The organism is Chromohalobacter sarecensis (assembly GCF_023061135.1).
Lineage (GTDB): Bacteria > Pseudomonadota > Gammaproteobacteria > Pseudomonadales > Halomonadaceae > Chromohalobacter > Chromohalobacter sarecensis.
This window is the reverse complement of sequence record NZ_JAKGAN010000002.1, coordinates 57,672-115,342: the sequence shown is the minus strand read 5'-3', so window position 1 is coordinate 115,342 and position 57,671 is coordinate 57,672. Positions and strand designations below refer to the sequence as shown.

General features: G+C 62.8%; 49 protein-coding genes (2 of these 49 cut by a window edge). 25 read left to right on the top strand and 24 right to left on the bottom strand.

The genetic code is table 11. From position 1 onward, the window contains the following. The 3 genes in view from recD to recC are tightly spaced (each overlapping or abutting the next) and all read right to left on the bottom strand, a layout consistent with a single transcriptional unit that may run on beyond the window. Window positions 1-841: the 5' end (the start) of an exodeoxyribonuclease V subunit alpha gene (recD, locus tag L1071_RS03440; protein ID WP_246968755.1), read on the bottom strand. The gene continues 1,127 nt to the left of window position 1, outside the view; only the first 841 of its 1,968 coding nucleotides appear in the window; the start codon lies at window positions 839-841; its stop codon lies beyond the left edge, outside the window. Beyond that, complete coding sequence (gene recB / locus L1071_RS03435) at window positions 838-4,620, bottom strand: exodeoxyribonuclease V subunit beta (RefSeq protein ID WP_246968753.1); 3,783 nt, start codon at window positions 4,618-4,620, stop codon at window positions 838-840. The genes recD and recB overlap by 4 nt, the downstream gene beginning before the upstream one ends. Continuing rightward, complete coding sequence (recC, locus tag L1071_RS03430; RefSeq protein ID WP_246968751.1) at window positions 4,617-8,249, bottom strand: exodeoxyribonuclease V subunit gamma; 3,633 nt, start codon at window positions 8,247-8,249, stop codon at window positions 4,617-4,619. The genes recB and recC overlap by 4 nt, the downstream gene beginning before the upstream one ends. Before the next feature lie 236 nt (window positions 8,250-8,485). Between recC and L1071_RS16200 the strand changes: the two genes are divergently transcribed. From L1071_RS16200 to L1071_RS03395, 8 genes are all read left to right on the top strand, one after another. Then, entirely contained in the window at window positions 8,486-8,608 is a 123-nt protein-coding gene (locus L1071_RS16200; RefSeq protein WP_281504421.1) for a hypothetical protein, read from the top strand. A gap of 4 nt (window positions 8,609-8,612) precedes the next feature. Next, a complete protein-coding gene (bioF, locus tag L1071_RS03425) occupies window positions 8,613-9,764 on the top strand; it encodes an 8-amino-7-oxononanoate synthase (protein ID WP_246968749.1) in 1,152 nt (383 codons plus the stop codon). Further along, entirely contained in the window at window positions 9,761-10,474 is a 714-nt protein-coding gene (locus tag L1071_RS03420) for an alpha/beta fold hydrolase (protein WP_246968747.1), read from the top strand. The genes bioF and L1071_RS03420 overlap by 4 nt, the downstream gene beginning before the upstream one ends. Continuing rightward, complete coding sequence (locus tag L1071_RS03415; RefSeq protein WP_246968744.1) at window positions 10,471-11,265, top strand: methyltransferase domain-containing protein; 795 nt, start codon at window positions 10,471-10,473, stop codon at window positions 11,263-11,265. The genes L1071_RS03420 and L1071_RS03415 overlap by 4 nt, the downstream gene beginning before the upstream one ends. Beyond that, window positions 11,266-11,979, top strand: a complete 714-nt coding sequence (bioD, locus tag L1071_RS03410; RefSeq protein WP_246968742.1) for a dethiobiotin synthase — start codon at window positions 11,266-11,268, stop codon at window positions 11,977-11,979. 63 nt (window positions 11,980-12,042) lie between these two features. Beyond that, a complete protein-coding gene (bioA, locus tag L1071_RS03405) occupies window positions 12,043-13,353 on the top strand; it encodes an adenosylmethionine--8-amino-7-oxononanoate transaminase (protein ID WP_246968740.1) in 1,311 nt (436 codons plus the stop codon). 97 nt (window positions 13,354-13,450) lie between these two features. Continuing rightward, on the top strand, window positions 13,451-14,455 hold the full coding sequence (locus L1071_RS03400) for an amidoligase family protein (protein WP_246968738.1): 1,005 nt from the start codon (window positions 13,451-13,453) through the stop codon (window positions 14,453-14,455). Further along, window positions 14,419-15,123: a gamma-glutamyl-gamma-aminobutyrate hydrolase family protein gene (locus L1071_RS03395; RefSeq protein ID WP_246968736.1), complete on the top strand. Its 705-nt coding sequence runs from the start codon at window positions 14,419-14,421 to the stop codon at window positions 15,121-15,123. Before L1071_RS03400 ends, L1071_RS03395 begins: the two co-directional genes overlap by 37 nt. A gap of 97 nt (window positions 15,124-15,220) precedes the next feature. On the opposite strand, the gene L1071_RS03390 is transcribed toward L1071_RS03395, so the two are convergent. The 3 genes from L1071_RS03390 to L1071_RS03380 form a co-directional block, all read right to left on the bottom strand. Continuing rightward, on the bottom strand, window positions 15,221-16,528 hold the full coding sequence (locus tag L1071_RS03390) for an MFS transporter (RefSeq protein WP_246968734.1): 1,308 nt from the start codon (window positions 16,526-16,528) through the stop codon (window positions 15,221-15,223). 256 nt (window positions 16,529-16,784) lie between these two features. Then, window positions 16,785-17,216: an OsmC family protein gene (locus L1071_RS03385; protein ID WP_246896889.1), complete on the bottom strand. Its 432-nt coding sequence runs from the start codon at window positions 17,214-17,216 to the stop codon at window positions 16,785-16,787. Between the two features lie 83 nt (window positions 17,217-17,299). Further along, the gene (locus L1071_RS03380; RefSeq protein WP_246968732.1) at window positions 17,300-17,869 is read right to left on the bottom strand and encodes a DUF1415 domain-containing protein; all 570 of its coding nucleotides are present in this window, start codon (window positions 17,867-17,869) and stop codon (window positions 17,300-17,302) included. 131 nt (window positions 17,870-18,000) lie between these two features. Here L1071_RS03380 and L1071_RS03375 point away from each other — a divergent pair, with 131 nt between their 5' ends. Next, window positions 18,001-18,891 (top strand): aldo/keto reductase, encoded by an 891-nt coding sequence (locus tag L1071_RS03375; protein ID WP_281504419.1) that lies wholly within the window; start codon window positions 18,001-18,003, stop codon window positions 18,889-18,891. Between the two features lie 198 nt (window positions 18,892-19,089). On the opposite strand, the gene L1071_RS03370 is transcribed toward L1071_RS03375, so the two are convergent. Genes L1071_RS03370 through L1071_RS03360 form a run of 3 tightly spaced genes read right to left on the bottom strand, consistent with a single transcriptional unit; the run spans window position 19,090 to window position 20,973 of the window. Further along, the gene (locus tag L1071_RS03370) at window positions 19,090-19,761 is read right to left on the bottom strand and encodes an FMN-binding negative transcriptional regulator (RefSeq protein ID WP_246968730.1); all 672 of its coding nucleotides are present in this window, start codon (window positions 19,759-19,761) and stop codon (window positions 19,090-19,092) included. 10 nt (window positions 19,762-19,771) lie between these two features. Then, window positions 19,772-20,515 (bottom strand): GNAT family N-acetyltransferase, encoded by a 744-nt coding sequence (locus L1071_RS03365; protein WP_246968726.1) that lies wholly within the window; start codon window positions 20,513-20,515, stop codon window positions 19,772-19,774. Between the two features lie 11 nt (window positions 20,516-20,526). Next, complete coding sequence (locus tag L1071_RS03360) at window positions 20,527-20,973, bottom strand: GNAT family N-acetyltransferase (protein ID WP_246968723.1); 447 nt, start codon at window positions 20,971-20,973, stop codon at window positions 20,527-20,529. Between the two features lie 92 nt (window positions 20,974-21,065). On the opposite strand from L1071_RS03360, the gene pdxR reads away from it, so the two are divergent. The 3 genes from pdxR (at window position 21,066) to L1071_RS03345 (ending at window position 24,126) form a co-directional block, all read left to right on the top strand. Next, entirely contained in the window at window positions 21,066-22,541 is a 1,476-nt protein-coding gene (gene pdxR, locus L1071_RS03355; RefSeq protein WP_246968720.1) for a MocR-like pyridoxine biosynthesis transcription factor PdxR, read from the top strand. Between the two features lie 226 nt (window positions 22,542-22,767). Further along, window positions 22,768-23,373 carry a DUF1326 domain-containing protein gene (locus L1071_RS03350; protein ID WP_246968717.1) on the top strand — a complete coding sequence of 202 codons (606 nt, stop codon included), beginning with the start codon at window positions 22,768-22,770 and terminating at the stop codon, window positions 23,371-23,373. Between the two features lie 21 nt (window positions 23,374-23,394). Then, window positions 23,395-24,126 (top strand): DUF2182 domain-containing protein, encoded by a 732-nt coding sequence (locus tag L1071_RS03345; protein ID WP_246968714.1) that lies wholly within the window; start codon window positions 23,395-23,397, stop codon window positions 24,124-24,126. Between the two features lie 53 nt (window positions 24,127-24,179). On the opposite strand, the gene nfi is transcribed toward L1071_RS03345, so the two are convergent. Beyond that, complete coding sequence (nfi, locus tag L1071_RS03340) at window positions 24,180-24,926, bottom strand: deoxyribonuclease V (protein ID WP_246968711.1); 747 nt, start codon at window positions 24,924-24,926, stop codon at window positions 24,180-24,182. 94 nt (window positions 24,927-25,020) lie between these two features. Between nfi and L1071_RS03335 the strand changes: the two genes are divergently transcribed. Continuing rightward, window positions 25,021-26,310, top strand: coding sequence for an exonuclease SbcCD subunit D C-terminal domain-containing protein (locus L1071_RS03335; RefSeq protein ID WP_246968709.1), 1,290 nt, complete (start codon window positions 25,021-25,023; stop codon window positions 26,308-26,310). Next, the gene (locus tag L1071_RS03330) at window positions 26,307-29,612 is read left to right on the top strand and encodes an AAA family ATPase (protein ID WP_246968705.1); all 3,306 of its coding nucleotides are present in this window, start codon (window positions 26,307-26,309) and stop codon (window positions 29,610-29,612) included. Before L1071_RS03335 ends, L1071_RS03330 begins: the two co-directional genes overlap by 4 nt. Window positions 29,613-29,686: 74 nt before the next feature. Here the strand turns inward: L1071_RS03330 and L1071_RS03325 are convergent, their stop codons facing one another. Together L1071_RS03325 and L1071_RS03320 are read right to left on the bottom strand one after the other, a co-directional pair. After that, a complete protein-coding gene (locus L1071_RS03325; RefSeq protein WP_246968702.1) occupies window positions 29,687-30,085 on the bottom strand; it encodes a hypothetical protein in 399 nt (132 codons plus the stop codon). Between the two features lie 20 nt (window positions 30,086-30,105). After that, window positions 30,106-31,179 (bottom strand): RNA-guided endonuclease InsQ/TnpB family protein, encoded by a 1,074-nt coding sequence (locus L1071_RS03320; protein WP_246968699.1) that lies wholly within the window; start codon window positions 31,177-31,179, stop codon window positions 30,106-30,108. 9 nt (window positions 31,180-31,188) lie between these two features. Between L1071_RS03320 and tnpA the strand changes: the two genes are divergently transcribed. Then, entirely contained in the window at window positions 31,189-31,605 is a 417-nt protein-coding gene (gene tnpA, locus L1071_RS03315; protein WP_246968697.1) for an IS200/IS605 family transposase, read from the top strand. A gap of 187 nt (window positions 31,606-31,792) precedes the next feature. Here the strand turns inward: tnpA and L1071_RS03310 are convergent, their stop codons facing one another. From L1071_RS03310 to wrbA, 4 genes are all read right to left on the bottom strand, one after another. Continuing rightward, entirely contained in the window at window positions 31,793-32,068 is a 276-nt protein-coding gene (locus L1071_RS03310; protein WP_246968694.1) for an SWIM zinc finger family protein, read from the bottom strand. Between the two features lie 304 nt (window positions 32,069-32,372). Then, window positions 32,373-32,687, bottom strand: a complete 315-nt coding sequence (locus L1071_RS03305; RefSeq protein WP_246968691.1) for a HigA family addiction module antitoxin — start codon at window positions 32,685-32,687, stop codon at window positions 32,373-32,375. A 14-nt stretch (window positions 32,688-32,701) separates the two neighbouring features. After that, window positions 32,702-32,983: a type II toxin-antitoxin system RelE/ParE family toxin gene (locus tag L1071_RS03300; protein WP_246968687.1), complete on the bottom strand. Its 282-nt coding sequence runs from the start codon at window positions 32,981-32,983 to the stop codon at window positions 32,702-32,704. A gap of 130 nt (window positions 32,984-33,113) precedes the next feature. Then, window positions 33,114-33,719 carry an NAD(P)H:quinone oxidoreductase gene (wrbA, locus tag L1071_RS03295; RefSeq protein ID WP_246968684.1) on the bottom strand — a complete coding sequence of 202 codons (606 nt, stop codon included), beginning with the start codon at window positions 33,717-33,719 and terminating at the stop codon, window positions 33,114-33,116. Between the two features lie 126 nt (window positions 33,720-33,845). Between wrbA and argE the strand changes: the two genes are divergently transcribed. Beyond that, on the top strand, window positions 33,846-35,006 hold the full coding sequence (argE, locus tag L1071_RS03290; RefSeq protein WP_246968681.1) for an acetylornithine deacetylase: 1,161 nt from the start codon (window positions 33,846-33,848) through the stop codon (window positions 35,004-35,006). 68 nt (window positions 35,007-35,074) lie between these two features. Beyond that, window positions 35,075-35,890, top strand: a complete 816-nt coding sequence (locus L1071_RS03285) for a FadR/GntR family transcriptional regulator (RefSeq protein ID WP_246968679.1) — start codon at window positions 35,075-35,077, stop codon at window positions 35,888-35,890. Between the two features lie 117 nt (window positions 35,891-36,007). Here L1071_RS03285 and L1071_RS03280 read toward each other — a convergent pair whose 3' ends face one another. Both L1071_RS03280 and L1071_RS03275 read right to left on the bottom strand, forming a co-directional pair. Then, window positions 36,008-37,816 carry an IlvD/Edd family dehydratase gene (locus L1071_RS03280; RefSeq protein ID WP_246968676.1) on the bottom strand — a complete coding sequence of 603 codons (1,809 nt, stop codon included), beginning with the start codon at window positions 37,814-37,816 and terminating at the stop codon, window positions 36,008-36,010. Window positions 37,817-38,002: 186 nt separating this feature from the next. After that, a complete protein-coding gene (locus L1071_RS03275; protein WP_246968673.1) occupies window positions 38,003-39,748 on the bottom strand; it encodes an IlvD/Edd family dehydratase in 1,746 nt (581 codons plus the stop codon). Between the two features lie 369 nt (window positions 39,749-40,117). Between L1071_RS03275 and L1071_RS03270 the strand changes: the two genes are divergently transcribed. Further along, window positions 40,118-41,287 (top strand): fumarylacetoacetate hydrolase family protein, encoded by a 1,170-nt coding sequence (locus tag L1071_RS03270; RefSeq protein ID WP_246968670.1) that lies wholly within the window; start codon window positions 40,118-40,120, stop codon window positions 41,285-41,287. A gap of 208 nt (window positions 41,288-41,495) precedes the next feature. Beyond that, window positions 41,496-43,073, top strand: coding sequence for an aldehyde dehydrogenase (NADP(+)) (locus tag L1071_RS03265; protein ID WP_246968667.1), 1,578 nt, complete (start codon window positions 41,496-41,498; stop codon window positions 43,071-43,073). 135 nt (window positions 43,074-43,208) lie between these two features. Here the strand turns inward: L1071_RS03265 and L1071_RS03260 are convergent, their stop codons facing one another. Then, the gene (locus tag L1071_RS03260) at window positions 43,209-44,921 is read right to left on the bottom strand and encodes a DEAD/DEAH box helicase (protein ID WP_246968664.1); all 1,713 of its coding nucleotides are present in this window, start codon (window positions 44,919-44,921) and stop codon (window positions 43,209-43,211) included. 394 nt (window positions 44,922-45,315) lie between these two features. Between L1071_RS03260 and L1071_RS03255 the strand changes: the two genes are divergently transcribed. Further along, window positions 45,316-45,774 carry a YaiI/YqxD family protein gene (locus L1071_RS03255; RefSeq protein WP_246968662.1) on the top strand — a complete coding sequence of 153 codons (459 nt, stop codon included), beginning with the start codon at window positions 45,316-45,318 and terminating at the stop codon, window positions 45,772-45,774. 24 nt (window positions 45,775-45,798) lie between these two features. On the opposite strand, the gene L1071_RS03250 is transcribed toward L1071_RS03255, so the two are convergent. Next, window positions 45,799-46,800 carry a glutathione S-transferase family protein gene (locus tag L1071_RS03250; protein WP_246968660.1) on the bottom strand — a complete coding sequence of 334 codons (1,002 nt, stop codon included), beginning with the start codon at window positions 46,798-46,800 and terminating at the stop codon, window positions 45,799-45,801. Between the two features lie 116 nt (window positions 46,801-46,916). After that, window positions 46,917-47,831 (bottom strand): LysR family transcriptional regulator, encoded by a 915-nt coding sequence (locus tag L1071_RS03245; RefSeq protein ID WP_246968658.1) that lies wholly within the window; start codon window positions 47,829-47,831, stop codon window positions 46,917-46,919. 93 nt (window positions 47,832-47,924) lie between these two features. On the opposite strand from L1071_RS03245, the gene L1071_RS03240 reads away from it, so the two are divergent. Further along, the gene (locus tag L1071_RS03240) at window positions 47,925-48,773 is read left to right on the top strand and encodes a pirin family protein (protein WP_246968656.1); all 849 of its coding nucleotides are present in this window, start codon (window positions 47,925-47,927) and stop codon (window positions 48,771-48,773) included. A gap of 268 nt (window positions 48,774-49,041) precedes the next feature. Continuing rightward, complete coding sequence (locus L1071_RS03235; RefSeq protein ID WP_343315219.1) at window positions 49,042-50,640, top strand: peptidoglycan DD-metalloendopeptidase family protein; 1,599 nt, start codon at window positions 49,042-49,044, stop codon at window positions 50,638-50,640. A 69-nt stretch (window positions 50,641-50,709) separates the two neighbouring features. On the opposite strand, the gene L1071_RS03230 is transcribed toward L1071_RS03235, so the two are convergent. Continuing rightward, window positions 50,710-51,924 (bottom strand): CmpA/NrtA family ABC transporter substrate-binding protein, encoded by a 1,215-nt coding sequence (locus tag L1071_RS03230; protein ID WP_246968652.1) that lies wholly within the window; start codon window positions 51,922-51,924, stop codon window positions 50,710-50,712. 9 nt (window positions 51,925-51,933) lie between these two features. After that, window positions 51,934-52,512 carry an ANTAR domain-containing response regulator gene (locus L1071_RS03225; protein ID WP_246968650.1) on the bottom strand — a complete coding sequence of 193 codons (579 nt, stop codon included), beginning with the start codon at window positions 52,510-52,512 and terminating at the stop codon, window positions 51,934-51,936. Window positions 52,513-52,876: 364 nt separating this feature from the next. Between L1071_RS03225 and L1071_RS03220 the strand changes: the two genes are divergently transcribed. Beyond that, window positions 52,877-54,232, top strand: a complete 1,356-nt coding sequence (locus L1071_RS03220; protein WP_246968646.1) for an MFS transporter — start codon at window positions 52,877-52,879, stop codon at window positions 54,230-54,232. 99 nt (window positions 54,233-54,331) lie between these two features. Here L1071_RS03220 and L1071_RS03215 read toward each other — a convergent pair whose 3' ends face one another. After that, entirely contained in the window at window positions 54,332-55,837 is a 1,506-nt protein-coding gene (locus L1071_RS03215) for an NCS1 family nucleobase:cation symporter-1 (RefSeq protein WP_246968643.1), read from the bottom strand. A 622-nt stretch (window positions 55,838-56,459) separates the two neighbouring features. Here L1071_RS03215 and L1071_RS03210 point away from each other — a divergent pair. Continuing rightward, complete coding sequence (locus L1071_RS03210) at window positions 56,460-57,326, top strand: nitrilase-related carbon-nitrogen hydrolase (RefSeq protein WP_246968640.1); 867 nt, start codon at window positions 56,460-56,462, stop codon at window positions 57,324-57,326. Window positions 57,327-57,442: 116 nt separating this feature from the next. Then, on the top strand, window positions 57,443-57,671 hold the 5' end (the start) of the coding sequence (gene hydA, locus L1071_RS03205; RefSeq protein ID WP_246968637.1) for a dihydropyrimidinase. Its footprint extends 1,214 nt past the window's final position; 229 of the gene's 1,443 nt are visible here — the first part of the coding sequence; its start codon is at window positions 57,443-57,445; its stop codon lies off the right edge, out of view.

The following is a 57,671-nucleotide window of genomic DNA, read 5'->3' as shown; positions in this document are numbered from 1 at the left end:
CCTCGCGTGGCAAGGCCGCCTTGACGTCATCGCCGACGTCGAGCCCCTGCACCGCACCGGCGATCGACTCGGACAAGCGTGCCGCCGCCTTGCCGGTGGGCGCGGCCAGTTGGATACGCAGGCCATGGCTCGACTCCGCCGACGACAGCGCCTGCGTCTGAAGCAATGCCAGCAGCCGCGTCACGGTCGTGGTCTTGCCGGTGCCGGGGCCGCCGGAAATGATCGTCAGCCGGTTACGCAGCGCCAGCGTGCAGGCCACCTTCTGCCAATCCGGCGTGTCGTCTGGCGCGGCGTTCGCAGCAAACAGCCGCGCCAGGGGCTCGGCCAGCGACGCCTCCACCGGCAAGGGCCGTCCCAGACGCTCGCCGAGATGCGTCGCCACCGCCCGCTCAGCAGACCAGTAACGGCGTAGATACAGGCGCTCGCCCGCCAGCACCAGCGGCGTGGTACCCGGCCCGGGCGGCGCCACCAGCGGCGACGCGGCCAATCGCGCGGCCCAGGTGGCACTATCCAGCCCCTGCAGGAAGTCCTCGGGAAGCGGCACCTCGGCCTGCGGCGCGTTTTCTTCCAACGGCGGCAGCGAAAGCACGTCGCGCGGCGCTGACAAGGCACGCGATAGTGCCAGGCACACATGGCCACGCCCCAGTTGATGGCTGGCCAGCGCCGCCGCCAGCAGCACCTCAGCCGGTGCCTGGGCGTCGTGCTCGGCGAGAAAGCGCACGAAGTGGGCATCCAGCGCGCGCAACCAGCCCAGCGCCTCCCACCACGCCAGGCTCTCGAACAATCTCGCGCGCGACGGCGGGGCCGCCTCCAGGGTCAGGGAATATTGAACGTCGCTCATGCATTCTCTCCCGGGGCAGTCTCAGGCGCGGAGACGCCATGTTCCCGGCGCAGCGTCTCAACGGGCGCTGCGTCGCCGGCGAGCCAGGCATCCAAGGCCTCGATCAAGCGCCGCTCGGGGCGCCGCTGGAAGACGCCATGACCCGGCGTGCCATCGAAGCCGCGCAGGAACACGTAACAGGCCCCGCCCATGTGGGTATCGTAATCGTAATCCTCGAGACGCGCCTTCAGCAGGCGGTGCAATGCCAGCACGTACAACACGTACTGCAGGTCATAGCGATGCGCGACCATGGCCTCGGCCAGCGCCTCGTGATGATAGTCGGCCAGGGCATCGCCGAGATGATTGGACTTCCAGTCGAGGACGTACCAGCGACCGTCCTCGGCCTCGAACACTAGATCGATGAAGCCCTTGAGCATGCCGTTGAGCTTGCGTGGCGCCAGCCGGGGGCGTGGCGTCGGCAGGGGCTCCAGCGCACAGACCAGCGCATCGAGCGGCGTACTCCAGGCATCCTCGGCGGGCAGCCAGAACTCCAGCTCGGCGCGCCAGGCGGCTAGTCCATCGAGGCGGATCACCGCGCCCTGGTGGCCGGCGAACGGTGCCGGCAGCGCCTGGCACAGCCAGTCGAGCAACACCGGCGCCCACTCGGCGTCGAAGCCGCCGAGGTGCAAACGCGTGCTGACCAGGCGCTGCAATTCATCGCGATAAGCCGGTTCGCTCAAGCGGTCGAAGTCCACCGCTTCCAGCAGGCCATGCAGAAAAGTCCCCGGGCGTGGGCCGCGCGGAAAATCGCGTAGCGTGCGTGCGGCAGGACGCGGCACCGGATCGCGCTCGCGACTGACCTCGACATCCAGCGTCGCCGGGGCGTCCCAAGGCAGCGCCTGTGCGCCCCCGCCAGTTTCGAGACGCGCGTCGACGATCAACGCCGAGTACGAGGCGATCCACCAGTCATCGTCGATGCCCCCCGTGAAACGCCGCGCCGGCGCCATTTCCGGGGATGTGCCACCGAGGCGCAGGCGATGCGTGGGCGGCTCGGGCAGCGCCTCGACGTTCAGCGCCGCCGCCAGGCGTTCGCGCAGAGCATGGCCGTCCTCATCTGCCTGGCAGCCCAGCAAGCGACCCAGCGCCGTCTCGTGCAGGCAGCTCGACGCGCCGCGCCCACGCCCCAGTTGCGCGACGCCCAGGCGACAGGCATGCGCGGCCCGCGTGAGGGCGACATAGAGCAGCCGCACGTCTTCATCCAGCCGTTCCTGCTCGGCGGCCGCCAGTTGCGTGTCATCGGCACCATGCACCCAGACCCGGCCCTGGTGCGGATCGCGCCATTCGAGCAAGCCGGTGCCGCGATCCGGCGTCGCCGGCCGGTAATCGCAGACGAACGGCAACAACACGATGGGATACTCGAGACCCTTGGCCTTGTGGATGGTGATGACCTTGACCAGATCCTCGTCGCTTTCCAGCCGCTGGCTGACGGCTTCGGCATCGAGCTCGGCCGCCCCTTCGAGGAGCGCGCGATGCCACCAGCGCAACAGCGCATGCTCGCCGTCGAGCCGGGCCGACACCGTCTGCGCCAACTCTCCCAGATGCAACAGGTCGGTCAGTGCTCGCTCGCCGTCGTCGCGCTGTCCCAAGCGTTCGGCGACCCGGAAGTCACGCATCACCGCACGCAGCATAGGCAGCACGCCGCGCCGCTGCCACTGGCGATGATAGTCGGCGAAACGCTCGACTTCGCGCTCCCAGGCCAGTTCATCGGCGAGCAGCGTTTCCAGCGTCGCCGGGGTATCGCACAACAAGCGCGTCGCCAACGCTGCCTTGAGGCGAGCGTCCTGGCGTGGCTGCGCCACCGCCTCGAACAACTGCAACAGCTCGAAGGCCAACGGCGTATCGAAGACGCTGGTGCGCTCACTAAGATAGACGCTACGAATGCCGCCCTCGGCCAGCGCCCGGCGCACCGCCAATGCCTCGGCGCCCTTGCGCACCAGAATCGCGATGTCTGCGGGTCGCACCGGACGCCGGGTACCACTGTCATCGGCGGAGCTGTTATCCACAAAATAGGCGCCGCCCTCGAGCATTCGCTGGATCTCGGCACGCGCGGCATTGGCCATGCGCGCCTGATAATCCGCCTTGGTGTGACGCTCCTCGCCCGGCCACCAGGCACCGAGCGCCGCCATGTCGTGGCCATCGGCGTCCACCAGGCGCGTCGACTTGCCTTGCGCTTCGACCTCGACGAAGGGGATCTCGTCGCTGCCGAACGGTTCGGGATGGCGCGCGAACAGCGTATTGACCGCCTCGACCATGGCCTGGCTGGAGCGAAAGTTGCGCGCCAAGGTGAAGCGACTCGGGGTTTCGCGCCGCGCCGCCAGATAGGTGTCGATATCGGCGCCACGAAAGGCGTAGATCGCCTGCTTGGGGTCGCCGATCATCAACAAGGTGGTCGTGGCCTCCACCTCAGGCGCCCGGTAGATACGCGAGAAGATGCGATACTGCAGCGGATCGGTGTCCTGAAATTCGTCGATCAACGCCACCGGCAGTGCCCGACGAATGCGCCCCGCGAGGCGCAGCGCGGCTTCCGGCGCCGCGTCGGGGTCGAGCGCAGCGTCCAGGTCGCACAACAGATCGCCGAACTCCCACCAGCCCTGGCGACGCTTCTCGGCGGCGAACATCGCTGCCACCGTATCGCGGGCATGGGCCAGCACTTGCGGTGCCAACTGATCAAAAGGCGTGGCCGTCTCGGCCAGCTCGTCGAGCAGCGCGAAAAACGCATGCGTCGGCGCCTCGTGGCCCTTCTTGGTCCCGCCTTCGAGCTTGGCCTGGCTCAGCCAGAAGCGGCCCTGGCTGTCGGTCGTGTCGTCATCACCGCCCGCCTCGAGTGTCGTCAGCCACTGCTCGAAGGCCGCCAGGCGTGTGTCGAGCTCTTCCGGCTTGTAACTGCGCTTGTTGAGAGCGCCGCGCGCGAAGGCATCCTGCAGGCAGGCGGCGATGGCGTCACGATCCCATGTCTGGCGCAGCCGGGCTTCCAGTTCACTGCGGGCGGCCAGCGAGCGCTCGGCGCGCTCCAGCAGTGCGCTCAACGACGCGGGCGCCTGGATAGACTCGCCGTCCCACCACAGCGGCTGCGCCCGGCCTTCCTTGAGCAGCGGCGTCAAGGCACGGCTCAGCGCCTCCGGCCCCTCCCAGCGACGACGAATTTCGCGCTGCCAATGCGCTGCGAGGGGATAGAAATGGCAACGCCAATAGTCCTCCACGACCCGCGTCAACAAGGCCGAGCCGTCCTGCAGCAACTCGGCACCGAAACGCGCGCCGGCATCGAAGGCGTGGCGCGTCAGCATGCGCTGGCAGAAGCCATGGATGGTGAAGATCGCCGCCTCGTCCATCAGACGCGCGGCCTGATCGAGGCGCTTGGCGGCACTGGCCAAGGCATCGTCACCGGCCTCGACCAAGGGCCCCAGCAGCGCCGCGAGCACCTTGTCGTCACGCGCTTCCGGCGGCGCCAGCAACCAGTCGCGGGCCTCCTTGAGACGCCCGCGAATGCGCCCGCGTAGCTCGGCGGTGGCGGCTTCGGTAAAGGTCACCACGAGAATTTCCGGCGGCAACAGCGGACGCGGGAAATCGTGCTCTTCACGCCCGGGCAACGGGCCGAGCACCAGCCGCACGTAGAGCGCCGCCAGGGTGAAGGTCTTGCCGGTGCCCGCGCTGGCCTCGATCAGGTGATGGCCGGTCAACGGCAGGGTCTCGAGCACCAAGGGCTGAACGGCCGGCGCCGTGGCATGGCTGGGCGACGTCATGAACGTCCTCCGTGTACTCGCTGGGTGATGCGCGCCAGCATGTCCATTAGCGGCGCATACTGGGTGAGCGAGGCGGCGATGCCGCCCGCTGCCTCGAAGGTGGCGAAATCGGGCCACAATTGCCCCAGCGCGCCATCACTGGCACGCAACGCCGCCGGCCCGGCAAAGGCATCGGTCTCGTAGCGCGCGATAAGCGCCTCGCGCAGGCTGGCATCCGGCGCTTCCCCTGACGCCAACGGCGCCCAGTCGGCACGCGGCAAGCGTTTCCAGACTTCCTTGGCGATCTCGTCGATGGCCGGCCACGGCGCTCGATAGGCACGCGCCCAGGCCGCCAGCAGGCCGTCGAGTTCGCCTGCGGCGCTGGCCTTGTCCAGTCCCGGGAGGCTCAGGCAGCGATCCTCGAAGATCGCCGTCCAGGCACACGACGCCTCCAACGTGGCATTGGCGAGCAGCCAGCGCAGATAACCGGCATACAGCCGATGCAACTTGCCGACGTGGCGATAAGGCCCCTCGCCCTCAACCTTCAGATGCCCATAGTGCCCCGGCTCCAGCGTCACCAGCCGCCAAGGTGCCGAGGCCTCTTCGGGCGCGGCGAAAAGCCCGTCCAGACGCGCCTCCAGAGTGAGTGCTTTGTCGTCCAGTGCTTCATGGACAGCGACATAACGCACCAGTGGCGGCGTCGAGGCGACGCACTCGGCCACCTCGCGGCGCCAGCTTTCCACTTGGCGCGACAGACGCGCCAGGTGCGGTTCGATCAAAGCCTCGCCGAAACCCGCCGTGGGCAAGCGCCCGGCCAGGCGCAGCCGCTCGGCGACCGCGGTAAGCGGCACGCCATCGCGGGCGCCCTCGAGCAGTTCACGCTTGAGGCCGTGGTCTTCCAAGCCGTCCGGCGCGAACGGCTCGTTGTCCTCGTCGGGCACCTGGGCGTCGGCGAAATGTACCCCCAGGCGTCCCAGATAGACCGTCCAGGGACGACGCAGCACGCGTTGCAGATCACCGAGACCCAGCGGTTCACTGGGCAATTCGACCGCCGTGGCGGCATGTGGCAGCACGGATTCGTCGCGCTCGGGCGGCATATACAGCGCTTCCCAGCTCGACTCATAGGTGAAGCGCGGGTCGTCGCGCTCGAAGTAGCGTCGCGAGAACGGCTGCAACGGATGCGTCTCGATCAGGCGCTGCGCCAGTCGGGTGGCGCGGTCGGCGGCATCGCTCTCCGGCACGTCCCAGCCTTGTTCGAGGGTATCGAGCAACTCGCCGAGCAACACCGACGGCGGGCGCGGGGTATTGTCGCGCACATCGCGCCCCACCCAGGAGAGCGTCAAGCGTTCGCGCGCCGAAAGCATGGCCTCGAGCATCAGATAACGGTCGTCATCACGTCGCGAACGGTCCCCGGGGCGCGGCCGCGTCGCCATCAGATCGAAATCCTGGGGCTGGCGCACACGGGGATAGTCGCCGTCGTTCATGCCCAGCAGATAGACATGGCGAAAGGGAATCGCGCGCATCGGCATCAGCGTCGCGAAGTTGACCTTGCCGGCCAGAAAGCGCTGCGCGAGACCGCCCTCGTCGAGTTCGGCACGCAGTGCATCGCGCACCACGCCGAGCCCTACCGGGGCCTCGAAACCGGCCTGCCGACATTGCTGCGACCAGCGCCCCAGCGCCGCGTCGAGACGCGCCACGACATCGTGCTCTTCTGCGCCGGTAGGGCTCAGGCAGGCCGCGAACAAGGCCTGCAGACGTCCCAGCCATGCCTCGGGGGACAACCGCTCGCTCAAGGCCGCGCATTGCGTTTCCAGGGTCTCGAGCAGCGCCGCCACACGCCCGGCAAGATCGGCCTCGAGCCCGCCCACTTCGGCATACGGCACGATGCCCTGGAAGTCCCAGCTCGGCGGGCGCCCCAGTGAGTCATCACTTTCGCCCTGAGCACCGGCCGGGGCCGGTTCGCCCACCGCGTAGCCGAGCAGCATGCGCGACAGCCCGAAGCGCCAGCTGTTCTCGCCCAGCGCGGGGAATCCCAGTGATTGACGGTGCTCGGCGCTCAGACCCCAGCGCACACCGCTGCCGGCCAGCCACTGGCGCAGCCGTTCGAGCTCAGCCTCGTCGATGGCGAAGCGAGCGCGAAAGGCGGGCACTTCCAGGGCATCGAGCACCTCGCTGACCGTCAGGCGACGCTCAGGCAAGTCAAGCAACAGCAAGGCCAGCACCATCAGCGGGTGCGCCTCGCTGGCCACCTGATCGGCAATGGTGAAGGGAATATGCCGAGGATGCGACGCCGGCAACTGGCCGAAGACTGCCTCGATGCAGGGCGCGTAGCGGTCGATCTCCGGCACCATGACCACGATGTCGCGAGGCCGCAGCGGCTCGCCCGCCGCCTCGGCGTCCTCGAAGGCCGCCAGCAAGCGGTCGTGGAGGATCTCCACCTCGCGCAGCGGTGAGTGAGCGCTGACCAGGGCCAGGGAGTCGTCGTCCGGGGCGATCGTTCTCGGCCCGCCTTCCTGTCGGGCGCGTTCGCCGGGGTGCGCCAGCTCGAGCACGTCCTGCTGCAATTGCTGCAGCAGCGTCGGTGACTGCGCGGGGGCCATATCACGAAAGACATCGGTTTCCAGGTCGAAGCCGCGTGCGCTCTCGAATTCGTACAGGCCAACGATGAAATCGCGCCCCTGGGTGCCCCACCCCGCCAGCAGCGGATTGGCGTGCAGGTGCAGGGCCTCCTCGTCGAGCTCGGCCAACCACGACGCCTCGGGGTGGCGCGCTTCCTGCTCGTGGCGTGCCTGGGCCGATAATCGCCCGGCACGCTTGATGGCATCGCGGTCGGAAACGATATCGCCCCAATAGTGGCGACACGGGTTGGCGATCATCAGGAACACATCGACCACGCCGGAAAGCGCATGCAAGGCCTCCAACGTCTGCGCCGGCAACGCCGAGATGCCGAATACGAACAGCCGTGGCGGCATATCGCGGGGTCGCTCGCGAAGCTGCCGGGCGGCGTCGAGAAAACGCCGGTGCAGACGCGCGCGATGGTGCTCACGTGCCTGCGCCGGGGCATCTTCGATTAGCGCCCGCCACAGCGCCGGCTGCCAGCGCTGGTCGTCGGGCAACTCCAGAGGCGCGGTCTCGTCGCGCTCCCAGGCTTCGATCCATTCGGGCCGGTAGATCAGGTATTGATCGAAGAGATCGGCGAGGCGCACCGCCAGATGCCAACGACGACGCTCGCGCGCCTCGTGTGCGGCGCCCGGCATGGGGCTCGCCTCCAGCGCTTCGCTCTGCAAGTAATCGCGCAGCGGCGCGTAACAGCTCGGATCGTCGGGCGCGGCCTGCGGATCGAGACAGCGCTCCAGCAGATGCATCAGGCGCCAGGCCAAGGGCGTCTTGTCGAATGGCGAGTGCTCGGGGATATCATCGCCGAGCACCGCGCGATAGGCACGCCACACGAAGCTCGAAGGCAAGGGGAAATCCACCGAGGCGGCGATGCCGTCGGCCTCGGCCAGCGTCAGGCGCAACCACTGCGCCATACCGTTGGATTGCACGAGAAAGGTTTCCGGCACCAGCGGCGGTTGACGATGGCGCCGAATGACATCGAGCGCCAGGCTTCCCAGGTCCTCGAGATGATTGGCGTGTATGACGCTGAACATGGATGCTCCCGGCGGTCGAGGTAACGTCCAGCGGTATCTTACACCATCGTGTGGACGGCCCCGAGCCCCGGGGAGGTGAAGGGAGCCGACGCGCCTGGACGCTACCGCATTCCGAAAGTCGTGGTGCCGCCAATAGTCAACCCAAATAAAACCAAAAGGTTGACATAGGAATGTACCCTCGTATCCTCACTGTTAACTTTTAATCACTAACAAAGTTAACGGAGAGCGAGAACATTATGCCTGCCCGGTCACACGACAACGCTTGGGGTGATCTCTCGAAGACTCGCCACGATTGGTCCCTGAAGGAAATCCGTGAGCACCAAGGCGAGTCGATGTTCCACGCCGCCTACGAAGCCTGATCTCATGGCCGAGACCTGGACCCGCCGTCTGAACGAACGGGCCGCAGCCCGACGCGCCGAGGGACTGTGGCGGCGGCGAACCACCCTCGCGCCCGGTGATACGCGACGCGACTTCGCCGGCAACGACTACCTGGGCCTGGCCGGCGACCCACGGCTCGCCGAGGCCCAGGCCGAGGGTGCAAGACGCTTCGGCGCCGGGGCTCGGGCCTCGCATCTGGTCGCCGGGCATCTCGATGTTCACGAGCGGCTAGAGCAACGTCTGGCCACGCTCACCGGGCGTCCCCGAGCACTGTTGTTCTCCACGGGTTACATAGCCAATCTGGGCACTCTCCAGGCGCTGTGCGACCGCCACACCCCGGTCTTCCAGGATCGCCTCAACCATGCCTCGCTGATCGATGGCGCCCGACTTGCCGGCGCGCCCTCGCGGCGCTTTCACCACCGCGACCTCGCCGACCTCGAGCGCCTGCTGGTCCGGGCCCCGAACGATGCCCCGGCCCTGGTGGTCAGCGACGGCGTGTTCAGCATGGACGGCGACATGGCCGACATCGCCGAGCTGGCCGCGACCACTCGCCGCCACGGCGCCTGGCTGATGGTCGACGACGCCCACGGCCTGGGCGTACTCGGTGAACATGGCGACGGTTGCGTGGGACGCGCTCACGGCATCGATGACGTGCCGATACTGGTCGGCACCCTGGGCAAGGCTCTGGGCAGTGCCGGGGCCTTCGTGGCCGGCGATGCTGCCCTGATCGAGCATCTCATCCAGTTCGCCCGTCCCTACATCTACACCACGGCCCAGCCGCCCGGCGTAGCGGCAGCCACCCTGGCCGCGCTGGACATCCTCGAAGACGAAACCGAGCGTCGCACCCAACTGTTTGAGCGCATCGACCGTTTCCGCCGCGAGGCCGCCACACTCGGCTTGCCGCTGACCGACTCCCGCACACCTATCCAGCCCATCGTGCTGGGTGACAACGCGCACGTCATGCGCTGGGCCGAGCACCTGGGCCGGGCCGGATTGCGCGTCGGCGCCATCCGCGCGCCCACCGTACCCCGCGGCCAGGCACGCCTGCGGATCACCCTGAGTACCGCCCATGACGATGACGCCATCGACGCCCTGCTCGAGGCGTTGGACGCCTGTCGACGGGAGGATATCTCATGACGCAGTTGATATTGCTCAGCGGCTGGGGTTGCGATGCCCGGCTGTGGCAGACGCTCGACGATCACTGGCCGCAAGGGCTCACCGTCGAGGCCCCCAACTGGCCCGGCTATGGCACGCGCAAGGCACTCGCCGATCCCGCCTCGCTGGACGGCCTGGCCGACGCCATGGCCGATGCGCTTCCGCGTGATGCCATCTGGGTCGGCTGGTCGCTGGGCGGGCTGCTGGCCGGCGCTCTGCTCGACCATCTTCCCCCACCTCGCGCCCTGGTACTGCTCGGGATGGGCGAACGCTTCTGCCATCCCGAGGGCGTCAGCGAGGCCGATCTGGCTACCTTCCGCGATGCCTTCCGACGCAACCCGGAGGCTACCCGCAGCCACTTCCTGCGCTGGCAGCTCGGTGGCGAACCATCGCCCAGGAGCACTCATCGACGACTGCGCGCCCTGCTCGGCGACGCCGTTCCTGCGTCTTCGGCCACTCTGGCGGCGGGCCTCGAGCAGCTCGCCACGCTCGACAACACTTCGCGCCTTGCTACCGCCTCCTGCCCGGTGCATCGGCTGGTCGGCGCACGCGATCCCTTGCTGGCCCCGAACGTCCTCGCGCACGCCGATCGACGTATCGAGGACGCAGGCCACTGCCCGCTGCTCAGCCAACCGCGGCAACTGGCGACATTATTATCGAGCATCGCCGCCCGCCCGGGAGCGACGCCATGAACACCGCCTCGACCGCCACCGAGCGGACCGACCACGCCGCCGACTGGCACGCCCGGGTCGCCCACGCCTTCTCGCGGGCCGCTCCGAATTACGCCCGCCGCGCCAAGGCGCAGCGGGCCATGGCCGAACGGCTGCTCGAGCGGCTGCCGAGGCATGCCGACAACCTCCTGGATCTGGGCTGCGGTCCCGGCGACCTCACCGCCGAACTGGCCCAATACTATGGTGAAAACTGCACGGTGAGCGGTCTCGACCTGGCCCCGGGCATGCTCGCCGAGGCCCGCAAGCGCCACGGAGAGTCCGCCATCTGGCTATGTGCCGATGCCGCCGACCTGCCGCTGCCGAGCGCACGCTTCGATCTGGTGGTCTCCAACCTGGCGATCCAGTGGTGCCCGGACCTCGACCGAGTACTTAACGAAATTAGACGGGTGCTGAGGCCGGGAGGACGTGCGCTGATTAACACCCTGGGACCAGGCACCCTCGATGAGATAGGCCAGGCCTGGGGACGCCCCACCGCCCTGCTCGAGTTCCGCGATGCCGACCACCATCGGAGGTCCGCTCATGGAGCCGGCTTTCGGCGCGTCGAGGTCTCGGCGCACACCGAACGCTTCCACTACCCCGACCTGTCGGCCGTGATGGCGTCCATCAAGGGCGTCGGCGCCCAGGTGGCGCGCGCCGGAGCGCGGCTTTCCCGCGCCGACATGGCACGTGCCACTCGCCGCTACGAGCATCTGCGCACGGATGCCGGACTACCCGTTTCCTATCACCTGCTGAGCCTCGACCTGGAACGCTAAATGACCGCTTACTTCGTTACCGGCACCGACACCGATGCCGGCAAGACTCTGGTGGCCAGTGGCCTGCTGGCCCTGGCCCGACGCCACGGCCGGACCACCCTCGGGCTCAAGCCGGTGGCCTCCGGCTGTGACAGCACGCCCCGAGGGCTGCGCAACATCGACGCCCTGACCCTCCAGGCCCAGAGCGAGCCTCCCGTCGCCTACACCACTATAAACCCCTACGCCTATGAACCGGCCATTGCCCCGCACCTGGCCGCCCACCGTGCCGGTGAGATCCCGACACTGGATGACCTGGTCGCAGTCACCGCCGCTCCGCTGGCCGAGAAACGCGGGATGACGCTGATCGAAGGCGCCGGCGGCTGGCGCGTCCCGCTCAATGACACCGAAGACCTCGCCGACCTGGCGGTGCGCCTCGGGCTGCCAGTGATCTTGGTAGTGGGGCTCAAGCTCGGCTGCCTGAACCACGCCCGGCTCACGGCCGAGGCGATTCGCGCCGACGGCCTGCCACTGGCCGGCTGGGTCGGCAACCTGATCGAGCCGGGACTGTCCTTCGACGCGACCGCCGATGAGGCCTGCTATCGCAACAACCTGGCGACCCTGGAGCGCAGCCTGGACGCGCCCTGCCTGGGCATCGTGCCGCGCCTGACCGCCATGACCCCAACGGCGCGAGCCATGGCCGCCGCCGATCATCTAGCACTACCCGGCAATCTGTGACGCATCGCCAGCGTCACCGGACAACCACACCATCGACGCGCGATTCACATGCAAGGAACCACGATGACATCTCCGATCTGGCATCCCTATGCCCATCTCAACACCCAGGCGCCATCACCCAAGGTAGTCGGTGGCGAGGGGCCCCGATTCACCCTGGAAAGCGACGAGTCGCTGCTCGACGCCACTTGTTCCTGGTGGTGCATGATCCACGGCTATCGCCACCCAAGGCTGGTGCGTGCCATCCAGCGGCAGGCCGAGGAACTTTGCCATGTGATGCTCGGCGGACTGACCCACGAGCCCGCAGACCGCCTGGCCCGCGAGCTGGTGCGCGTCACGCCTGAAGGATTGAACCATGTATTCTTCTCCGACAGCGGCTCGGTCGGCATGGAAGTGGCGATGAAGATGGCGGTGCAGTATCACTATCTGCGCGGCAAACCGGCCAAGCATCGCATGCTGTCCCTGATGAAGGCCTACCACGGCGATACCGCCGGATGCATGGCGGTCTGCGACCCCGAAGAAGGCATGCATTCGCTGTTCGCCGGTTTTTTGCCGCAGCATCGCTTCGCCCCGGCGCCCACTGCCCCTTTCGATGCCGAAGAAGATGCCGTACAGGCCGATCTCGACGCCCTGCGCGAAGTACTCGAAGCTCACCACCACGAGATCGCTGCCCTGCTCATCGAACCGCTATTGCAGGCAGCCGGCGGCCTCAACATGACCTCGCCCCATTACCTGCGTGGCGCCCGAAAACTGTGCGATGAGTTCGACGTGCTGCTGGTGTTCGACGAGGTAGCCACCGGCTTCGGCCGCACGGGACGCATGTTCGCCGCCGACCACGCCGCTGTGACGCCGGACATCATGGTGCTCTCCAAGGGCCTCACCGGCGGCTACCTGGGCCACGCCGCGACGCTGGCCACCGACCGCGTGCATGACGCCTTCATCGGCGATAGCGAGCTGCACGCCTTCATGCACGGCCCCACCTTCATGGGCAACCCGCTGGCCTGCCGGGTGGCGCTGGAAAGCCTGGCAGTGTTCGAGGAGGACGACTACCTGGACCGCATCCAAGCGCTGAACGGCGTGCTGCGCGAGGAACTGCTCGACGACGAGGCGCTACGCGTGCATCCGGACGTGGTCGACGTGCGCGTGCTGGGTGCCACTGCGGTGATCGAGGTCCACGATGCCAAGGCACTCAAGGGCGTGGCCGACTTCGCCCGGGCCCGGGGCGTGTGGCTGCGCCCCTTCGGTCGCTGGCTGTACACCATGCCCGCCTACATCACGTCGAGTAACGACTTGCGCCATATTACCGGTGTCATGAAGCATTGGTTCAGCACACGTCACACCCCTCGATCTGGCAGGGATGTCGCGACTCATCCATGAAGACGCGGATTACGTCTTGGCCCGCCGGCAATGTTAATCTATCGGGCTCATGTGCCCTTTCATTCACCGGCACCGCGAATTCCGCGAGGAGTCATCCGTGCAGCCATTGCCGCCTCCCTACCCGAATACCGCCGAGGGACACCCACGGCGGGTCGGCGTGGAAATCGAATTCGCCGGCCTCATGCCCGATACCGCCGCGCAGCTGGTCGCCGACTGCTTCGGCGGCGACATCGTGCGGCAAAGCCCCCATCGCATGCGTGTCGAAGGCACACCCTGGGGCAAGTTCACCATCGAGCTGGACAGCAAATACGTCCATCCCGATGCGGCGGTCATGAAGGCCAATGGGATGGCGCCCGGCCAGGCAGCTTCGGCGGGACGCGAATGGCGCGTGGAGTTCCATCAGCGTTCGCGCGAGTGGCTCGGCGAAATGGTCGCCGGCCTGGTGCCCACGGAAATCGTCTCGCCGCCGATTCCATGGTCGGAACTCGGCGAGTTCGACCGGCTCTTCGAGGCCTTGCGCCGGCATGGCGCGGAAGGCACCGGTGCCAGCGTCTTCTATGGCTTCGGGTTGCATCTCAATCCCGAAGTCCCGGCGACCGATACGCCGAGCGTCCTCGCGCATCTGCAGGCCTATATCATCCTCGCCGCCTGGCTGCGCGATCAGATTCAGGTCGACATCACGCGCGAGATACTGCCGCATACCAACCCCTTCCCCAAGGCCTATGCCTTGAAGGTGCTCGATCCCGATTACGCGCCGACGCAGGCGCAGTTGATCAGCGATTACCTGCGCGACAATCCCACGCGCAACCGTGAACTCGACATGTGCCCCTTGTTCGCTTACCTCGCGCCCGAGGCCGCGCATCCCTTGCTTCAGGAAAGCCTGGTCAAGCCGCGTCCTACCTTTCACTTTCGCCTGCCCAACGCCCAGCTCAACACGCTCGACTGGGGCAGCGTCACCGAATGGAACCGTTGGGTAACGGTCGAACGCCTGGCCGCCGATCCACACAGCCTACGCACGCAGATGCAGGCCTATCGCGCCCATCATGCGCAATCGACGATGGGCCAATGGCGGGACAAACTGAAACGCTGGGTCGAGAAATGAGCTCACGACCACTAATCGGCATCACCACCTCGGACCACAAGAGCTTTCTGGCGTGGGCATGCGACCGGCTCGCCGTGTGGCGTGCCGGCGGCCAGCCGGTGCGACTATCACCCTCGCGCGAGATCCCCGAAGGGCTCGCGGGATTGATGATCGGCGGTGGCGACGACATCGGCGCCCAGCTCTATGATGGCGGGGAGGTACGCCTCGATGTGCGTGTCGACCCCGCCCGGGATCAATTAGAACTCTCGCTGCTCGAGCGCTTTCTGCCCCAACAGTTGCCCGTGCTGGGCATCTGCCGAGGCGCGCAGATCATCAACGTGCACTGTGGCGGCACCCTGATCGGCGATATTTATACCACCTACGACCATGTGCGCCGCCAGCGCACCGTACTGCCTCGCAAGCAGGTCGACATCGCCACCGGGAGCCGCTTGCATGCACTGCTCGGCGTCTCGCGCTGCCGCGTCAATAGCCTTCATCACCAGGCAGTGGATCGACTCGGCGATACCCTTCACGTCGTGGCGCGCGACCGCGATGGCCTGATTCAGGCCATCGAGGCACCCGAGTGCCCCTATCTGGTCGGCGTACAGTGGCATCCCGAATTCCTCGTCTTCAATCGCCCCCAGCAGCGTCTGATTCGTGGCCTCGTCGACGCCGCGCGCACGCGTTGATCTCTGCACGCGCTGCACCCTCTTATACGACGACGCCCCGCATGATGACGGGGCGTCGTGGTCTGCATGTGGCTTTCATGTAGGACGTTTCAGCAGCTCATGAGGCCATGACCGCCAGCCGCCGACCACTTGGAGCACGCATCAGATAGAGCCCAATGACGATGCCCAACCCACCCAACGCGGCAACGTAGACCGCCGGGAACATGGGATGCACGGTCATCAACACCGACACCACGATGGGCGTGAAACCGCCGAAGATCGCATAAGCGACATTGTACGAGAACGACAGCCCCGTGAAACGCACCATGGCCGGGAACGATTTGACGGCAATCGTCGGTACCACGCCGACGATCCCCACAGCGAAGCCGCACAAGATGTAAAGGGGCGTTAGCCACTCAGGGTGCGTGCCAACGGTGGTCATCATCGCCCAGTAGCTGATCGCCAATAGCAAACCCCAGAGCATGATGGTCGGGCCGCTGCCGAAGCGGTCCGCGCTCCAGCCCGAGGCCAGGCACCCGACCACCACACCGAGGATGGCATAGACATTGGCCAGCGAGGCATCCAGCGCGTAGCGGCTCTCGAGCAGGCTCGGCGTCATCAGGATCACCACCACGATGGCGGCGGTCAGAATCCAGGTGACGGCCATCGACAGCACCACACTCGGCAAGTGGTTGCGCAAGATACTCTTGACCGGTAGCTCCTCGGCCAGCGCCTTCTTTTCCTGCATCTCGGCAAACACCGGCGTCTCGTGCAACCAGCGACGCAGGTACACGGCCAACAGCCCGAACACCCCGCCGATCAGAAACGGAATCCGCCAGGCATACGCGGCCAGCTCAGCATCGCTGTAGGTGGTCTTGATGAACGCCGACATCAGCGAACCGATGAGAATCCCCGACACCAGGCCAGCAGACAGCGTGCCGCAGGCGAAGCCCACGTGGCGGCGCTTGACGTGCTCGGTGACGAACACCCAGGCACCGGGCACTTCACCGCCCACCGCAGCCCCCTGCAGGATACGCAGCGCTACCAGCAGCAGGGGCGCCGCATAGCCCAGGGTGTCGTAGGTCGGCATCAAACCGATCAACAGCGTCGGCACCGACATCAGGAAGATCGACAGGGTAAACATCTTCTTGCGCCCCAGCAGATCACCGAAGTGCGCCATGATGATGCCACCCAGCGGGCGTGCCAGATAGCCGGCGGCGAAGATCCCGAAGGTCTGGACCTGGCGTAGCCATTCAGGCATTTCGGGGGGAAAGAACAACTGCCCCACCACCGTCGCGAAATACACGAAGATGATGAAGTCGTAAAACTCCAGTGCGCCGCCCAGGGCGGATAGCGACAGCACCTTGACGTCGCGGCGATTCAGCGGGCGCGACGAAGCCGCGTCGGTCTCTTTTGAAGTAGCCATGATGAATGAGGTCTTCCGTCGAATGATCGTTGATCGTGTTATATGAACATCAGTCCAGCGTCGCGATACCCAAGTAGGGAGGGAGGTACCGACCGACGAGCGTATAGGAGGCTAACAGATTCGCGGGAAGACTGCATCGGCGACGTTGTCAAGTATCAACGACACCAAGGGAGAGCACTTACTATAAGAAGACCGTCGCAAATATAAAAGGGCCGGCGCAAGGCCGGCCCTCGGGGAAGCGGAAGTGATACCGCTATCAGCTTTCGAGCGTTGCATCCAGCGTGATCTCGGCATTCAGCACGCGCGAGATCGGGCAACCTTCCTTGGCCTTGTTGGCCGATTCCTCGAAGCCTGACTGATCGATGCCCGGCACCTTGGCGCGGGTGACGAGGTGTACCTTGGTGATCTTGAAGCCGCTGTCATCCTGATCCAGCGTCACGGTCGCTTCGGTACGCACATCGTCGGGATCGTGGCCAGCTTCTCCCAGAATCATCGACAGCGCCATCGAATAGCAACTGGCGTGGGATGCCGCGATCAATTCCTCGGGATTGGTCCCCGGCTCGCCTTCGAAGCGCGTATTGAAACCGTAGGGGTTGTCCTTGAGCGCACCGCTCTGAGTGGAGACCGTCCCCTTGCCGCGCTTGAGACTGCCTTGCCAATGGGCGGAACCGGTTTTCTCGATACTCATTCGTGCCTCCTTTCGTGAGTGGGCGTTATGCCCTTACAACATAGTCCATGTGGGTGATGTCGTGGACTTCAAGGGGCAAAGGATCAATCGTTCGCCCGCACGCGACGACACGCCGCCCACTGCTCGGCCAGGGCAGCGCTCCCCATGTCACGCAAGGTCGTGACGTTACGCTCGGGAATGGCTTCGGGATCGGCATATCCCGCCACGGCGGCCTCGACACTGGCTTCGCGCAGGAGATGCCACATCGGCCAGGGCGAGCGATTGGTGTAATTGGCGGGATCGTTGGCCGCGACGCTCTCAAAAACATAGTCGGGGTGAAAGCTCGCCAGTTGGTAGATCCCCGCATAGCCCTCCGCCTCGAGCAAGGCCTCGGCGACGACTAGCAGATCCAGATAATCGTCGAAGTCGGCCAACCCTTCCGGCAGGATCATCAGCGTCGTCTCGATCGACGGCTCGGCGTCCAGCCGCCGGCATTCCTCAATCAAGGTATGCAGCAGGCGTTCGGGATCGGCATCGCCCGCCACAACATAGCGCAAGCTGTCACGGCGCACCTCGCGACCGGCGAAGGGGCAAACGTCATGCGCCACGACGAAGCTCGCTACCCAGGCGCGGGTCATGGCGATGACATCGGCATCCAAGGGACGCTCGGACATATGAATCGATCCTAAAACGAGAAAGGACTGACAGTATAACGGACTTGTCGTGCTCTCCGTGTCGGCGCACCCTGAATGCATCCGCATTCATCCATACTATTACCTCATGCCAATGCCAGGGAGGCAGCGATATGGTCAAACTCCTTTCCCCCGACACGCCTAGCGTCACCCTCGCCGCCACCGCCCGGGAACCCGCCGTCACGCTGCCCGCCATCGGCCAGGGTAGCTGGCACATGGGCGAGAACCGCGCTCCGCGCCGTGATGAAGTCCACGCCCTGCAATACGGTCTCGACCTGGGCATGACGCTGATCGACACCGCCGAGATGTACGCCGACGGCGGCGCTGAGAAAATCGTCGGCGAGGCCCTGCGCGGGCGTCGCGACGAGGCCTTCGTGGTCTCCAAGGTCTACCCGTGGAATGCTGGCCGCCAGGACGCCGTCGCCGCCTGCGAGCGCAGCCTGAAACGCCTGGGCAGCGATTATCTGGACCTGTATCTACTGCACTGGCCCGGCAACGTCCCCCTGGAAGAAACGCTGAAAGCATTCGAGCATCTACAAGCCCAGGGCAAGATTCGCCGCTACGGCGTCTCCAACTTCGACATCGACGACATGCACGCCCTGCATAGCTTGCCCGGTGGCAATGCCAGCGCCGTCAACCAGGTGCTCTATCATCTCGGCTCGCGCGGAATCGAACACAGCCTGCTGCCCTGGCAGCGCCAACACGTCCTGCCGACCATGGCCTACTGTCCGCTAGCCCAGGGCGGTCAGGAACTCGACCACCCCGAGGTCCGCGCCATCGCCGATACATTCGGCGTCACCCCCGCCCAGGTGCTGCTGGCATGGACGATCCGCCCTGCTCCCGATGGCCAACGCGACGTCATCGCCATCTCCAAGGCCGTGCAGCCCGCTCACGTCGAAGCCAACGCCGCCGCCCTGGCACTCAGGCTGGACGACGCCAGCCTCGCGCGCCTGGACGCCGCCTTTCCCGCGCCGACGCGCAAACCGCCGCTGGATATCGTCTAGGCACTGTCTGAAAAGTCGACGAGCGAAGGTCAGACAAGGCAAAAATCAGCGAAAAAGCGGACTGGGCTCGCACGCGAGTTTACGGGTTGTAAATGAGCATTTTGATCGGACTCGCGCCCGAGCTGATTTTTAACGCAGTATGGCCGAGCGCAGACAGTTTTCAGACAATGCCTAGGTGCATCGACCATTCGAGGAGAATCAGTCATCGGGCGGCATGCCGCTGAGCCAGGCGGCGTCGCGTTCACTGTAGCCGTACTCGTCTCGCAAGCCTCTATAAATGGCCTGACGCTCTTCGAGCGGCTTGTGCTGACTCGCTTTGCGTTTGCCTTCCAGACGTTCGACGACGATCTCGACGCCGACGATGGCCCGGCACATCGCCGCAATATAATCGTCGGGCGCATCGCTCACCCGCCAAGGCCTTTCCCGCTTACCTTCGAAGCGTTCAGTAAGTGCTGTCACCGTCTCGACTAACCAGTGCGGAGCGTCGATCAGGCGCAATCTGCCATGCACATGCACAATCTGATAATTCCAGGTCGGTACCACCTTGCCGTGCTCGCGCTTGGCCGGATACCAGCTCGGCGTGACATAGGCCTGAGGGCCATGGAAGATGGCCAACGCCTCGAACGTCTCACCCCGACCTTCACGAACGAAGCTTTCAAGACAGGACACCAGTGGATTGGCACGCGCTATATGGCCACGCAAGATATCCGGCGATTGCGCATCCGCCGCCGGTGTCAGCAACAGCGGCAAGTGATCGGCGCTTAGCGCACCGGACGAGTCCCGAGTCACCAGCGTGGCGAAGGGAGCGGATGCGATGGCGCGACGACATTCGGCACGATCATCGAGGCGAAACTGAGACGGCTGATACATGGTTCGACCTTCAAGACAGAGGAATCGTGGCAGTCATCGACGATAACGACTGGTGTTGGCGACCCGCCGCATCGAAGTTCTCGGGCGCCAGCCAGCGGCGGTGGCACTCGCGAATCGCCGGCCACTCAGTGTCTAGTACCGAGAACCAGGCCGTGTCGCGGTTACGCCCGGCGACGACCCGATGCTGGCGAAAGACACCCTCGAAGCGAAAACCGAGGCGCTCGGCGGCGCGGCGCGAAGGCGCGTTCAGGGCATCGCACTTCCATTCGAGGCGGCGATATCCCATGTCGAAGGCGTGAGCCATCATCAGCATCAATGCCTCGCTGGACATCGGCGTGCGTGCCATGCGGGGCGAGAAGCTGAGATGACCGATCTCGATTCGCCCATCTGCCGGCACGATATTGAGATACGTCGCCATGCCTGCCGCTTGCCCATCAGCGGGATCGACCACGGCATAGCAGAGCGGATCCCACCCCGCGCTCATGCGCGACAACCAGGCCTGGCAGCCGGCCTCGTCATCGAACGGACGACCACCGAGATAGGTCCAGCGGGCACGCGCCTCAGGATCGTTGGCGAATTCCGGAGCTGGCATCCGCCACGCCTGCCACAGCGACGCCGCGTGATACGCCGCATCCAATGGCTCCACCCGGCAGAAGCGCCCCACCAGAAGCGCGGCATCGGGCGCCGATGGTGCTTGCCAGCGGTCGAGGTTCGGGCCGACCGGCTGTCCGTAAGCGTTATAGGCTTGGCCCATGGGGGTTTTCCTCACACCGTTAGCAAGTAAGTATCGAAGTCCTCGTCGCGCCGCCAGCCGAGTGCTCGGTAACGCGCCTTGGCAGTCTCGTTGTCGACCTGGGTGCGCAGCATCAGTTGCGGAACACCGTGAGAGCGCGCCAACTCGCGTGCCGCTTCCAGCAAGGCGCTCCCAGCTCCCTGTCGGCGTGCGCCGGGCAAGACGAACAAATCGTTGAGTATCCAGCGCGACGCCAGGCTGGTCGTCGAAGGCACCGGAAAGAGTTGCGCGAAACCAACGGCACGGCCGTCCTCACCGACCGCCAGCAATACATACGCATCGCCCTTTGCGAAGCGCTCGCGCATGAAGCGCCGGGCGCCGTCGGGGTCGCTGGGCTGGCGATAGAACTGGCGATAGCCGTCGACCAGGGGTACCAGGTCATCGAGATGATCGCCGCGGGCAGGGCAAATCGTGATCATGGCAAGACTCGCTTTCGTATATGACGAAGCACTAGTCTGTCGCCATAATGGTCCCCCAATAAGAACCAATATTGCCAATATGCGAGGAACCAGTGACCGATCCGAACGCCCACCGGCTCTGGATTCAGGAAGCGTTGAATCTTCAACTCGCCGAGCCGGACGACCGCACGCTGAGCCAGCGTCTTTATGATGCCCTCCGCAGTGGCATCCAGCAGGGTCAATTGCCCCATGGGAGCGCCCTGCCCTCGTCCCGACAACTGGCATCCAGCTTAGGCATAGGGCGCAACACCGTACTGGGCGCGACCGACCGTCTCATCGCCGAGGGTTTTCTGGTATCGCGCCCCGGGGCCGGGGTTTTCGTTGCCGATTGGCAGTGGGGAACACAGCAAGATCTCAAGATACCATCTCTAACCAATGTGGCGCTCTCGCAACGCGGCGAACGCCTCCTCGAATTCACGGCGCCCTCGAGCGAGCGTCATACCGCCTTCGAGCCCGGTGTACCGGCGCTGGATCGTTTTCCCCGCGAGCGCTGGCAACGCTTGCTTAGACGCCACCAGCAGCGCGCTCCTGTGGAGTGGTTCGATTACCAGAATGCAGGTGGCGTCAACGCGCTACGCGAGGCGCTGTGCGATTATCTGCGCCTCTCGCGCTCGGTGCGCTGCCACCCGGAACAGATCCTGATCACCCAGGGTGCGCAGCAGGGCTTCGAGCTGGTCGCACGACTGCTCGCCGACGTCGGGGATAGCGTCTGGATGGAGGAGCCCGGCTATGGCGGCGCGCAGGCCTGCTTCGCTTCGGCAGGGCTGACATTACAGCCGGTGCCAGTAGACAGTGACGGCTTGAACGTCGCGTCATTGCCCGCCGAGACGCCACCACCCAAGCTGATCTACGTGACGCCATCGCACCAGTACCCCAGTGGCACGACCCTGCCACTGTCGCGCCGCACAGCACTGCTGGCGCTCGCCCAGCGGCATGGTGCCTGGATCATCGAAGACGACTACGACAGCGAATTCCGCTATACCAGCGCGCCAATCGCCTCGCTTCAGGGGCTGATGGATAACGCCCCGGTGATCTATGTCGGCACCTTCAGCAAGGTCCTCTATCCGGGGCTTCGGCTGGGCTATCTGGTGCTGCCTCCGTCGCTGGTGGCGAACTTCCAACGCATCAACGCCCGCCTGCACCGAGAAGGGCAATATGTCGCTCAGGCAGCGCTGGCCGACTTCATCGGCGAAGGCCATTTCTCGCGACATGTAGCGCGCATGCGCAAGTGCTACCGACACCGTCAGGCCACGCTTCGTCAGGCGCTGGCGCCCGCGGTTTCCCATGGACTCGAACTCTCATCCGGTCACGCAGGGATGCATCTGGTCGCGTATCTGCAAAGCCATGCACTGGAGCGCGAACTCGTCCACCGGGGCAAGCAGGCAGGCCTGCGGCTATCGCCGCTTTCCAGCTTTTACCTGCAAGCGCCCAGTCGGCCGGGGCTGGTGCTCGGCTATGCCGGCGCAACCGAGGCCGAGATCGAACGCGCCAGCCGGTGGCTCAGCGAAACGTGGCTGGCGTTGGCATGAAGCATATGCAGATAATCGTCGAAGTCCGCTAGCCCTTGCCTGTCGGCCCATCCGGGGCACCGACGTGGCGAAGCCTTCAACCCTTGGCACCACACCGCCGCAAACCTCAATCCACATGAAATTTTCATCGATTTCTTCGGGAACGCCGACCGCCCAGGCGCTATTCTTGATGAGAAGAGTACTGCCTTCCGTGATGTCTCCCCAATAGATAAACAGGAGCACGATCATGAGTACACAATGGCGGGTCAAGGGCACTTACTTCGAGGCCTGCACCTGCAAGGGGGCATGTCCTTGCCTGTTCGGTGCAGATCCCACGGAAGGCAGTTGTAATGCCCTGGTGGCATGGCACATCGATCAAGGCAACATGGACGGCCTCCCCCTCGATGGACTGAATCTGGCCATGGCTCTGCACAGCCCGGAAAACATGACCGCCGGCGACTGGAGAGTGATGGTCTATATCGACGCCAGCGCCAGCCAGCAACAGCACGATGCCTTGGCGCAGATATTCGGCGGAGCCGTCGGAGGACACCCGGCCACCTTGGCCGAATTTATCGGCGAAATCCTGGGAGTCGAATCGGTGCCGATGCGCTATGACATCAAGGGTCGACACCACCAACTCGAGGTCGGCGAAATCGCCAACGCCTCGCTGAACGCCATCGCAGGACAGAATGGCGAGGAAGTCGCCATCAGCGGCCATCCTCTCGCAGTGGCACCAGGCAACACCGGCACGGTGGCGCAATCGGAGTACGTTTCGCACTCCGGCCACGGCCTGGACTGGAGCTTCAGCGGGCGTACCGCCTTCTATTCTCCGTTCCAGTACCAGGCGGCGTAATGTCGCCGGGAGGCGCTCGAGATGCAAGTCATCTCCCTGCAGACGCTCCGTCACGGTCGCGCCCTGCTCCTGGCATGCTTGGCCCTGGCGATCGCCTTCAGCTGGTGGCACCTGATCCACATGACCGGGAGAATGCCGGCCATGGATATCGCCATGATCTTCCACCCCTGGGCCACCTTCGCCATGTGGATGGTGATGATGATCGGGATGATGCTGCCCGGTGCAGCACCGGGCATTTTGATGTTTGCCGCATCTCGGCCACGAGAAAGCAAGGGCGAGACGCTGCCCTACCTGTTTACGCTAGGTTATCTGCTCGCCTGGGCAGGCTATTCGGCTCTGGCAACGACCGCGCAGTGGGGGCTTCATACACAGGGACTGTTGACGCCCTCCCAGGCCCTGAGCGGCAACCTGCTCGCCGGATTGTTGCTGATGACCGCAGGCGTCTTCCAGTGGACGCCATGGAAGCAAGCCTGCCTACGGCGCTGCCGTAGTCCACTCGGCATGCTCGCCGAAGGCTTACCCACCAAACGGCACCGCGCCCTAACCGCTGGCCTGCGGCTCGGTCTCTACTGTGCGGGCTCCTGCTGGGCACTGATGGCATTGATGTTCGTCGGTGGAATAATGAGCCTGGCCTGGATGGCCCTGCTCACCCTGATCATCCTCTTGGAAAAGGTCATCGCCCCCTGGAAACGCCTGTCCGACATGCTCGGCCTGGTCCTGATGGCCTACGGCAGCTGGCTACTGATCATGTAAGCAGAGTATGAGGCGGGGGCCAGGCGAATTCCGCTTACGGGTAATCCAGACAGTTATAACAAAGAACCATTGGGCTCGACGAAGCGGCGGCCCCGCCGCGACGCCAGCCGATCCGCCAGCCGTGTCGGCTCGGGCAACTTGGTCTTGCCCAGGCAAGCGTTCGTCCACTCCAGCGCTGTGGCCAAGTCCAGCCGGTGTCCCGGTGAGACGATCACCGGCTTGACGTTCTCACGCGAGCGCAACATCGCGCCGATGACCACGCGTCCCTCGGCATCGGTTTCGACGTCAGCGGGATCCTCGGCGCGGCGACGGTCGGTGAGCGGCGTCCATTCACCGCGCGTGGCCGGCACATCGCCGTGACGACCGCAAAGCACCTTCTTCGCCACGCCGAGCGTCGGCAGATCGAGCCATAGGCCCAGGTGCGAAGCCACGCCGAGACGCCGTGGATGCGCGATGCCCTGGCCATCGACCATTACCAGATCGGGGCGCGACGCCAGCCGCGCAAAAGCGGCCAGGGCGGCGGGAATCTCGCGAAACGACAACAGCCCCGGGATATACGGCATGCGTGTCGGCTCACGATGCACCACCGACTCCTGCAGCGTCAGCGACGGCCATTCGAGCATCACAACCGCCGCCCGCGTCGTCTCGCCGCCGTCTTCGAAGCCGATATCCACGCCCGCGATGCAGGTCACCGTATCCGGCTTGCCCTGCCTGACCACGCGCGGCGCCAGACGACGCTGCAATACCACAGCCTCCTCCGGCGTCAGCGTCCACTCATGCAACGCTTGTTGATTCGTCATATGGCCTCCTTGGCATTCCTTCTTCCTTGTTACCGGCCCCATTGGGCCGTCCTCCCGCAACCGGTAGACTGGCACTCCAGTAAAGGAGATCTGCGTGAAACTCATCCACACAGCGGACTGGCATCTCGGCCAGACTTTCCATGGCCAGGAGCGTCATGCCGAGCAACGCGCGTTTCTCGACTGGCTGTTGGCGGCCCTCGAAACGCGCCACCCGGACGCCTTGCTCATCGCAGGCGATATCTTCGATGTCGTCAATCCCTCGCTGCGCGCCCAGGAGATGCTCTACGACTTCATCGTCGCGGCGCATCAACGTTTGCCGCAACTGAATATCGTCATGATCGCCGGCAACCACGACAGCGGCAACCGTATCGAGTTGCCCGCGCCACTGATGCAGCGCCTCAACACCCACGCCCTGGGCCGTGTGAGCTGGCTCGACGATGGACGACTCGACGCCGAGCGCCTGCTGGTACCGCTGCCCGATGCCGACGACGAGGTTCGCGCCTGGTGCCTGGCGCTGCCCTTCCTGCGGCCCGCCGAGGTCACCGGCAATACCGCGCTGAGTGGCAACGAGACCAACGACGCCTCGCCCAATACCAATAGCTATGTCGCGGGCATCACGCGCGTTCACCAGCAGCTCATCGACGCGGCGCGCGAACGGCGCGTCCCCGGCCAGGCGCTGATCGCCATGAGCCACGCCCATCTGCACGGCGCCGCCGTCTCCGAGGCCAGCGAGCGGCCCATCGTCATCGGCGGCGAGGAATCGATCCCGGCCACGCTATTCCCCGCCGACATCGCCTATGTCGCGCTAGGCCACCTGCATCGCGCTCAGCAGGTCGGCGAGGCGCGCATCCGTTACAGCGGTAGTCCGTTGCCGCTGGACTTCAGCGAGGTGGCCTATCCCCATCAGGTCGTCGAAGTCACGCTCGACGGCGACGCCTTGCGCGATGTCGAGAGCTTGGCAGTCCCGCGTCCGGTGGCCATGCACCGCCTCGGCCCGGCACCACTCGACGACGTGCTCGCCGAGCTGGACGCCCTGGCGGATACGCCCGAGCTATCGACAGACCAGGGACGGAATCTCCCTAGAGAACGCTGGCCCTGGCTCGAGGTACGCGTCGAACTCGACGCCCCGATGCCCGATCTGCGCGCCCGGGTGGATGCAGCGCTCGACGGCAAGACACTGCGTCTGCTGCGCCTGGAGCGTCGCTTGCCGCGAGTCGCCGCCGAGGACGCGCCCGCCCGCATCGACCTGGCGGCGCTCGGCCCGCGCAAGCTGTTCGAGCGCACCTGGCAAGCGCGCTGGGGCGAGCCCCCCGCCGACGACGTGCTCGCCGACTTCGACCGGCTACATCAGGACGTACTCGACGACGAGGAGACACCGACATGAAGATCCTCGCCCTGCGCCTGGCCAACCTGGCCTCGATCCCCGGCCCGCTGGAACTCGACTTCACCGCCGCGCCGCTCGCCGAAGCCGGCCTGTTCGCCATCACCGGCCCCACCGGCGCCGGCAAGAGCACCTTGCTCGACGCCTTGTGCCTGGCGCTCTACGGCAGCACGCCCCGGTTGCGCCAGGCCCCCGGCCAGAACGCCCCGCTGCCTGACGTGGGAGACGCCACGCTCAATACCGCCGACCCGCGAACTCTACTTCGCCGAGGCACCGCCAGCGGCCATGCCGAGGTCGACTTCCTGGGTCGCGACGGCCGCCGCTATCGCGCTCGCTGGGCCGTGCGTCGTGCCCGCGAGAAGGCCGACGGCAAATTGCAGAAGATCGAGCAGTCGCTCACCGATCTGGACGACGACCGCCTGCTGACCACGCAGAAACGCGAGTTCGACCGCCTGCTGCCCGAGCGCCTGGGCCTCAGCTTCGAACAATTCACCCGCGCCGTGCTGCTGGCCCAGAGCGAGTTCGCCGCCTTTCTCAAGGCCGATGACAACGAGCGCAGCGACCTGCTCGAGCGCCTCACCGGCACCGCCGAGTACTCCGAGATCTCGGTCGCCGCCTATCGCCGCGCCAGTCAGGCCAAGAAAGCCGTCGATACGCTGAACGCCAAGCTCGCCGACGACCTGCCCGCCGAGGCCGAGGCTCGCGCTGCGCTCGAAAAGACCGCCGAGACCGCCCAAGCCGAACTCGATACCGTGCAGCGCCATGCCAAGCGCCTGGAGACACAGGCACAGTGGCACGCCACGGACGCCAAACTGCGTGACGCTCATACCCAGGGGCAGCGCGAGCACCGCGTTGCCGAGGCGCATTGGCAGACACTGGCCCCGGCCCGCGCCGACCGTGACTGGCAACGCCTGATCGCACCTCAACGTCACCGTCTGACACGCCAGGCCGAACTGCCCGGCGAGATCACACGTCTCGAGACGACTCATGCAGACACGCGTGAGGCCCTGGCGCAGGCCGAGACCACACAGCAGCAAGCTAGACAGACACATGCCACGGCCGAACAGGCCCTTCAAGACGCCGACGCGGCACGCCGCAAAGCCGAGCCTCAACTGCACCAGGCCCGCGAGCAGGCACAGCAACTGGCGACCCGCGAGCATCAGTTGGCCGATCTCGACAAAACGCACGCCGCGCATCGCCGCGACGCGCAAGCACTGACCACGCGCCACCAGGAGGTCCACGAGACGCAGCAACGCCAACGCCGGCAGCGCGATGACTGGCAGGCCACCCTGCACCAGTTGATGGGCGAACATGGCCGTGTGGAAGACGCCCGTCAGGCCGTTCAGCGCGCGCATGATCACGCCGCCCAGCGTCACCTGGCACTCGGCGAGCTGCAAAGTCGCTGGCAAAGCGCCCGGCGTGCCGACCACACCCAGCGCACACTCAATGAGCGCCTGACGCAGGACGCCAAGCAACTCGAGGCGTTGATCACCCAAGGCCAGGCCGCGCGCCAGCGCCTCGATGAGCATGAGCGCCACTATCGCAGCGTGCTGGAATTCGTCGAACGCGGCCGTGCGGTGCGCAGCGAGAGTGTCACGCAGCTGCGCGAGGCCCTCGAGGAAGGCCAGCCCTGCCCGGTGTGCGGCGGTCTCGAGCACCCCTGGCGCCACCAGCCGCCACAGACGCCCGAAGCCGCCCAGCTTGCCGCCCAGCAAGCGGAAGAAGACCGCCAGTTGATGGACGCCCAGCAGCAGCGCGACCACGCCCAGCAACAGCGCGACGAACTGCTGGGCCAGTACCGCGCGCTTGACGCCTCGCTCACGCAGCAACGCCAGGACGCTGCGGATGCCGACAAGCGCCGCCAGGAGGCGTACCAGGTACTCGACGAGCATCCGCTATACGCCGAGCTGTCTACCCTCGATCACGACCGACGCGACGCCTGGCTGACCGAGCAACGCCAGACAAGCGACGCCCAGCGCGCGCAACACGCAGAGACGCTTCAAGCCCTTGCCCGCGCCGAGGCCGAGCTGGCACCGCTCGACGAGGCATTGCGCCAGAGCGAGCTGACACTGGCGCAACTCGACGCTCAGCGCATCAGCCTCGACAAGGAACTTGAAGAACTCGATGCGCGCCTGCCTCCGCTACGCCGGGAGCGCGACGATATTGCCGCCCGGCTCAAGGCCCTGCTTGGCGAGCATGCCTCGCCGGATGCCTGGCAGCAGTACCTCGATACGCGCCAGGCCAGCGCGCGCCAAGCACGGGATACGGCGCTTGCCCAATGCCATGATAGTGAGCGGGAAGCCCAGCGGCTCGCCCAGCAGTCGCACTATGAGGCCGAGCAACTCGCCCGGCTCAAGCAGGAAATCGACACCCTCAACCGTGAGCTGGAGGCCTGGCGCCAAGCGCATCCCGAGCTGGACGACGCCACCCTGCAGCGGCTACTCGCCGAAAGCGACGACGACGCCGAATCTCGGGAACGGGAATTAACTCAGGCCGAACAGGCTCGCCAGCAGACCGCCGCCGCCCTCGCCGAACGCCGCCAGGCCCTGATCACGCATCGCCGCGACCAGGCCTTGACCGAGCACGACGCCAACGCAGACGCCCTCTTGAGCGAGGCGGTCGACGCCCGGATCGACCAGCGACGAGAGGCGCTGGACACCGAGCGTGATGCCCTGGCGCCCCGTCACGATGCCGCCCAGACACACCGTGATGACGCCCTGCACGCCCTGCGCGACGATGACCGCAAGCGTCAGCGCCAGCGCGAGGGGCAAGCCGAGCTCGATGCCGCGCGCACCGAGTACCGACGCTGGGGTCGCATCAACGAGCTGATCGGCTCCGCCGACGGCAAGGTCTTTCGGCGCATCGCGCAGGCCTACAACCTTGAGCAACTGCTGGAACACGCCAACGCGCATCTGACGGGACTGAGTCGCCGTTACACGCTGATTCGCGGCGGCAGCGAGCTGGGCCTGCTGGTGGAGGACCGCGACATGGGCGACGAACGCCGCTCGGTGCATTCGCTCTCCGGCGGCGAAACCTTTCTCGTCTCGCTGGCGCTGGCGCTGGGGCTCGCTTCAATGGCCTCCGGCGAACTCGTCATCGAATCGCTGTTCATCGACGAAGGCTTCGGCAGCCTCGACCCGCAATCCCTGGCGCTCGCCATGGACGCCCTGGACGGCCTACAAGCGCTGGGCCGCCGCGTCGGCGTGATCTCGCATGTACAGGAAATGCACGAACGCATCCCGGTGCAGATCCAGATCGAACCGTTGGGTAATGGGACGAGTCAGGCAAGGTTGGTGAGTACCTAGTGAATATGAGCCTCTAGGAAATATGAGCTTCTAGGAAATACAGGACGGCCGCCTCCGCCCTCCTCGGCGCAGCATCATAACGCCCGAAGCCTCAACCAGAGGCGGCCAATGCCGACGGAACTGGCAAACAACATGATCCCGCTAGCGATGGAGAGGCCGCCACGCCAGAGGCTGTCTGGACTGGCGGCGCCCACTGTTTCCAGTCGCGCATAATGCGTTCCCAGCGTAACCAGACCTGCCGCCAGATAACCGATGCCAATCAAGGCAGCACCCACGGCTATCAGAGTCGCGGACGAGGCAGAGACGTCAGCCTCTTGCGGTGTTAACCATCGACTGATCGGCTTGCGCGCCAGGATAAGCACCGCTCCCAAGAGTAGACTGACGAGAAAATGCACGCCCTGTATGGCAAGCATGTTCGGTGTCCCCGGCTCTTGAGCCACCGACAAGCTAGACCAGGTTATATAGAGAGACATGGCTTGACATCCTCCCCGTCCTAAAGGACGGGGATTCCCACTTCTGGACGGCGATGCCCCGCCGCGAGACTGAGGATATTCCGAGCCGCGTTCACGTCCCGGTCATGGACGACACCACATTCCATGCATTCCCAGTCTCTTAGTCGCAGCCCGTTTACGCCTTGTGGCCCACTGAGTGAACCACAAGCCGAACAGGTGCGGGTGGTGTAGGCTTCTCGCACTACCTTGACCACGATGCCTGCGTGAGCGCATTTGTATTCCAGCATCGTCTTCAACTGACCCCATCCGGCATCGAGCACGGACTTAGCCATTTTGGTCTTTGCGAGTTTTTGTGAGCTGACATCGCCCACGACGATTTCACCGTACTGATCTACCAGACGGCGTGAGAACTTGTGCAAGGCATCCTTGCGGCGATTCCTGATCTTGGCGTGAATGGCACGGGTGCGCTTCTTGTTACGGCTTCGCTGAGCGATTGCCAGCTTGGCTTCCATACCGCGATAGAAACGCCCATTTTCCAGCTTTTCGCCGTCGCTGCATGTGGCGATGTCTTTTAACCCAAGGTCGATGCCTACCGAGCCTTGTCCCACTGATGGCTTAACTTCGGCATCAACCACCACGTTGAAGTACCAACGGCCTCGGGCGTCCTCGTTGAACGAGGCGGATCGGAACTTGTAATTCGACAACCCGTAGCTGTCCCAGACCTTGAAGTAGCTGCCGTTGTGGAATACCTGTCCATTCTTCCACTTGGCCGCGCCGGTATTGACAGGTATCCAGCCAAGAGAGCGGCGCACACCGCGTGACTTGCGCCAATTCAGGCAGGACTTCTTGAACTGCTTGCGGCGGGTGGCATATTCGGCGGCGATACATTGCAGCGTCTGGCTGTGCAGGCCAAGTTCCGTGCCAACGCCTTTAGTGTACGGATGCATGTCATAGGCCGACAGAAACAGACCGCGCTCACGGATAGCACGAGACGACAGTTCGTTCACATAGTTCCAGACGAAGTTCACGCTGCGTGCCATACGATTAAGCTGGTCGGCGTGTTTGTCCTTCACTCGAACTTTTAATGTCTTGGTCTGCTTCATGGCTTTGAGCATACTTGGTCTATGGACAAAATCAACTCAATCAGAACTGGCAGACACTGCGTTTTTGAGATGCACGCCCACTTGGTCTTTGTGACTAAATATCGTGGCAAGGTATTCAACGATGCACATCTTCAATCCCTTGAAGCGCTGTTCAGGCACGTGTGTAAGGACTTCGAGGCCGAGCTGGAGGAGTTCAATGGCGAAACCGATCATGTTCACTTGCTGGTCAATTTCCCACCCAAGGTGGCGATCTCAAAGCTGGTGAACAGCCTGAAGGGTGTTTCGAGCAGGCGGATGAAGCTGTTGCACCCCGAGTTGGTACAGCCCGCCTACAGGAAAAATGCGTTGTGGAGTCCCAGCTATTTTGCGGGAAGCGTCGGCGGAGCGCCGCTGAGTGTCGTTAAGCAATACATTGAGCAGCAGACAAGGCCAGAATAGGGAACGCTTCGCGTACCACGCTATCCATCCTCGCACTAGAAGTACGAGGTTTTTCGCGTTAATTGATAACTCGAGAGCGTCCTGACCAGAAGCCAAATCCCCGCGACACCCAACAGCGCTTCGCACAACGAACGAGTATGGAAACTGGGCATATTTCTCCTTGTGGTGATAGAAGCCTTGGGTAGGCTCAAGCTGAGAACGCTTCATTCAACCACTTGATGAAGTTGCGTTTTTGCTTGAATTCAGTGCGCACCTCCGCGAGACGCGCTTGCTCGGCCTGCTCCGCCCGGTACATCAAGGCGACCGCCACGCAATGCTTGCAGAAGTCGATGCCTTCAGAGGCTGGGCAATCGCAACCACCATCAAGACCACGCTTGTTCAGTTTCAACGTCACGGTATAACGCTCGCTCCCCTCTACATCGGCAGTGATGGTAGCGCCCTGCTTGTTCCAGCCGACCACCATGCCCTAGCGGTAATAATCCAGCCCTCGGCCAAACGCCGCCTCGCCCGCCAGTACGCTGAGCTGACGATCGGTCAGAAGTGCCACCTCATCGTGTTGCGTCATTCGTAATGGCTCCACACGCGGGGAACTCTCACCACTCGCTCGTCTTCGAGAAGCTGGCCGTATACCCTACCTATGAATGTTTCTACAATATGTCGATGCCATCGACATGTTTCGACGGCGTGTCGAAAAAATGGCGCTAACACTTCGAACACCTCAATGCGGGTGCCTGATTCCTGATAGCGTTCAAGGCAAGCTAAGACGTTCATGCTGCGTTCAATGGCTTGATGCGGGCGACCTCGTCCTTGACCGATTGTGCGGCCGTCCATAAATCAATGGCTCGCTGCGCATTCAGCCAAAACTCCGGAGAGTTGCCAAACAAGCGACCAAGCCTAAGCGCCATTTCAGGGCTGACAGAACGTCTTTCACGTAACAGCTCATTGACGGACTGGCGAGACACGCCCAGCAATTCGGCCAACCCCGCAACGGTCAAGCCATAGTCCGGGACAAAGTCCTCCCTCAGCATTTCGCCAGGATGCGTCGGCTTGCGTCGCATTCCGTCGGTGTTAGAAATAGCCATAGTTATGACCTCACTCAGTGGTAATCACATACCTCAACATCGTATGCGTCACCATCTTCAAAATAGAAGCAGATACGCCATTGAGCATTGTTTGAAATCGCGTAATGACCCTGCCTATCCCCAGAAAGTGAATGCAGACGGTTGCCAGGCGGCACTTTCAAACCATCTAGTTGCTCCGCCAGATTTACGTATTCCAGCTTCCGGGAAGCTCTTGAAGCTACATCCGAGGGGAACTTCTTTGATCTCCCTCTGGAATAAAGCTCTTGGGTACGTTTATCTGCGAAGGTTTTGATCATACACCGAAATGTATTTTGTCACGTGACGCTTGTCAAAAAGCATCGCGTTTCGTATCCATATCCCTGACAGCAAAACGCCGCGCCCAAGGGCACGGCGTTTTGCATGACGTTGTTGGCTACGTCGTAATGCTCAATCGGTGAATTTAGCGGCCATTTCGGCGGTGTGCTGGCCCTGGAAGCGGGCGATGGTCAGTTCGTTTTCGCTGGGTTGGCGGCTGCCGTCGCCACCGGCGATGGTCGTTGCGCCGTAGGGCGTGCCGCCGGAGACTTCCTCGAGCTCACTCAGCGCCGCGCAAGAGTACGGCACGCCGACGATCGCCATGCCGTGGTGAAGCAAGGTGGTGTGAATCGAGGTCAGCGTAGTTTCCTGCCCGCCGTGCTGGCTGGCGGTAGAAGTGAAGGCACCGCCCAGCTTGCCGATCAGCTTGCCCTGGGCCCAGAGACCGCCCGTCTTGTCCCAGAAATTACGCATCTGCGAGGCCATATTGCCGAAGCGCGTGGGCGTACCGACAAGAATCGCGTCGTACTCGGCCAAGATGCTGGGGTCATCCAGCACGGCGGCGGTGCTGTCTTCCTTGTAGCCGGATTTTTCGGCGACGTCGGCGGGCACGAGTTCGGCCACGCGGTACAGATCCACCTGGGTGCCAGCGACACCGCGTGCGCCTTCGGCGACGGCATTGGCCAATGTTTCGATGTGCCCGTAACTGGAGTAATAAATGACGAGAATCTTGCTCACGTGAATGCTCTCCTGACTGGATGTATTGACGTTCTCAAGATGACGCACGCTCGCGCCGCCGTCAAAGTGACGCCCCGTGACATCAGCGTGCTAGGCTGGCGTAAAACATCCCGCTGGGAGGCTGTCATGTCCAACACCACTGCCCTGCTCGAACGCTTGATTGGCTTCGACACCGTGTCACGACATTCCAATCTGGAATTGATCGCCTTCATCGAGGCTTATCTTGCCGAACACGACGTGCCGTGTACCCGCATTACCAACGATGACGGCAGCAAGGCCAACCTGCTGGCCCGCATCGGTCCCGGGGTGGCGGGTGGTGTGGTGTTGTCCGGACATACCGATGTGGTGCCGGTGGATGGCCAGCCGTGGAGCAGCGACCCCTTCACGCTGACTGACAAGGGCGATGGCCGCCTATACGGACGCGGTAGCTGCGACATGAAATGCTTTATCGCCAGCGCGTTGGCGCAGGTACCGCAGTGGCAAGCACTCGACCTGCAGCGCCCCATCTACCTGGCGTTTTCCTACGACGAGGAAGTCGGCTGCCTGGGCGCGCCACGTTTGATTGAGCGGTTGATGGCCGATGCACCCACGCCGGCGGCGGTGATCGTCGGCGAGCCCACCCTGATGGCGCCGGTGGTGGCCCAGAAAGGCATCACCAACCTACGCACCACGGTGACCGGTCGCGAGGCGCATTCCAGTCAAGTGCGTCAGGGCGTCTCCGCCGTGCATGTCGCGGCCCGCCTGGTGACGCGCATCGAGGACATCATGGCAGAGCTGGTCGCGGAGGGCCGTGTCGACCCACTCTTCAACGTGCCCCACTCCAGCCTGCACGTGGGCAAAATCCAGGGTGGTACGGCGATCAACATCATGGCCCGCGAGTGCCATTTCGACTGGGAGATTCGCCACCTGCCGACGGATGGCTTCGAGGCCCTGTTCGAGCGCCTGCAGCACTACGCCGAGACGCTGATGAACGAATTGCGCCCACGCGCACCCCAGATCGACATTCATACTCAGCACCTGACCGAGACCGTGCCCGCCCTGGCCGACCGCGACAACCAGACGGCGCTCGAACTCTGCCACGCACTGCTGGGCGACGCCGACAACGAAGCCGTAGCCTATGCCACCGAAGCGGGCCAGTTCCAGCATGCCGGCCTGTCCACCGTCATCTGCGGCCCTGGCAGCATCGCCCAAGCGCACCAGCCCGACGAATACCTGGAGATCGCTCAACTCGACGCCGCCGATGCCTTCATGGCCGCGCTCGGAAAACGTCTGGCGACTTCCGGCTAGCGCCGGCGTATTCAACGCATATCACCAGCCACGCAGTGCGCGGCACCGACCATCGGCGCCTTGTCGAAATGTTCTACATATGCCAGCGTGAGCGAAATGATTCGGAACGATGTCACGTGAAGAGCAAACAAACCGCATCTCGAAAACGCCCTAGCGTCGCTGAGGCGCTGGCGCAGGAAATATTCTCCGGCGAGTATCAGCCAGGCGATTTCGTCCCCCGCGAGATCGATCTGTGTGAGCGTTTCGCCCTCAATCGCTCGGCGGTGCGCAGCGACCTGCGGCAGTTGGTCGATGCCGGGATCATCGAACGCATCTCCGGCCATGGCTCGAAGGTCCGCGAGTACTCGGAATGGAACATTCTCGATGCCCAAGTCACCGAATGGATGACACGCTACGCTGCGCCCAATCCCGGTGTGCAGCGCGAGATCCTGGCCTTTCGTCTGGACGTGGAACCCTACGTCGCCATGACCGCCGCCAAGCACGCCACGGCACATGACTTGGTCGCCATCGAGGAGGCCTTCAACGGCATGGGGAGTGATCTAGACGATCCCGATTCCCATAACAGCGGCCGCCTGCATAGCGACTATGACATCGCCTTCCATGTGGCGATCTTCAAGGCCACACACAATATCGTCTGGTCACAGCTCTCACACATCCTGCGCCCCTCGATACTACTGTTGATCGAGACTTCCAACGTCAGCGCCGACGACCCAGCGGAGAGTCTGGAACGCCACCGGCTGCTGATGGAAAGCATTCGCGCGCGCCGACCGCGCGATGCCTTTCGCGCCTCTCAAGCAGTCCTCGCCGGCACCGCCAGCGCCCTGGGGCTAGAAATTCCCGACACCCCCCTTGGGCATAGCGCCGAGCTGTTGTCCGAAACCTGATACGCACCCAATCCTGTATCCCGCAAAGCAAACCGGGCGTCGCATGACGACGCCCGGTTGGGTGGCTCTAAGTAATTAATAGTGAGTACTTAGCAGTGAGTGCTGGGTAATGAATGCTCAGTGATTGTCGCGGGGCGGGCTCTGGCGAGCGACGTCGCGATACTTGGTGGCCGGCCCCAGCGTCATGCCACGATCGAGCTGCTCGACCATGCCGCGCTGAATCTCCTGCCAGGGCGTCTGATCCACCGGGTAGATGTAACCGCCGCGTGATTCCAGTGCATCGCGGCGCTTCGCCAGCTCGGCGTCATCGACCAGCAAGTTAGCCTCCCCACGCTTGAGGTCGATACGAATCCGGTCACCCGTTTCCAGCAGCGCCAGGCCGCCGCCGACCGCCGCTTCGGGGGCCGCGTTGAGGATCGAGGGCGAGCCCGAGGTTCCCGACTGGCGGCCATCGCCGATGCATGGCAGCGATTCGATACCTTGACGGATCAGCGCCTCCGGCGGCTGCATGTTGACGACCTCGGCGCTCCCCGGATGGCCGATCGGTCCGGCACCGCGCATGATCAAGATGGTGTTCGCGTCGATCTCGAGCGACGGATCGTCGATGCGCGCATGATAATCCTCGGAGCCATCGAATACCGCCACCTTGCCTTCGAAGGCATCCAGATCGTCGGCCTGACTCAGGAAGCGCTTGCGGAAGTCGCTGGCGATCACGCTGGTCTTCATCAACGCCGAGTCGAACAGGTTGCCCTTGAGATTGATGAACCCGGCTTCTCCCACCAGCGGGTTGTCGTAGCGGCGAATGATGTCTTCATCCAGGGTTTCACGCCCGGCAGTATTCTCCGCCAATGTCTTGCCATTGACCGTCGGCACATCGCCGTGCAGACGCCCGGCCTTGATCAGTTCGCTGAGCACCGCAGGCACGCCACCGGCCCGGTGGAACTCCTCGGAAAGATAGATTCCCGCCGGCATCACGTTGGCGAGCAACGGAATCTCGTGCCCCAGGCGCTGCCAGTCGTCGTTGGTCAGCTCGATCCCCGCATGACGGGCGATGGCGTTGATATGCACCGGCGCATTCGAGGACCCGCCCAGCGCCGAACACACCACGATGGCATTTTCGCAGGCCTCGCGGGTGATGATATCCAGCGGACGCAGGTCTTCCCACACCATGTCGACGATGCGCGTCCCGGTCTGGTAGGCGACCATCGAGCGCTCCTTGTAGGGAGCCGGGATCATCGCCGAGCCGGGCAGACTCATGCCCAGCGCCTCGGCCATGGAATTCATCGTCGAGGCGGTGCCCATGGTATTGCAGTGACCGACGGAAGGCGCCGAATCGGTGGCGCGAGACAGGAATTCCTCGTAGCCGATATCCCCCGCCGCGAGGCGTTTGCGCAACTCCCAGATGATAGTGCCCGAGCCTACGCGCTCCTGGGTGCCACGCCAGCCATTGAGCATCGGCCCGCCGGAGAGCACGATCGCCGGAATGTTGACCGTCGCCGCCGCCATCAAGCAGGCAGGCGTGGTCTTGTCACAGCCGGTGGTCAGCACCACGCCGTCCAATGGATAACCATGCAAGACTTCCACCAAGCCCAGATACGCCAGGTTGCGATCTAGCGCCGCCGTCGGTCGGCGCACGTTTTCATGGATGGGATGCAGGGGAAACTCGAACGGCACGCCGCCAGCGGCACGAATGCCGTCCTTGACGCGCTTCACCAGATCGATGTGATGCCGATTGCAAGGCGTCAAGTCGGAGCCCGACTGCGCGATGCCGATGATCGGCTTGCCGCTCTTGAGTTCTTCCAGGGTCAGGCCGTAATTCATATAGCGCTCGATACACAGCGCGGTGGTCCCCGGATGCTCAGGATTGTCGAACCACCAGCGCGAGCGCAGTTGCTCGGGGGTCATACGGCGATTGTCGGCGGACATCAGGTTATCTCCTCTCAAAAGAACAATCGGCTCCTATGTAAGTCAAACATATTTCGAGTATGTTCAACATACTCCGATAGGCGTAGATATTCTGCTGGCATGCACCGAGCGGTGGCGCAACGCAAGAAGGCGGCCGCTTGGCCGCCTTCGCGTTTTTCATGCTGAGGCCGCTTCAGCGTCCGGCCTTCAATGCGAGTGGCGAGGCACCTCGGCGCCGCGAAAGCCGACCAGGAAGTCGAAGTCACAGCCTTGATCGGCCTGCAGCACATGCTCGATGTAGAGCTGGCGATAGCCGCCGGTGCTGGCGATTTGGGTCGACTCGGCGGTGGGATCGGCTTCCGCCAGGCGCGCGGCAAGCTCGGCGTCGTCGACTTCCAGATGCAACGTACCGGCGTAGGCATCGAGGGCGATCATGTCACCATTATGGACTGCGGCGAGCGGCCCGCCGGCGGCGGCTTCCGGCGCCACGTGGAGCACCACGGTGCCATAGGCGGTGCCGCTCATGCGTGCATCGGAAATACGCACCATGTCGGTGATGCCTTGCTCGAGCAACTTGGCCGGCAGCCCCATATTGCCGACCTCGGCCATGCCGTGATAACCGCGCGGCCCGCAGTTCTTCATCACCAGGATATCGTCAGCGGTGACATCGAGATCGGGATCGTTGATGCGCGCCTTGTAGTCATCGAAGTTCTCGAAGACCACGGCGCGGCCACGATGCGTCATCAGCTCGGGCGTCGCTGCGGAAGGCTTGAGGACGGCGCCGTTGGGCGCGAGATTGCCGCGCATCACGCACATGCCGCCATCCTCGCGCAACGGCGTATCAAGGGGACGAATCACGGCATCGTTGTAGAGCGGCGCATCTTCTACGTTCTCCCACAACGTCTTGCCGTTGATGGTCAGGGCGTCCTTGTGCGGTAGCCGGTCGGCCTCGCCGAGGCGCCGCAATACGGCAGGCAAGCCGCCCGCGTAGTAGAACTCTTCCATCAGGTAACGCCCTGAGGGCTGCAGGTCGACGATGGTCGGCGTACCTCGACCGATACGCGTCCAGTCATCCAGCGTCAGGTCGACGCCGATGCGCCCGGCGATGGCTTGCAAGTGAATGACCGCATTGGTCGAGCCGCCGATGGCGGCGTTGGTACGAATGGCGTTCTCGAAGGCTTGCTTGGTGAGCACCTTGGAAAGCTTGAGATCCTCGTGGACCATCTCGACGATACGGTTACCGGAGAGGTGCGCCAGCACGTAGCGGCGCGAATCGACCGCCGGAATCGCCGCGTTGTGGGGTAGCGAGGTGCCCAGCGATTCAGCCATGCAGGCCATGGTCGACGCGGTCCCCATAGTGTTGCAGGTGCCCGCAGAGCGCGACATGCCCGCCTCGGCGGCCATAAAGTCATGCAGCGAGATCTTGCCAGCCTTGACCTGTTCGGAAAGCTTCCACACCACGGTACCCGAGCCAATGTCCTTGCCTTCGTGCTTGCCGTTGAGCATTGGGCCGCCGGTGACTACGAGGGTGGGAATGTCGCAGCTTGCCGCCCCCATCAGCAGTGCCGGCGTTGTCTTGTCGCAGCCGGTCAGCAGGATCACCGCATCGAGCGGGTTGCCGCGAATCGCTTCCTCGACATCCATGCTCGCCAGGTTGCGAGTGAACATCGCGGTGGGCCGCAGGTTGGACTCGCCGTTGGAGAACACCGGAAACTCGACCGGGTAACCGCCCGCTTCCAGCACCCCTTTCTTGACGTGTTCGGCGAGCTTGCGGAAATGTGCATTGCAGGGCGTGAGCTCCGACCAGGTGTTGCAGATCCCGATGATCGGCTTGCCCTGGAACTCATGGTCGGGAATGCCTTGGTTCTTCATCCAGCTGCGATACATGAAGCCGTTCTTGTCGGCAGTGCCGAACCACTCGGCGCTGCGCAGTCGGCGAGGGGACTGGCTCATCAGGTGCTCCTTCTCGTGACGTTCGCATTAGCGTTGTCGCCACCATAAACGCCTCCTTCAATAACCGAATAATGTCAAAAAAGACTTTCTTTGATATATAAAAAAATATCAAAAATAATATTGGGCTTTTTCCGCCCTCGCCAGAGACAGACATCAAGCCCTAGGGGCCGTGCTAAAGCGAGCCTCCAAAATGCTGATTAAAATGCATTTTTAGCTACCGAATGGCGAGGTGAAAGCACCGGACACCCCCCATATCAGTAGCCCGAATAACGGGGGTAGGTTGCAAGGGGTATACCAAAGTCTATGTTGAACATGTAAGCACTATGTTCAACATTTACCGCCTGATGCGACGAACTCAAGGGCGCTCCCATGAATGAATTTCACCCGTTTCTCCCCCAGGACGCCGGCAACGATCGCTTGATCGGCCGCGTGTGGGACCCCGATGCGCAAGGCCCCCGCCTGGTTACCGTACGTGACGGCATGCTGCACGATATAAGCACGCTGGCTCCCACGTTCAGCGCCCTGCTGGAATTCGACGATCTGACGACACGTATCGCCCAGGCACCGGATGCGCCGCTCCTCGCGGTCAGCGATTGCCTGGAAGCCTCGCTCGACGCCGAGGGAGACCCCGCTACCTGGCATCTTCTAGCGCCCTGCGATCTGCAGGCGATCAAGGCCTGCGGGGTGACGTTCGCGTCATCGATGCTGGAGCGGGTGATCGAGGAGCAGGCGCGCGGTGATAGCCAGAAGGCCGCGACATTGCGCGAGACCGTCACCTCGCTGATCGGCGACGATCTTTCGCGGTTGACGCCGGGCTCCGCCGAGGCCGAGGCCCTCAAGGCCAAGCTGGTGGAACTCGACGTCTGGTCGCAATACCTGGAAGTCGGCATCGGCCCCGACGCCGAAGTGTTCACCAAATCGCAGCCCATGTCGGCGGTCGGCCTGGGACATCGAGTCGGCATTCACCCAGCCTCGAAATGGAACAACCCCGAGCCCGAGGTCGTGCTGGCGGTGGACTCGCGCGGCCAGGTACGCGGCGCCACGCTCGGCAACGACGTCAATCTGCGCGATGTCGAAGGGCGTAGCGCCCTGTTGCTGGGCAAGGCCAAGGACAACAATGCTTCCTGCGCCATCGGTCCTTTCGTTCGCCTGTTCGATGATGACTTCGACATCGACAGTGTTCGCGCCCTGGAAGTGACGCTGGATGTCCGCGGTGAGGATGGCTTTCATCTAGACGCGGTGAGTTCGATGAACCAGATCAGTCGCGACCCGCTCGATCTCGTCGGCCAGACGCTGGGAGCGCACCATCAGTATCCGGACGGTTTCATGCTGTTCCTGGGGACGTTGTTCGCCCCGACCCAGGATCGTGATACCCAAGGTAGCGGCTTCACTCACCACCTCGAGGACGTGGTGACCATCGCCACGCCCACGCTCGGGGCACTGGTCAATCGCGTCGACACCAGCGACCGCATCCGGCCCTGGCAGTTCGGCAGCGGTGCCCTGCTGAGCTACCTCGTACGTCAGCGTCCCGGCGCTTGACGATCGGCGTTTCAACACCATGGACAGGGCGCTCCAAGACGTCGCGCCCAACCATGACATTCACTCAAAACAGTACTCTCGATGACATGGGAGGCGCACGCGATGCCAGAGGATCACACCGCAACATCGGTGTGACGAAACACCCTCTTGACTTTAGCGCTCAGCGTCGCCATGTCTTGTATATGCCCATCAATGCCAGGAGGCAAGTATGATATTGGAAGGCAAACAGATTATCGGACATGACATCGCAGCCGGCCCCGGTGCCAGCTTCCAGGCAGTGGATCCCGCCAGTGGCGAGACCCTACCGCCCGAGTTTACCAGTGCCGATAGCAAGCAGGTCGAACGTGCCTGTCAGCTCGCTTGGGACGCCTTCGATGCGTATCGGGAAACCTCGCTGGAAGAACGGGCGAAGTTTCTGGAAACCATCGCCGAAGAAATCGAAAACCTGGGCGGTGGACTGATCGAACGCGCAGTGAGCGAAAGCGGCCTACCGGTCGCTCGTATCGAAGGCGAGCGGGGGCGTACCTGCAATCAGCTACGCCTTTTCGCGGGTGTCGTGCGTGCTGGCGAATGGCTCGATGTCCGCGTCGACCCGGCGCTGCCGGAACGCGCCCCCATGCCGCGTCCTGACCTTCGTCAGCGCCATATCCCGTTGGGTCCGGTCACGGTCTTCGGCGCCAGCAACTTCCCGCTGGCCTTCTCCGTCGCCGGTGGTGACACCGCATCCGCACTCGCTGCGGGTTGCCCGGTGATCGTCAAGGCACATGCGGCGCATCCCGGCACCTCCGAACTGGTGGCACGCGCCATTCAAACAGCCGCCAAGAAGTGCAACATGCCCGAAGGCGTGTTCTCCATGCTCTTCGATTCCGGTTACGAGGTAGGCACCGCGCTGGTCAAGCACCCCAGCATCAAGGCAGTCGGCTTTACCGGCTCGCGCAAGGGTGGCCTGGCGCTGCAACAAGCCGTGCAATCGCGCCCCGAGCCGATTCCCATGTATGCCGAGATGAGCAGCATCAACCCCGTCTTCCTGATGCCCAAAGCGCTTGAGTCACGCGGCACCGACCTCGCTCAAGCCTTCGTCGGGTCTCTTTCCATGGGCGCGGGTCAGTTCTGTACTAACCCCGGCCTGGTGATCGGTCTCAAGAGCCCGGCATTGGATAGCTTCATCGAGGAAGCCGGCAAGGCGCTCAAGGATACGCCGGCGAATACCATGCTGACGCCTGGGATCCACTCGGCCTACGAGCAAAGCGTCGCCAAGCTGGCAGGCAACGCCAAGGTCAACGAAGTGGGCCGCGGCCTTACCGGCGAAGGCGAGAATCAATGCCAAGCGGGGCTCTTCACCACGCAAGGCGCCGATGTGCTGGCCGATGAATCACTGCAAGAAGAAGTCTTCGGTGCCACTTCTCTGGTCGTGATCTGCAGCGACATGGACGAGATGAAGCGCGTGGCCGAAGCACTGGAAGGTCAGCTGACCGCCACCCTGCAGATGGACGAGGGCGACACCGATGCCGTCGCACGCCTGCTACCCACACTGGAACGCAAGGCAGGCCGCATCATGGCCAACGGCTGGCCGACTGGCGTAGAGGTTTGCCATGCCATGGTGCACGGCGGTCCCTTCCCGGCCACGTCCGATTCACGCACCACCTCCGTGGGCAGCGCCGCGATTTTCCGCTTCCTGCGCCCGGTGTGCTATCAGAACCTGTCTGATTCGTTGCTTCCCGAAGCCCTCAAGGAAGCCAACAGCCTCGGCCTGAAGCGTCTCGTCGACGGTAAGCGCGAGGGATAAACGTCCTCGCCTGAGTCCTCCGGGACGAGGGCCTTCAGCAACGCAAACGCCCCATGGCAGCAACATTGCCATGGGGCGTTTTTAATGGCCGCTCGTTATCTGACGAGCGGCGCGCGTGAGCCGTTAGCGGCTAGATCACGCCTTCGAACGGTTCCGCTGAGGAGCGTCTCCGTCTTCACGCTGACGCCGCGGGGCGCGCTCCTGATCACCGCCGCGATCCTCGGCAATCTCCAGCGGACGGCCGGCGACACGCGCCTGGCCAATGCGCGACAGCACGGCGGCCGGCAGTGTGCTCGGCAACTCGACCACGGAGAAGGCATTACGGATATCGATACGACCGATCTTGCCACCGTCGATGCCACCTTCATTGGCCAATGCCCCCACCAACTGACCAGGCTTGACGCCATCCTTGTGTCCCACTGACACACGGTAACGCGTCATGCCAGCGCTCGGCCCACGCTCACGGCGATTGGGTTTTTCGTCGCGACCACCGCTCTGACGGGCGGGACGACGCTCGCCCGGCTTCGGCAAGCGACCGATAGGTGCTTCGCCAGAGCGCGCCATGCTGGCCATTGCGCAAGCCAAGTCCACGGGATCGTAGCCGTCATCGGCCAAGCTTTCGATCAGCTCACGCTGATAGTCGCTTCCCTGCTCCAGCGTCTTCAGCACACGCCCACGGAACAGCTCATCGCGATGCGCACGAATGGCAGATTCATCGGGCAACTCGACTTCATGCATCGGCTGACCGGTAACACGTTCCATGTCACGTACGCGACGCTGCTCGCGGCCACCGGCGAAGGTGATTGCCACGCCCTTGCGTCCAGCGCGGCCCGTCCGCCCGATGCGGTGGGTATACGCCTCGCCGTCTTGCGGCAGGTCGTAGTTGAAAACGTGCGTGATACGCGGCACGTCGAGACCGCGCGCGGCAACATCGGTGGCGATGAGGACATCGACCTTGCTACGCTTGAGGCGATCGACGGTCCGCTCACGCAGGCTTTGATCCAGGTCGCCGGACAACGCCGCCGCGTTAACGCCGCGCGTCAACAATTGCTCAACCAGCGTGGTGCAGGCAGCACGCGTACGCACGAAGACGATGGCGGCGTCTACCGGCTCGACTTCGAGCAAGCGCGATAGCGCCTCAAGTTTGGCACCGCCTTCGATACGCACCAAGCGCTGCTCGATACCCTCGGCCGTCTTGGTCTTGGTCTCGATCATGATCCTGAGCGGATCGACCAGATAATTATCGACGATGCGCGAGATCTCATTCGGCAAGGTCGCGGAAAAGAACACGCGCTGCGCGCCTTGCGGCGTCTCGGAAACCACACGCTTGACGTCATCGATGAAGCCCATGCGCAGCATTTCGTCGGCTTCGTCGAGTACCAGCGCATTGAGACCGTCGAGCTTGAGGCTGCCACGGTTGAGGTGATCGATCACGCGTCCCGGCGTGCCCACGATGACCTGGGCACCACGGCGCAATCCGCTGAGCTGTTCACGATACTCTTGACCGCCACACAGGCTGAGAACCTCGAGCCCCTTGAGATCACGCCCGTACTGGACGAAAGAAGCGGCAACCTGCTGCGCCAACTCACGCGTCGGTGCGAGCACCAACACTTGCGGCTGGCGACGCTGCAGATCAAGACGCGATAACAGCGGCAAGGCGAAGGCAGCGGTCTTGCCCGTACCGGTCTGGGCCTGGCCCATCACATCGCGCCCTTCGAGCAGCGCAGGAATGGTTTTAGTCTGAATCAGTGAGGGCTTTTCATATCCCAGTGATTCGAGCGTAGAAAGAAGAACAGACGGCAGCGAAAGCTCGGCGAAAGTCGACGAGGCAGCAGGGGTCGTGGTCATGTCACACCTTGGATAGCCGGGGCAAACCGGCGGAAAAATTCAAGGCGCCTTCATTGCCCATCGGCCGCTCGGCCTGGGGCATCGAAACAAAAGGCGCCGGTCGCAGCACCTGCGTCCTGCCGCATGAGCGGCAGCTGTGGCGACCTTACGCGTCGTGGCGCGCCATCGATGCGGCAAGCGCTCTCACGGCCGGCTCGAAACGAGCGGGCAATGCGCCTTGCGCAGAAACGTCCTTTAGGCTCTATCCACACCGGGTGGAAGGCACATCGCACAGGGACGAATACAGGATGGAGGGGTCAACACATGCGAGGAAGTGGCATAATACCATCGACTAATGGCTTTGCCCACTCTTATTCGTTCATCAAGTCTATTCGCTTATCAAGGAAGCCTCTCCATGCCGACGCTGTGGATCGACGCCGACGCCTGTCCACGTCATGCCCGCGAAGTCATCGTACGTGCCGCCGAACGCACCCAAACACCGACACGCTTCGTCGCCAACCATCGCTTGCCCTTGCCACCCTCGACCTGGGTCAGCGCACTGACCGTTCCCGGTGGCTTCGATGCCGCCGATGACGCCATCGTCGACCGCGTGGCGCCGGGTGATCTCGTCGTCACCGCTGACCTGCCCCTGGCGGAAGCCGCATTGGCGCGCGATGCCGAGGTCATCACCAATCGTGGCGAAGCACTGACTCGCGACAGCATTCGCGCCCAGGTGCAAATGCGTGACTTCATGGAAACCCTGCGCGCCAGCGGCGAGCATACCGGCGGCCCCAAACCCTATGGCGATGTCGAGCGACGGACCTTCGCCAATGCCCTCGACCGCTGGCTGACACGTGCCCAGCAGCGACGCTGATACATCGATCTAAACGCCACGGCCCTAAGCGCCACGAATGCCCCGCCCCGGCAACCGCTCGCGGTCATGGGGGCGTTCCATCGCCAGTACCGGCCCCTTGGGAACGATGCGCGTCGGGTTGATAGTGTCGTGGCTATAGTAGTAATGGCGCTTGATGTGATCGAAATTCACCGTCTCGGCAATGCCTGGCCATTGATAGAGCTCGCGCAGGTAATTCGATAGATTGGGATAGTCCTCGATACGCCGGAGATTGCACTTGAAGTGCCCGTGATAGACGGCATCGAAGCGAATCAAGGTGGTGAACAGCCGAATGTCCGCCTCGGTCAGCCACTCGCCGGCAAGATACCGCTGCGTGGCGAGCCGTGACTCGAGACGCTCGAGCGCTTCGAACAACGCCGTGACGTGTTTCTCGTAGACCACCTGCTGCGTGGCGAAGCCCGCCTTGTAAACGCCATTGTTGACGTGATCGTAGACGTCGGCGTTGACGGCATCGATGGTCTCGCGGAGATCCGCCGGGTAAAGCTCCAGCCGGTTGCCGGTCAAGTCATCGAATGCCCCGTCCAGCATACGCACCAAGTCGGCGGACTCGTTGTTGACGATACGCCCTTCACGCTTGTCCCACAGCGCCGGCACCGTCACGCGCCCGGTATACTGCGCATCGGTCAGCGTATAGAGCTGATGGTGATAGTCGACGCCATTGAGCGGATCGCCACTCGAGCCCTCGTCGATGGCATAGGTCCAGCCCTGCTCCAGCATCAGCGGACTGGTGTGCGACACGTCGACCAGACCCTCGAGCCCCTTGAGCTTGCGCACGATCAGGGTGCGATGCGCCCACGGGCAGGCCAACGACACATAGAGATGAAAACGCCCCGCCTCAGCCGCGATACCCGGCTGGCCTTGCGGTCCCGGCGACCCGTCCGGCGTCACCCAGTCGCGCAACTGGGCGGACTCACGAACGAACTCGCCGCCGTATTTCTTGGTGTCGTACCACTGGTCATGCCAACGGCCTTCGATTAACAGCCCCATACCTGTTTCTCCTACGCTCGAGCTAGCGCTTGATGAGCAGATGACCCATGCTTGGCCACCTTCGATGCCACTCAGCATAAAACGATTGATTCGACGCTCAAGCGCATTAAAACGGCCTAATCGTTCGCTTCTATCGAATGCTCATCGCAGCAATCCGCCACGGCTGCGTGCAAGGCCGCCGCTAGCGCCCGCGTGGCTGGCCCGGCGCGATCCCGGTCGCGAAAGATCAACTGCATCGGCGTTTCGCGACGCCCCCCGAGTGTCAGAGGCAAAGGGACAAGCGCTCCCATGCGTAATGCCTCACGAATGCGGGTCGTCGGCATCCAGGCGAACCCCAATCCGCGGCACAGCATATCCACCGACGTCACCAGGTGGCTCAATGTCCAGCGCTGCTCGGCTTTGAGCCACCCCGCATCCATCGACTGGCGCAGCGCCGAGTCACGCACCACCAATTGACGATGCTGCTCCAGGTCACGCAGGTCGACTTCACGTCCCAGATGCTGCAGGGGATGCTCGGGATGCGAGACCGCCAAGAACTCCACGTTGACCAAAGGCTCACCCAAAAAGCCTTGGGCGGCGATACCGGATACCACCAAGTCGGCACGCCCATCATAGAGCATCTCGACACCGCCGTTGAGCACGGTTTCATGCAGTTGAACACGAACATGAGGGTAGTGCCGCGAGACACTGTCCAGCGCATGCGCCAGGGCATCCGGCGGAAATAGCTGATCGACGGCGATCACCACCTCGGCTTCGAGCCCCTCGCCCAAACGCCCGGCGACATCTTCCAGAGCCTCGGCGCTTTCCAGCAACTGCCGGGCACGGCGTAGCAACATGGCGCCCGCCTCCGTCAATCGCACCTGTCGTCCCACGGGCTCAAGGACTTGGACACCCAGCTGCTCTTCGAGCTTGTGAACCGCGTGATTGAGCGTGGAGGGGCTCTTGTGCACGGCGTCGGCGGCACGCGCGAATCCGCCGTGATCGACCACGGCGGCGAGCATTCGCCATTGCGCTAACGTGACATTGACCATTCGATTATCCCGAAGGTTAGGAGCAAAAATATGCGATTAATTTTCGAAAAACACGAACTAAAATACCAGTCATTGTCATCAAGAGGATTCACCATGACACAGGCAACGCAGACTCACCGCCAGATCAAGCACATTCGCTCCAGCCACCCCAGCCAAGACGGCGATGGCGTCAAGATCAAGCGACTCCACGACTTCGAGGGCGGGCTCGATCCTTTTCTAATGCTCGACGAGTTGGGGTCCGATCAGCCCGATGACTATATCGGCGGCTTTCCCCCGCACCCACACCGAGGCATGCAGACGCTCACCTATGTCATTCACGGCGGGCTGACGCACGAGGATCATCTCGGCCACAGCAGCACCATCCATGCCGGCGATGCGCAATGGATGCACACCGGGCGCGGGATGATCCACTCCGAAATGCCACTGACCGACAGCCAAGGGCTCCACGCCTTTCAGTTGTGGATCAACCTGCCGGCACGCGACAAGCTGAGCACGGCCACTTATCGCGATGTACGTGCGCAGGAAATGCCACGCCTCGAAGGCCAAGGCGGCCACTTGATCGCTCTCGGCGGTCGCTGGCAAAACGCCACGGCCAGCATCGACGGCCCCCTCAATGCCTTGGCCGGCAATGCCGGCGTCGCCGATGTACACCTTGACTCGGGCACCTTGTCACTGACGCAGCTTGGGGATGAGACCGTGCTGGTATATGCCTATCTGGGTACGGTAAAGATTGGCAATCAAGCGGTAACGGCTGGTCATCTCGCAGTGCTCGAGGCGGGCGATGCACTAACCCTGGAAGCGGACGGCGAGGCTGGCGCTCTGCTCTTGCGAGGCACACCGCATCGCGAACCGATCGCCCATTACGGGCCTTTCGTGATGAATTCACGCAGCGAGCTGGAGGCCGCCATGCAAGCTTATCGAGATGGCAGCTTGACCGAGTAAAGTTGTGTAACTATTGTGCGCCACGTGGCGCCGGTAAAGGAGTACCCACATAGCCACGCATAATATGGCAAGCCGCTGACACCGGCTTGCCGTTGTTGCATGTATGGACTGTATACATGAACAGGATAGGCATTTCATTTAGCATGGGTTATCGTTTCGATGCCTTTTATCTATTTAATGTTCACGTATACGGCTTCTATTCATCATGTTGCGGATTCTTCATTCGCTGCCCCGCACTCATAAGTTAATCTTGTTACCGGTCGCCACCATGGTGACTGTGCTGGGCGCGCACAAAATCGTTACCGTCATCGACGACAATGGTGGCAACTCAGCCACCCACCAGATCACTCAAGACATCGGCGATTCTAATTCATCATCGCCCTCGCTGGCGGGCAATGCCCTCGACACCCTGGAGACTGTGACCACTCGCGATATTCCGCTGAGTGAGCTCAAGGCCCAGGAAATCGTCGATGTCGACTTCATCGACAAGGCGCACGCGGCAGACAATACCGTGTCTGATGCGCCGGCGTTTGATACCCAGTCCTCTCATCCCTACCTTGCTGCCGAGGCGCTTCATACGGCCATGCAGTTGCCAGGATTGCTCTCTGAAGACGAGCTCGACGATGACTCCTTAGGCGGAACATCCTACGAAGACTTTTCCATCGACCCGACGGAATTGCACGACGAGGACGGCCCCCCGGACCTTGAGCGTGAGATCGCCACACAGCAGGAATTCGTGCCTGAATGGGAAACCTATACGGTACAGAAAGGCGATACCTTCGCCGTGACGGCGGAGCGAACGTTAGGACTGGGGTACAGCGATGTCATGCATATTCTGGATAGCGTTCCCGACAAGAATGCTCTGACACGCTGGCGTGTCGGACGCACGTTCGATTACAAGCTCAGCCAAAACGGCGACCTGCTGGCGTTACGTGTGATGAAAAATGCACGTGAAGGCTATGTCATCGAACGCGACTCCCCCCAAGACGATTTCGACGTTGCCAACGTCATCAAGGCCACCGAACCGTCTCAACGCCTCTTCACCGGCACGGTCAACGGCAGCTTCACTCTGTCGGCTGAGTCCACCGGGCTCTCACGCTCTGAGGTCGCCCAGTTGACGAGCCTGCTCTCGAAGAAACTGGATTTTCGTCGCAACACGCGTGCCGGCGATCATTTTCAGGTGCTCGTCGAATCCGACATGCTGGAAGGTGAAAGCCTCGACTCACGGATTCTCGCCGCCCAGTATCAAGGCGAGCGCATGGACCTGACCGTGGTACGCAATAGCGCCGACGACCAGTTCTATACGCCCGACGGCCAGGGCCTCGACCCGGCCTTCGATCGCTATCCGTTCGATGGGCATTATCGCATCAGCTCACCGTTCAACCTGCGGCGTACGCATCCGATCACTGGGCGTATCAGCCCGCATCGGGGGACAGACTTCGCCATGCGCACCGGCACCGCCGTCGACTCGCCGGCGGCCGGACGTGTCGTGAAATCAGCCTATCAGGCCAACGGTGCCGGCAACTATTTGGTCATTCGCCACGACAACGGCTACAAGACGCGCTACATGCACCTCTCCAAGCGCTTCGTCAGCGAAGGCGACCGTGTCGAGATGGGCCAAGAGATCGCCTTGTCCGGTAACACCGGCGGCAGCACGGGCCCACACCTGCATTACGAGGTAATGGTCAATAACCGTTCCGTGGATGCCATGCGCGTCAAGCTACCCGAGAACCAGAGTCTGGAAGGCAAAAAGCTGGCCGCATTCCAGAAGGAGTCCAAGCCATTGCTCGCCAAGCTGGAAAGCGACAGCGATACGCCGGCCATCGCCAGCGTGCACCTCGACGAGAAATCGGGCGACGAAGGCTAGCCTAGCCGAGCCCCCTCACAAATCGCCCCACCATTACGGCGGGGCGATTTGCGTTTGGGCCTTCTTCAGTCAGCCTCGGCCTGAAAAACGGCCGCCACCCAGCAGTCGATCGCTGCCCATGGCGATGGCGCCACGACTTCCTTCCAGCGACCATTCGGCCGCATGCTCACCTTCACTTTTGTCATCGATGAGCGGATAGCTAAGGCCCAGATCATCGGCCGCTTCGCGGAAAAGATCCGGTCGCACGCAACGCGACAAGCAGCCCTCCAGCGCAGGGATGGCAACGTCCAAATGCTGCCAACGGCGCATCTGCTCGGCGTACCAACGTAGATGAGACCGCCAAGGAAAGTTCGCGGCATGACGGTGAAACACACTCATGCCATGCGGCGCCGGCGTACCCTCCACCGCCATGCTTTCCTCTACCACGGTGGGTGGCACGTCCAGGTAACCTTTTTCGCACATCAAGCGTGCCGCCTCGACACGCTGCGCCGGGGCATCCAGCCAGGCGCAAGCCTCGAGTAGCGCACGCAGCACCGCGCGGTGCGTCGCCGGATAGGCGTCGGCCCATGCCTCGCGTACCGCGAAGACTTTTTCCTGACCATGCTGCCAAATGGCGTGACTACCGATCAGCACGCGACCACTTTCACGACGAGCCGCGAGCGTATTCCAGGGTTCGCCGACACAATAGCCATCCAGCCAACCGGCCTCGAGTTGCTCCGCCACCAAGGGCGGGGGCACCACGCGCAACTCAAGATCCCGATCAGGGTCGACGCCGCCTTCCGCCAGCCAATAGCGCAACTGATAGTGGTGCGAAGAAAAGGGATACACGCTAGCGAAACGCAACGCCGACTCGCCAGCGGCTTGCCGTTGGCGCACTACTGCCGCCAGTGCGCGGGCGGAAATCGGTGCCTGCAACATGGCCTCAGGATCGGCGGCCTGCATGCTGGCATACAACGCATTGGACACGGTAATGGCATTACCGCCGAGGTTCAGCGTCAACGCCGACAGCATCGGCGTAGGGCGTCCATCGAGTCCCAATGTCGAGGCCAGCGGCATCAAGGGCAGCATCTGTGCACCATCGAGGAGCCCGAGCTGCATGCCATCGCGCAAGCCAGCCCATGACGACTCGACTTGCAGCGTCACATCCAGCCCATGCGCCGCGAAGAAGCCACGTTCTCGCGCCACCACCAGTGGCGCGGCATCGTTGAGCGGCAACATGCCCAGGGTCAGCGTATCGCGCTCGGGCGAGGGCCACTCGCCTCGTGGGGTTTGGGACTCGTTCATCATTGTCTCCTACGACTCGAAATCGTCACTGGTCAAGACGGCCTGAGCTACCTCGTGAATGGTCAAGCGACGATTCATGGCGTGCTTGCGTAGCCACTGATAGGCGGCGTCTTCGCTGAACGCGTGCGTTTCCATCAATTGGCTCTTGGCGCGTTCAATGGTGCGCCGCTGCGACAGCGTGGTCTGAGTCTTGGTCAACTCGCCCTTGAGGGCACGATGCGCGTCGAAGCTGGCAATCGCTACATTGACCATCGAACGCACCAGCGCCGGCTGTATGTCCTCGACCACGTAGGCACTTACACCTGCACTCGTCGCTTCGCGTGTTAAATCCGGCGTTTCTTCCTCGGCAAGCATAATCATCGGCTTAGGAAAGCGGCGCCCCAGCTGGCCCATGTGTTCCAGGGTATCGCGGCTGGGCAGCGCCGCATCGATGATCACCGCATCAGGCTTGACGCGCGTCATGACGGCGTAGAGATCGTCATGCTCGTTGGCACGTGTCACCACGTCGAACCCCGCCTCATGCAGTGCTTGCTCCAACGCCCGCGAGCGTTCCGGACGAGCATCCACGATCAGCACCTTCACGGTCATGCGCTTTCCTCTCCTGGGTGCTTGTCGACTTTCAATGCAGGTTACATGCCAGGCAATGCCCTGCGGCAGCCCATGCAACACGGGCTCTGCACATCAGCGGTGCACCATGGATGCATTAAAACGGTGCGATAGCGCCTCAAAGCGCACCAAAAGCATGCCAATGAGCCGCTTTGGGCCGATAAGCCTGGGCATTCATCATCGCTCTACTCCATTGGCATGCCTTTTGCTTTTTTTAAGGCAGCAAGACGTGGACCAGGCTCGCCAAGTGAGTACGAGTGCGTCGGACCCCAGGACCCGGCCCTTCATGACGAAGGTCGCCGACGTCGCGTTCGATCTCCGCTACTCCAACGCTAGAGGATGAGCCATGGACATCCGCAACAAGGCCAACAAGATACGGCTTTTCAGCCTCAAGACCCCGCAGATGCGCGCCTTCCACATGTCGTGGTTCGCATTCCACGTCTGCTTTTTCGGCTGGTTCGGCATCGCCCCCTTGATGGCCGTGGTGCGTGAAGACCTCGACCTAAGCAAAACCCAGATCGGCAATACCATCATCGCCTCGGTGGCCATTACCGTCTTGGTACGCCTGGTAATCGGGCTTCTCTGCGAAAAGATAGGCCCCCGCAAGGCTTACACTTGGTTGCTGTGCCTCGGTTCCCTGCCGGTGATGCTGATCGGCCTCGCCGATAACTTCGAAACCTTCCTGCTGGCGCGATTGGCCATCGGCGCGATCGGCGCCTCCTTTGTCATCACCCAGTACCACACCTCGGTGATGTTCGCGCCTAACGTGGTCGGCACCGCCAATGCCACGACCGCCGGCTGGGGCAATCTGGGCGGCGGCACCACACAGATCCTCATGCCCTTGGTCTTCGCCGGCATCATGATGCTCGGTGTCAACGAAGCGCTCGGCTGGCGTCTGGCCATGGTCGTGCCCGGCATCGTGCTATTCGCGACTGGCATCGCCTACTATTTCTTCACGCAGGACGCACCGAACGGTAATTTCGACACGCTGCGGGCGCGCGGAGAACTCCCCTATGCCGAGAAGGAGCACGGCATGGCGCAAAGTTTCGGCGCCGCCATGAAGGATATACGTGTCTGGGCACTGTTCATCGTCTATGCGGCATGCTTCGGTGTCGAACTGACCATCAACAACATCGCGGCCATTTATTTCTTCGACAACTTCGAACTCGACCTGGCCACCGCCGGGCTGATCGCCGGGCTATTTGGACTAATGAACCTGTTCGCCCGCACTCTCGGCGGTATCTTCTCCGATCTCTTCGCCCGCCACGGTGGACTCAAGGGACGCGTGCGTTGGCTGTTCATCGCCATGCTCTGTGAAGGTATCGCCCTGATGGGCTTCGCCCAGATGCAGACGCTGGCGCTCGCCATCGGCATCATGCTGGTCTTCAGCCTTTTCACTCAAATGGCCGAAGGTGCCACCTTCGGGGTCGTCCCCTTCATCAACAAGAAAGCCCTCGGTGCTGTCGCCGGCATCGTCGGCGCGGGCGGCAACGCTGGTGCGGTCGGCGCCGGTTTTCTGTTCCGCAGCGAATCACTTTCCTATCAGCAAGGCCTTTTCTTCCTCGGCGTCGCGGTGATGCTCGCCTCCTTCTGCGCCCTGCTCATCCGCTTCTCGCCGCAGGTGCTCGCCGAAGAAGACGCCGCCTATCGCGACGCCGCAGCAGGCACCGAAACACCCGTCGATGCCATCGCGGCGCGTTGAACCGCACCTGCTTACTGGCCAACGAAAAAAGCCACCGCCTTTGGGCGGTGGCTTTTGCATGTAGAGAACAGAGCATCACGATTGCCGCATCGCGCTCGCTCAGGTGCCCACTTTGTCGGTCACGGCGTCATCTTGGCTCACCGGCTTAGCGAGTACCTGGCTCGCCGCGTAGTAGATGACCGCCCCCAACGCCGAGCCGGTAAACCATCCATAGTCGTAAAACCATGTCCAGGTACCGGTCACGAGCGAGAACACCGTCAATAATACGGGAATAAAGAAGGCGATAAAGCCAGCCGGATTGTAGGCCGGATACGCGGCACCGTCTTTGTACAGGCTGGCGACGTCGAATTGCTGACGCTTAATCAGGAAGTAATCGACGACCATGATCCCGGCGATTGGCCCCAGCAGGCTCGAATACCCCAGCAACCAGTTGGAATACAGGCTCTCGAGGGTCACGTCGGAGACGATCACGCCAGCTTTCTGCAACAGGTCATACCCCATCAGCAATACCCCGACCAAGCCGGTCATCAGCGTACCGCGCGTCTGGTTGATCAGCTTGGGGGCGATGTTCTGAAAATCGTTAGTCGGGGATACGATATTACCGGCGGTATTGGTCGAGATCGTCGCGATGATGATCAGCACCATGGCGATGACCACCCAGAAGGGATTATCGATACGCCCGATCAAGTTCACCGGATCGGCAATCGTTTCCCCCACCAGCGACGCCGACGCCGCCGTCATGACGACGCCCAGCGAGGCAAAGAAGAACATGGTCAACGGCAGGCCGATGATCTGGCCGACGATCTGATCCTTCTGACTCTTGGCAAAACGGCTGAAGTCGGGAATGTTAAGCGACAACGTGGCCCAGAAACCCACCATGGCCGTCAGCCCGGCGAAGAAATAACCGTAGACTGGCGCACCTTCTGGACGCGACGGCGGCTGACTCAACAGTTCGGTCATCGACACGTGCGGCATGGCCCACACCATCAGCCCCACGGCAACGGCCAACAGCAGCGGCGCCGAAAGGGTCTCCAGCCACTTGATCGACTCGGCACCGCGGATCACCACATACAGATTCATGGCACCGAACAGGAAAAAGCCGATCACCTCGCCAAGCCCTTCCAAGGCACGCCAGGGTGGAAAGACCGCCGACAGCAATAGGTGAATCGCCAGCCCGCCGAACATCGTCTGAATGCCGAACCAGCCGCACCCAACCAGCGCCCTTATCAGGCAGGGAACGTTGGAGCCACGAATACCGAACGACGAGCGCAATACCACCGGAAACGGAATGCCGAACTTGGTGCCCGGGAAGGCATTCAGCGTCAGGGGCACCAGGATCACGATATTGGCGATCAGGATCGTGACCAATGCCTCGCTCACCGAGAGCCCGAAATAGGCCGTCAGGATGCCGCCCAGCGTGTAGGTCGGCACGCAAATCGACAGACCGACCCACAAGGCCGCGACGTTCCAGCGCGACCAAGTACGCTCCTCGAACCGTGTCGGGGCGATATCCTCATTGAAACGTGAACTTTCCCGAACGTCGTCGCCGACCTCGAGCTCGACAAGGTCGCCACGCTGCACTGAGCGTGAAGTGTTTGCCGTCATTGTTGTTGTCTCCTCTTGCGGCTGCCAACTCCCCGCATCGGGAAGCTATGCATTGTGTTGAATACTGACCGTCGCTTGCCATCTTCCCGCAAAAAGCATGCCCAATCTGGCGTTTTGAGGGAGAAGCCTTCTTGAAAGCAGCTCCCATCAACCTGCCCCATTCGTAACAAGTCATTGATTTCAATAAATCAATCAATCCTGCCCGCACCGTCAACTTTTCTCTCATACCGTCACTGTGCATATCCAACATTCCTTATCAGGCTGAGAAGCAAGCATCCTGACACTCTAGACAAGTTCCACAATGGTGCATAACAATGCCTTCCGACCTACTCTAGCGCCTTTATAAAAATCATAAATATATGTTTTTAAACAATAAATAAACCTATATCTTTAAACCAAAAATTGGTGCACGTCTTGCAGCCTTATAGGGAATTGTTTTTAAATTAATAGGTTACGCAAATTTAAATTAATCCCAAAAAATTCAAAAACAACTTGAAATAACGCCTTATGAGCGACTAAGTTTTTATTATCCTGACTCAAAAGACAGGTTTTATAAAAACCGAATCAATGCATAACGGTGTACGACAACCGTTAACAACAAGCACAACATGAGGATTCATTGATGCAAAAAGTGAAGATCGGCTTGATCCAGATGGCCTTGAAAGTCGAGACCGACATCGAGCCGGCCGCCATCCGCGATGCCATGAACGAAGCGCACTTGCCCTACATCGAGAAAGCCGCCGATGCCGGCGTTCAAGTACTGTGTTTTCAGGAAGTCTTCAACCAGCCCTACTTCTGCCCCAGCCAGGACAAGAAGTGGTACGCCGCCGCCGAGAAAGTTCCCGAAGGGCCGACCTGTCAGATGATGCAGAAACTTGCGGCCAAACATCACATGGTGATCATCGTGCCCATCTTCGAGGAAACTGCCCCCGGCATCTACTACAACACCGCAGCGGTGTTCGATGCCGACGGCAGCTATCTCGGCAAGTACCACAAGACACACATCCCGCAGCTCGCCGGCTTCTGGGAGAAGTATTTCTTCAAGCCGGGCAAATCGAACTGGCCGGTCTTCGATACCGCCTACGGCAAGGTCGGCGTCTACATCTGCTATGACCGTCACTTCCCCGAAGGCTGGCGCGCCCTGGCCCTCAACGGTGCCGAGATCATCTTCAACCCCTCGGCCACTGTCGCTGGTCTGTCGCAGTACCTGTGGGAGCTCGAACAACCCGCTTCGGCCGCCGCCAACGGCTGCTTCATCGCCGCTATCAATCGCGTCGGCACCGAAGCGCCATGGAACATCGGCGAATTCTACGGCAATTCCTACATCGCCAATCCGCGCGGGGAGATCGAAGCCAAGGCCAGCGCCAGCGAAGACGAGCTGCTGATCCACGAGGTCGACTTGGCAATGGTCCGCGAAATTCGCAATACCTGGCAGTTCTTCCGCGACCGCCGACCTGAAACCTACACGCGGCTCACGGATGGCGAATAAATAATCGGGCTGCCGGAACTGACTGCGCTCATCCCGGCGGACGACCCGGAGCACAACAAGGATACGAAGTACATTCGCATTTTCGTTCCGACAACAATTCCAAGAGGTTTGAAATCATGACCATCCTGATCCGTGGCGGCACCGTCGTCACCCATGACGACATCTACCGCGCTGATGTGCTCTGCGTAGATGGCAGGATTGCTGCTGTCGGCGTCGATCTCGAAGCGCCGGCCGACGCCGAGGTGATCGACGCCAGCGGCCAGTACGTGATGCCCGGTGGCATCGACCCGCACACCCACATGCAGTTGCCATTCATGGGCACGGTGGCCAGCGAGGACTTCTACA

Excerpts from the sequence above, each read along its gene's own strand:
- recB (WP_246968753.1), bottom strand. The coding sequence starts at position 4,620 with ATGACGTCGCCCAGCCATGCCACGGCGCCGGCCGTTCAGCCCTTGGTG.
- recC (WP_246968751.1), bottom strand. The coding sequence starts at position 8,249 with ATGTTCAGCGTCATACACGCCAATCATCTCGAGGACCTGGGAAGCCTG.
- L1071_RS16200 (WP_281504421.1), top strand. The coding sequence starts at position 8,486 with ATGCCTGCCCGGTCACACGACAACGCTTGGGGTGATCTCTCGAAGACT.
- bioF (WP_246968749.1), top strand. The coding sequence starts at position 8,613 with ATGGCCGAGACCTGGACCCGCCGTCTGAACGAACGGGCCGCAGCCCGA.
- L1071_RS03420 (WP_246968747.1), top strand. The coding sequence starts at position 9,761 with ATGACGCAGTTGATATTGCTCAGCGGCTGGGGTTGCGATGCCCGGCTG.
- L1071_RS03415 (WP_246968744.1), top strand. The coding sequence starts at position 10,471 with ATGAACACCGCCTCGACCGCCACCGAGCGGACCGACCACGCCGCCGAC.
- bioD (WP_246968742.1), top strand. The coding sequence starts at position 11,266 with ATGACCGCTTACTTCGTTACCGGCACCGACACCGATGCCGGCAAGACT.
- bioA (WP_246968740.1), top strand. The coding sequence starts at position 12,043 with ATGACATCTCCGATCTGGCATCCCTATGCCCATCTCAACACCCAGGCG.
- L1071_RS03395 (WP_246968736.1), top strand. The coding sequence starts at position 14,419 with ATGGCGGGACAAACTGAAACGCTGGGTCGAGAAATGAGCTCACGACCA.
- L1071_RS03390 (WP_246968734.1), bottom strand. The coding sequence starts at position 16,528 with ATGGCTACTTCAAAAGAGACCGACGCGGCTTCGTCGCGCCCGCTGAAT.
- L1071_RS03385 (WP_246896889.1), bottom strand. The coding sequence starts at position 17,216 with ATGAGTATCGAGAAAACCGGTTCCGCCCATTGGCAAGGCAGTCTCAAG.
- L1071_RS03380 (WP_246968732.1), bottom strand. The coding sequence starts at position 17,869 with ATGTCCGAGCGTCCCTTGGATGCCGATGTCATCGCCATGACCCGCGCC.
- L1071_RS03375 (WP_281504419.1), top strand. The coding sequence starts at position 18,001 with ATGGTCAAACTCCTTTCCCCCGACACGCCTAGCGTCACCCTCGCCGCC.
- L1071_RS03370 (WP_246968730.1), bottom strand. The coding sequence starts at position 19,761 with ATGTATCAGCCGTCTCAGTTTCGCCTCGATGATCGTGCCGAATGTCGT.
- L1071_RS03365 (WP_246968726.1), bottom strand. The coding sequence starts at position 20,515 with ATGGGCCAAGCCTATAACGCTTACGGACAGCCGGTCGGCCCGAACCTC.
- L1071_RS03360 (WP_246968723.1), bottom strand. The coding sequence starts at position 20,973 with ATGATCACGATTTGCCCTGCCCGCGGCGATCATCTCGATGACCTGGTA.
- L1071_RS03350 (WP_246968717.1), top strand. The coding sequence starts at position 22,768 with ATGAGTACACAATGGCGGGTCAAGGGCACTTACTTCGAGGCCTGCACC.
- L1071_RS03345 (WP_246968714.1), top strand. The coding sequence starts at position 23,395 with ATGCAAGTCATCTCCCTGCAGACGCTCCGTCACGGTCGCGCCCTGCTC.
- nfi (WP_246968711.1), bottom strand. The coding sequence starts at position 24,926 with ATGACGAATCAACAAGCGTTGCATGAGTGGACGCTGACGCCGGAGGAG.
- L1071_RS03330 (WP_246968705.1), top strand. The coding sequence starts at position 26,307 with ATGAAGATCCTCGCCCTGCGCCTGGCCAACCTGGCCTCGATCCCCGGC.
- L1071_RS03325 (WP_246968702.1), bottom strand. The coding sequence starts at position 30,085 with ATGTCTCTCTATATAACCTGGTCTAGCTTGTCGGTGGCTCAAGAGCCG.
- L1071_RS03320 (WP_246968699.1), bottom strand. The coding sequence starts at position 31,179 with ATGCTCAAAGCCATGAAGCAGACCAAGACATTAAAAGTTCGAGTGAAG.
- tnpA (WP_246968697.1), top strand. The coding sequence starts at position 31,189 with ATGGACAAAATCAACTCAATCAGAACTGGCAGACACTGCGTTTTTGAG.
- L1071_RS03310 (WP_246968694.1), bottom strand. The coding sequence starts at position 32,068 with ATGGTGGTCGGCTGGAACAAGCAGGGCGCTACCATCACTGCCGATGTA.
- L1071_RS03305 (WP_246968691.1), bottom strand. The coding sequence starts at position 32,687 with ATGGCTATTTCTAACACCGACGGAATGCGACGCAAGCCGACGCATCCT.
- L1071_RS03300 (WP_246968687.1), bottom strand. The coding sequence starts at position 32,983 with ATGATCAAAACCTTCGCAGATAAACGTACCCAAGAGCTTTATTCCAGA.
- argE (WP_246968681.1), top strand. The coding sequence starts at position 33,846 with ATGTCCAACACCACTGCCCTGCTCGAACGCTTGATTGGCTTCGACACC.
- L1071_RS03285 (WP_246968679.1), top strand. The coding sequence starts at position 35,075 with ATGTTCTACATATGCCAGCGTGAGCGAAATGATTCGGAACGATGTCAC.
- L1071_RS03280 (WP_246968676.1), bottom strand. The coding sequence starts at position 37,816 with ATGTCCGCCGACAATCGCCGTATGACCCCCGAGCAACTGCGCTCGCGC.
- L1071_RS03275 (WP_246968673.1), bottom strand. The coding sequence starts at position 39,748 with ATGAGCCAGTCCCCTCGCCGACTGCGCAGCGCCGAGTGGTTCGGCACT.
- L1071_RS03270 (WP_246968670.1), top strand. The coding sequence starts at position 40,118 with ATGAATGAATTTCACCCGTTTCTCCCCCAGGACGCCGGCAACGATCGC.
- L1071_RS03265 (WP_246968667.1), top strand. The coding sequence starts at position 41,496 with ATGATATTGGAAGGCAAACAGATTATCGGACATGACATCGCAGCCGGC.
- L1071_RS03260 (WP_246968664.1), bottom strand. The coding sequence starts at position 44,921 with ATGACCACGACCCCTGCTGCCTCGTCGACTTTCGCCGAGCTTTCGCTG.
- L1071_RS03255 (WP_246968662.1), top strand. The coding sequence starts at position 45,316 with ATGCCGACGCTGTGGATCGACGCCGACGCCTGTCCACGTCATGCCCGC.
- L1071_RS03250 (WP_246968660.1), bottom strand. The coding sequence starts at position 46,800 with ATGGGGCTGTTAATCGAAGGCCGTTGGCATGACCAGTGGTACGACACC.
- L1071_RS03245 (WP_246968658.1), bottom strand. The coding sequence starts at position 47,831 with ATGGTCAATGTCACGTTAGCGCAATGGCGAATGCTCGCCGCCGTGGTC.
- L1071_RS03240 (WP_246968656.1), top strand. The coding sequence starts at position 47,925 with ATGACACAGGCAACGCAGACTCACCGCCAGATCAAGCACATTCGCTCC.
- L1071_RS03235 (WP_343315219.1), top strand. The coding sequence starts at position 49,042 with ATGGTGACTGTGCTGGGCGCGCACAAAATCGTTACCGTCATCGACGAC.
- L1071_RS03230 (WP_246968652.1), bottom strand. The coding sequence starts at position 51,924 with ATGAACGAGTCCCAAACCCCACGAGGCGAGTGGCCCTCGCCCGAGCGC.
- L1071_RS03225 (WP_246968650.1), bottom strand. The coding sequence starts at position 52,512 with ATGACCGTGAAGGTGCTGATCGTGGATGCTCGTCCGGAACGCTCGCGG.
- L1071_RS03220 (WP_246968646.1), top strand. The coding sequence starts at position 52,877 with ATGGACATCCGCAACAAGGCCAACAAGATACGGCTTTTCAGCCTCAAG.
- L1071_RS03215 (WP_246968643.1), bottom strand. The coding sequence starts at position 55,837 with ATGACGGCAAACACTTCACGCTCAGTGCAGCGTGGCGACCTTGTCGAG.
- L1071_RS03210 (WP_246968640.1), top strand. The coding sequence starts at position 56,460 with ATGCAAAAAGTGAAGATCGGCTTGATCCAGATGGCCTTGAAAGTCGAG.